At 50.3% G+C, this 57,671-nt stretch carries 57 protein-coding genes, 2 pseudogenes and 1 other annotated feature (1 of these 60 running past the window's edge); of the genes and pseudogenes, 55 read left to right on the top strand and 4 right to left on the bottom strand.

Annotated features, from left to right (window positions below):
* The 14 genes from NE619_RS00295 to sigE all read left to right on the top strand — a co-directional run.
* Window positions 1-397, top strand: the 3' portion of a protein-coding gene (locus tag NE619_RS00295) for an RrF2 family transcriptional regulator (protein ID WP_256130373.1). It extends 5 nt beyond the left edge of the window; the window shows 397 of its 402 coding nt (coding positions 6-402); the start codon falls outside the window, past its left edge; its stop codon occupies window positions 395-397.
* Between the two features lie 34 nt (window positions 398-431).
* Window positions 432-764, top strand: a complete 333-nt coding sequence (gene trxA / locus NE619_RS00290) for a thioredoxin (RefSeq protein WP_256130728.1) — start codon at window positions 432-434, stop codon at window positions 762-764.
* 20 nt (window positions 765-784) lie between these two features.
* Entirely contained in the window at window positions 785-1,156 is a 372-nt protein-coding gene (locus NE619_RS00285; RefSeq protein WP_256130372.1) for a desulfoferrodoxin family protein, read from the top strand.
* Window positions 1,157-1,596: 440 nt separating this feature from the next.
* Window positions 1,597-1,725, top strand: a sequence feature (ribosomal protein L20 leader region).
* Window positions 1,677-2,255, top strand: a complete 579-nt coding sequence (gene infC, locus NE619_RS00280) for a translation initiation factor IF-3 (protein WP_256130371.1) — start codon at window positions 1,677-1,679, stop codon at window positions 2,253-2,255. It overlaps the preceding feature by 49 nt.
* 36 nt (window positions 2,256-2,291) lie before the next feature.
* Window positions 2,292-2,492, top strand: a complete 201-nt coding sequence (gene rpmI, locus NE619_RS00275) for a 50S ribosomal protein L35 (protein WP_256130370.1) — start codon at window positions 2,292-2,294, stop codon at window positions 2,490-2,492.
* Between the two features lie 17 nt (window positions 2,493-2,509).
* Entirely contained in the window at window positions 2,510-2,869 is a 360-nt protein-coding gene (gene rplT, locus NE619_RS00270; RefSeq protein ID WP_256130369.1) for a 50S ribosomal protein L20, read from the top strand.
* Between the two features lie 219 nt (window positions 2,870-3,088).
* On the top strand, window positions 3,089-3,718 hold the full coding sequence (locus tag NE619_RS00265; RefSeq protein WP_256130368.1) for a hypothetical protein: 630 nt from the start codon (window positions 3,089-3,091) through the stop codon (window positions 3,716-3,718).
* Entirely contained in the window at window positions 3,718-4,293 is a 576-nt protein-coding gene (locus NE619_RS00260) for a hypothetical protein (protein WP_256130367.1), read from the top strand. The genes NE619_RS00265 and NE619_RS00260 overlap by 1 nt, the downstream gene beginning before the upstream one ends.
* 43 nt (window positions 4,294-4,336) lie before the next feature.
* A complete protein-coding gene (locus tag NE619_RS00255) occupies window positions 4,337-5,203 on the top strand; it encodes a hypothetical protein (RefSeq protein ID WP_256130366.1) in 867 nt (288 codons plus the stop codon).
* Window positions 5,203-5,793 (top strand): hypothetical protein, encoded by a 591-nt coding sequence (locus NE619_RS00250; RefSeq protein WP_256130365.1) that lies wholly within the window; start codon window positions 5,203-5,205, stop codon window positions 5,791-5,793. The genes NE619_RS00255 and NE619_RS00250 overlap by 1 nt, the downstream gene beginning before the upstream one ends.
* A gap of 48 nt (window positions 5,794-5,841) precedes the next feature.
* Window positions 5,842-6,522 (top strand): response regulator transcription factor, encoded by a 681-nt coding sequence (locus NE619_RS00245; RefSeq protein WP_256130364.1) that lies wholly within the window; start codon window positions 5,842-5,844, stop codon window positions 6,520-6,522.
* Window positions 6,515-8,824, top strand: coding sequence for a sensor histidine kinase (locus tag NE619_RS00240; RefSeq protein ID WP_256130363.1), 2,310 nt, complete (start codon window positions 6,515-6,517; stop codon window positions 8,822-8,824). The genes NE619_RS00245 and NE619_RS00240 overlap by 8 nt, the downstream gene beginning before the upstream one ends.
* A 90-nt stretch (window positions 8,825-8,914) precedes the next feature.
* Window positions 8,915-9,760: a sigma-E processing peptidase SpoIIGA gene (locus NE619_RS00235; protein ID WP_256130362.1), complete on the top strand. Its 846-nt coding sequence runs from the start codon at window positions 8,915-8,917 to the stop codon at window positions 9,758-9,760.
* Complete coding sequence (sigE, locus tag NE619_RS00230; protein WP_256130361.1) at window positions 9,750-10,499, top strand: RNA polymerase sporulation sigma factor SigE; 750 nt, start codon at window positions 9,750-9,752, stop codon at window positions 10,497-10,499. The genes NE619_RS00235 and sigE overlap by 11 nt, the downstream gene beginning before the upstream one ends.
* Before the next feature lie 391 nt (window positions 10,500-10,890).
* On the opposite strand, the gene NE619_RS00225 is transcribed toward sigE, so the two are convergent.
* Complete coding sequence (locus NE619_RS00225; RefSeq protein WP_256130360.1) at window positions 10,891-11,697, bottom strand: hypothetical protein; 807 nt, start codon at window positions 11,695-11,697, stop codon at window positions 10,891-10,893.
* Between the two features lie 592 nt (window positions 11,698-12,289).
* Between NE619_RS00225 and argC the strand changes: the two genes are divergently transcribed.
* The 37 genes and pseudogenes from argC (at window position 12,290) to NE619_RS00040 (ending at window position 46,384) form a co-directional block, all read left to right on the top strand.
* The gene (argC, locus tag NE619_RS00220; protein ID WP_256130359.1) at window positions 12,290-13,243 is read left to right on the top strand and encodes an N-acetyl-gamma-glutamyl-phosphate reductase; all 954 of its coding nucleotides are present in this window, start codon (window positions 12,290-12,292) and stop codon (window positions 13,241-13,243) included.
* Between the two features lie 15 nt (window positions 13,244-13,258).
* On the top strand, window positions 13,259-14,476 hold the full coding sequence (gene argJ / locus NE619_RS00215; RefSeq protein WP_256130358.1) for a bifunctional glutamate N-acetyltransferase/amino-acid acetyltransferase ArgJ: 1,218 nt from the start codon (window positions 13,259-13,261) through the stop codon (window positions 14,474-14,476).
* A gap of 12 nt (window positions 14,477-14,488) precedes the next feature.
* A complete protein-coding gene (gene argB, locus NE619_RS00210) occupies window positions 14,489-15,385 on the top strand; it encodes an acetylglutamate kinase (protein ID WP_256130357.1) in 897 nt (298 codons plus the stop codon).
* Window positions 15,372-16,541 carry an acetylornithine/succinylornithine family transaminase gene (locus NE619_RS00205; RefSeq protein WP_256130356.1) on the top strand — a complete coding sequence of 390 codons (1,170 nt, stop codon included), beginning with the start codon at window positions 15,372-15,374 and terminating at the stop codon, window positions 16,539-16,541. The genes argB and NE619_RS00205 overlap by 14 nt, the downstream gene beginning before the upstream one ends.
* A 107-nt stretch (window positions 16,542-16,648) precedes the next feature.
* On the top strand, window positions 16,649-17,419 hold the full coding sequence (gene sigG, locus NE619_RS00200) for an RNA polymerase sporulation sigma factor SigG (RefSeq protein WP_148395603.1): 771 nt from the start codon (window positions 16,649-16,651) through the stop codon (window positions 17,417-17,419).
* Between the two features lie 533 nt (window positions 17,420-17,952).
* Window positions 17,953-18,237, top strand: coding sequence for a hypothetical protein (locus NE619_RS00195; RefSeq protein ID WP_256130355.1), 285 nt, complete (start codon window positions 17,953-17,955; stop codon window positions 18,235-18,237).
* A gap of 480 nt (window positions 18,238-18,717) precedes the next feature.
* Window positions 18,718-19,524 (top strand): tetratricopeptide repeat protein, encoded by an 807-nt coding sequence (locus NE619_RS00190; protein WP_256130354.1) that lies wholly within the window; start codon window positions 18,718-18,720, stop codon window positions 19,522-19,524.
* A 65-nt stretch (window positions 19,525-19,589) separates the two neighbouring features.
* Window positions 19,590-20,528: a DUF4037 domain-containing protein gene (locus NE619_RS00185; protein WP_256130353.1), complete on the top strand. Its 939-nt coding sequence runs from the start codon at window positions 19,590-19,592 to the stop codon at window positions 20,526-20,528.
* 58 nt (window positions 20,529-20,586) lie between these two features.
* The gene (locus NE619_RS00180) at window positions 20,587-21,237 is read left to right on the top strand and encodes a DUF4125 family protein (RefSeq protein ID WP_256130352.1); all 651 of its coding nucleotides are present in this window, start codon (window positions 20,587-20,589) and stop codon (window positions 21,235-21,237) included.
* A gap of 14 nt (window positions 21,238-21,251) precedes the next feature.
* Window positions 21,252-22,085 (top strand): MerR family transcriptional regulator, encoded by an 834-nt coding sequence (locus NE619_RS00175; RefSeq protein ID WP_256130351.1) that lies wholly within the window; start codon window positions 21,252-21,254, stop codon window positions 22,083-22,085.
* A 21-nt stretch (window positions 22,086-22,106) separates the two neighbouring features.
* Complete coding sequence (locus NE619_RS00170) at window positions 22,107-22,490, top strand: BMC domain-containing protein (RefSeq protein WP_256130350.1); 384 nt, start codon at window positions 22,107-22,109, stop codon at window positions 22,488-22,490.
* 5 nt (window positions 22,491-22,495) lie between these two features.
* Window positions 22,496-23,005: a EutP/PduV family microcompartment system protein gene (locus NE619_RS00165; protein WP_256130349.1), complete on the top strand. Its 510-nt coding sequence runs from the start codon at window positions 22,496-22,498 to the stop codon at window positions 23,003-23,005.
* A 344-nt stretch (window positions 23,006-23,349) separates the two neighbouring features.
* Window positions 23,350-24,687, top strand: coding sequence for an MATE family efflux transporter (locus tag NE619_RS00160; RefSeq protein ID WP_256130348.1), 1,338 nt, complete (start codon window positions 23,350-23,352; stop codon window positions 24,685-24,687).
* 147 nt (window positions 24,688-24,834) lie between these two features.
* A complete protein-coding gene (locus tag NE619_RS00155; protein ID WP_256130347.1) occupies window positions 24,835-25,941 on the top strand; it encodes a hypothetical protein in 1,107 nt (368 codons plus the stop codon).
* 3 nt (window positions 25,942-25,944) lie between these two features.
* Window positions 25,945-26,211 (top strand): hypothetical protein, encoded by a 267-nt coding sequence (locus NE619_RS00150; protein WP_256130346.1) that lies wholly within the window; start codon window positions 25,945-25,947, stop codon window positions 26,209-26,211.
* 82 nt (window positions 26,212-26,293) lie between these two features.
* Window positions 26,294-26,533, top strand: a pseudogene (locus tag NE619_RS19125) (BMC domain-containing protein); the annotation flags it as partial.
* A gap of 111 nt (window positions 26,534-26,644) precedes the next feature.
* On the top strand, window positions 26,645-26,932 hold the full coding sequence (locus tag NE619_RS19120) for a BMC domain-containing protein (RefSeq protein ID WP_256130727.1): 288 nt from the start codon (window positions 26,645-26,647) through the stop codon (window positions 26,930-26,932).
* A gap of 42 nt (window positions 26,933-26,974) precedes the next feature.
* Window positions 26,975-28,465, top strand: a complete 1,491-nt coding sequence (locus tag NE619_RS00135; RefSeq protein WP_256130345.1) for an aldehyde dehydrogenase family protein — start codon at window positions 26,975-26,977, stop codon at window positions 28,463-28,465.
* A 70-nt stretch (window positions 28,466-28,535) separates the two neighbouring features.
* Window positions 28,536-31,145, top strand: coding sequence for a choline trimethylamine-lyase (gene cutC / locus NE619_RS00130; RefSeq protein ID WP_256130344.1), 2,610 nt, complete (start codon window positions 28,536-28,538; stop codon window positions 31,143-31,145).
* 108 nt (window positions 31,146-31,253) lie between these two features.
* Entirely contained in the window at window positions 31,254-32,204 is a 951-nt protein-coding gene (gene cutD, locus NE619_RS00125; RefSeq protein WP_256130343.1) for a choline TMA-lyase-activating enzyme, read from the top strand.
* Between the two features lie 29 nt (window positions 32,205-32,233).
* Window positions 32,234-32,581, top strand: a complete 348-nt coding sequence (gene eutS, locus NE619_RS00120) for an ethanolamine utilization microcompartment protein EutS (RefSeq protein WP_420314495.1) — start codon at window positions 32,234-32,236, stop codon at window positions 32,579-32,581.
* Between the two features lie 14 nt (window positions 32,582-32,595).
* On the top strand, window positions 32,596-33,039 hold the full coding sequence (locus tag NE619_RS00115) for a EutP/PduV family microcompartment system protein (RefSeq protein ID WP_330640601.1): 444 nt from the start codon (window positions 32,596-32,598) through the stop codon (window positions 33,037-33,039).
* A complete protein-coding gene (locus tag NE619_RS00110; RefSeq protein ID WP_256130340.1) occupies window positions 33,036-33,716 on the top strand; it encodes a hypothetical protein in 681 nt (226 codons plus the stop codon). Before NE619_RS00115 ends, NE619_RS00110 begins: the two co-directional genes overlap by 4 nt.
* The gene (gene eutJ / locus NE619_RS00105; RefSeq protein ID WP_256130339.1) at window positions 33,698-34,540 is read left to right on the top strand and encodes an ethanolamine utilization protein EutJ; all 843 of its coding nucleotides are present in this window, start codon (window positions 33,698-33,700) and stop codon (window positions 34,538-34,540) included. The genes NE619_RS00110 and eutJ overlap by 19 nt, the downstream gene beginning before the upstream one ends.
* 14 nt (window positions 34,541-34,554) lie before the next feature.
* Window positions 34,555-34,860: a BMC domain-containing protein gene (locus NE619_RS00100; protein ID WP_256130338.1), complete on the top strand. Its 306-nt coding sequence runs from the start codon at window positions 34,555-34,557 to the stop codon at window positions 34,858-34,860.
* A complete protein-coding gene (locus NE619_RS00095; protein WP_256130337.1) occupies window positions 34,854-35,120 on the top strand; it encodes a EutN/CcmL family microcompartment protein in 267 nt (88 codons plus the stop codon). The genes NE619_RS00100 and NE619_RS00095 overlap by 7 nt, the downstream gene beginning before the upstream one ends.
* A 15-nt stretch (window positions 35,121-35,135) precedes the next feature.
* The gene (locus NE619_RS00090) at window positions 35,136-36,464 is read left to right on the top strand and encodes a 4Fe-4S dicluster domain-containing protein (protein ID WP_256130336.1); all 1,329 of its coding nucleotides are present in this window, start codon (window positions 35,136-35,138) and stop codon (window positions 36,462-36,464) included.
* Between the two features lies 1 nt (window position 36,465).
* Window positions 36,466-37,014, top strand: coding sequence for a BMC domain-containing protein (locus NE619_RS00085; protein WP_256130335.1), 549 nt, complete (start codon window positions 36,466-36,468; stop codon window positions 37,012-37,014).
* A 67-nt stretch (window positions 37,015-37,081) separates the two neighbouring features.
* On the top strand, window positions 37,082-37,735 hold the full coding sequence (locus tag NE619_RS00080; protein WP_256130334.1) for a cupin domain-containing protein: 654 nt from the start codon (window positions 37,082-37,084) through the stop codon (window positions 37,733-37,735).
* Between the two features lie 15 nt (window positions 37,736-37,750).
* Window positions 37,751-38,002: pseudogene (locus NE619_RS19115) on the top strand (BMC domain-containing protein); the annotation flags it as partial.
* A 442-nt stretch (window positions 38,003-38,444) separates the two neighbouring features.
* A complete protein-coding gene (locus tag NE619_RS00070; protein ID WP_256130331.1) occupies window positions 38,445-40,130 on the top strand; it encodes an acetaldehyde dehydrogenase (acetylating) in 1,686 nt (561 codons plus the stop codon).
* A gap of 2 nt (window positions 40,131-40,132) precedes the next feature.
* Window positions 40,133-40,792, top strand: a complete 660-nt coding sequence (locus NE619_RS00065) for a phosphate propanoyltransferase (protein WP_256130330.1) — start codon at window positions 40,133-40,135, stop codon at window positions 40,790-40,792.
* A 28-nt stretch (window positions 40,793-40,820) separates the two neighbouring features.
* Window positions 40,821-41,111 carry an ethanolamine utilization microcompartment protein EutM gene (gene eutM / locus NE619_RS00060; RefSeq protein WP_148395630.1) on the top strand — a complete coding sequence of 97 codons (291 nt, stop codon included), beginning with the start codon at window positions 40,821-40,823 and terminating at the stop codon, window positions 41,109-41,111.
* Between the two features lie 417 nt (window positions 41,112-41,528).
* A complete protein-coding gene (locus NE619_RS00055; RefSeq protein ID WP_256130329.1) occupies window positions 41,529-43,535 on the top strand; it encodes a carbon monoxide dehydrogenase in 2,007 nt (668 codons plus the stop codon).
* 14 nt (window positions 43,536-43,549) lie between these two features.
* The gene (locus NE619_RS00050) at window positions 43,550-44,896 is read left to right on the top strand and encodes a [FeFe] hydrogenase, group A (RefSeq protein WP_330640600.1); all 1,347 of its coding nucleotides are present in this window, start codon (window positions 43,550-43,552) and stop codon (window positions 44,894-44,896) included.
* A gap of 21 nt (window positions 44,897-44,917) precedes the next feature.
* Window positions 44,918-45,241, top strand: a complete 324-nt coding sequence (locus NE619_RS00045) for a DMT family transporter (RefSeq protein ID WP_256130328.1) — start codon at window positions 44,918-44,920, stop codon at window positions 45,239-45,241.
* A 15-nt stretch (window positions 45,242-45,256) separates the two neighbouring features.
* Window positions 45,257-46,384: a 1-propanol dehydrogenase PduQ gene (locus NE619_RS00040; protein WP_256130327.1), complete on the top strand. Its 1,128-nt coding sequence runs from the start codon at window positions 45,257-45,259 to the stop codon at window positions 46,382-46,384.
* Window positions 46,385-46,709: 325 nt separating this feature from the next.
* On the opposite strand, the gene NE619_RS00035 is transcribed toward NE619_RS00040, so the two are convergent.
* From NE619_RS00035 to NE619_RS00025, 3 genes are all read right to left on the bottom strand, one after another.
* On the bottom strand, window positions 46,710-47,525 hold the full coding sequence (locus NE619_RS00035) for a hypothetical protein (RefSeq protein WP_256130326.1): 816 nt from the start codon (window positions 47,523-47,525) through the stop codon (window positions 46,710-46,712).
* A gap of 208 nt (window positions 47,526-47,733) precedes the next feature.
* Complete coding sequence (locus NE619_RS00030) at window positions 47,734-48,024, bottom strand: DUF3795 domain-containing protein (RefSeq protein WP_256130325.1); 291 nt, start codon at window positions 48,022-48,024, stop codon at window positions 47,734-47,736.
* Between the two features lie 22 nt (window positions 48,025-48,046).
* Window positions 48,047-49,942, bottom strand: a complete 1,896-nt coding sequence (locus NE619_RS00025) for an AraC family transcriptional regulator (RefSeq protein WP_256130324.1) — start codon at window positions 49,940-49,942, stop codon at window positions 48,047-48,049.
* Window positions 49,943-50,084: 142 nt separating this feature from the next.
* Between NE619_RS00025 and NE619_RS00020 the strand changes: the two genes are divergently transcribed.
* From NE619_RS00020 to NE619_RS00005, 4 genes are all read left to right on the top strand, one after another.
* A complete protein-coding gene (locus NE619_RS00020) occupies window positions 50,085-51,491 on the top strand; it encodes an MFS transporter (protein WP_256130323.1) in 1,407 nt (468 codons plus the stop codon).
* Between the two features lie 16 nt (window positions 51,492-51,507).
* Window positions 51,508-53,157: an amidohydrolase gene (locus NE619_RS00015; RefSeq protein ID WP_256130322.1), complete on the top strand. Its 1,650-nt coding sequence runs from the start codon at window positions 51,508-51,510 to the stop codon at window positions 53,155-53,157.
* A complete protein-coding gene (locus NE619_RS00010) occupies window positions 53,138-54,448 on the top strand; it encodes a benzoate/H(+) symporter BenE family transporter (RefSeq protein WP_256130321.1) in 1,311 nt (436 codons plus the stop codon). Before NE619_RS00015 ends, NE619_RS00010 begins: the two co-directional genes overlap by 20 nt.
* Before the next feature lie 936 nt (window positions 54,449-55,384).
* The coding region (locus tag NE619_RS00005; RefSeq protein WP_256130320.1) for an immune inhibitor A domain-containing protein at window positions 55,385-57,671 on the top strand (2,287 nt) is incomplete at its 3' end.

Below are 57,671 nucleotides of genomic sequence, written 5' to 3'. Positions count from 1 at the left end.
ATTAAAACTGACGACGGATTACGCGATTAGAACGGTTCTTTACTTAGCGGAAAACGACCGCATCGTGGCGTCTTCTGAAATTGCAGAGAAAATGGCCATTCCGCGAAAATATCTGATTAACATCATAGGTACCATTAAAAAGGCGGGTTTGATTGATACCCACAAGGGTCAGCAGGGAGGCTACAGCCTGAAACTGCCGCCGGAAGAGATCAGCCTTTACGACATCATCCGTGCTATGGAAGGGGAAATCGCCTTCAACCGCTGTATGGAATCCGATGGGTTTTGCAGCAGGAACGCAGCGGCGTATTGCCCGGTCCACAGCGTCTATGAAGAAGCTCAGGAAAAAATCATCGGCTATTTTAAAAATATTAATGTAAAGAATTTGATTAACAGGTAAATATGTGGGTACTATAAGATTATAAAGTTGTGAGATTAAAAGACGGGAGGTTGAAGAGATGGCGGTAAAGACGATTACGAAAGACAATTTTGAAAATGAAGTTCTGAAAGCCGAAGGACCGGTTCTGGTGGATTTTTGGGCGGCCTGGTGCGGACCCTGCAAAATGATGGGACCGGTAGTGGATCAGATTGCCGAGGAACATACCGATATAAAAGTAGGAAAACTCAATATTGACGAACAGCCGGATCTGGCTGCGAAATACGGGGTAATGAGTATTCCAACGCTGATTTTATTTGAGAACGGACAGCCGAAAGATACTTCTATAGGGCTGGTGCCGAAAGAATCAATTGAAAAAATGTTTAAATAAGAATTTAGGAGGATGAAATTATGAAAATTTTGAGATGTAACCACTGTGGAAATATTGCAACGCTGATCGACGACAAGGGAGTTCCTCTTGTATGCTGCGGAGAAGCGATGGAAGAGCTGAAAGCCAACACCACGGACGCGGCTACAGAAAAGCACGTTCCAGTTGTTGAAGTGGCGGATAACAAGGTGAAAGTAGATGTTGGTTCCGTAACACATCCGATGAGCGAAGAGCATCTGATCCAGTGGATTCTGCTGGAAACAGAAAAGGGCTGCCAGCTGAGAAAGCTGACTGCGTCCGATGAGCCGAAAGCCGTATTCTGCCTGGGCGAGGACAAGCCGGTAGCAGTTTATGAATACTGCAATCTGCACGGACTCTGGAAGAAAGAGCTGTAAGCGGAAAATCAATTGAAGCAAAGGGAGCTGGCGGCAAAACGGCTCTCTTTTTTTCTTATACAGAACTTTGCTCTGGCGAAATTAAAAAAATCGCAATTTATGTTCCACATGGCGCCTTTTGCAGCAAGCCTGAACACAAAATAATCGTATTTAAAACTTGAAAAAAATTAGCTTGCTTTTATGTGGACAAATGTATAGATTAATTTGCGCTTTTGATTCCCAAAAACCTTGAAATTGTTTGTGAGGTTCGCATAATTTAAGAAAAGTATGTGGGCAAAGTGGATTCAGAGTGCCGTTTGGAACATAAAACAGGGATTGGAATTTTTTGGACATTCAGGATAGAATGAGTTCTCTTAAAAGCGGTTCATTTTCATGGTCAAGCCCTGTTAAATTTGAAAAAACGCATTGACACCCGACAGGATCTCTGATATATTATTCAGGTAGTAAAGAAGAAGTCATCCGCTTCTCACCTTTTCGGCAATCGCGCTGTCAGGGTAAATAAAAGGTAAACACACGCATAATGTGTCTTTTTGGAGCGGATAACGGATTATCCGCTTTTTTTAATGTATGGAGGTACAAGACAATTAGTAAGGAAAACCAAATCAACGAAGAAATTCGTGATAAAGAACTGAGAGTTATCGACAGCGACGGTACCCAGCTGGGTATTATAAGCCGAAGCGAAGCACTGGATCTGGCTGCGGAGAGAAAAATGGATCTGGTAAACGTTGCCCCAAAGGCAAAGCCGCCGGTATGCAAGATCCTTGATTACGGTAAATACAGGTACGAACTGCAGAAAAAAGAAAAGGAAGCGAAGAAAAAGCAAAAGACAACACAGGTAAAGGAAGTGAGACTGAGTACCTTTATCGAGGAACATGACATCGAGGTCAAAGCAAAGAACGCGGCCAAATTCTTAAAGTCCGGAGATAAGGTCAAGGTAAGCTTGAGGTTCAGAGGCAGGGAGAGGGATTACACCAGCAAGGGCATGGATGTAATGAAACGTTTTGCCCAGGTCGTTGAGGACATTAGTGAAATCGAAAAGAAGCCTTCCTTTGAGGGAAGGAGCCTTATTATGATTCTGACACCAAAGACGGATAAATAGAAACAAATTGAAATTTAACATAGGAGGAAGATCACCATGGCAAAGAACAAGATGAAGTCTCACAGAGGCGCATGCAAAAGATTTAAGTTAACCGGTTCCGGTAAAGTGAAGAGAAACAAGGCATATAAAGGCCATATTCTTACAAAGAAGAGCCCTAAGAGAAAAAGAGGACTGAGAAAAGCTACAACTTTGACAAGCGCAGATCTGAAGAGAATCAAATCTGTTTTAAGCAAGTAAGTTAGGAGGTAAGAAACATGGCAAGAGTAAAAAAGGGCGTAAACGCGCATAAGAGACATAAAAAGATTTTAAAGCAGGCCAAAGGATTTTATGGTCAGAAGAGCAAGGTGTTCAAAGCTGCTAATCCGGCAGTTATGAGAGCCCTGCGTTCCGCGTACGTTGGAAGAAAGAACAAGAAGAGAGAGTACAGACGTATGTGGATCGCAAGAATTAACGCAGGTGCGAGAATGAACGGCATCTCCTACAGCAGATTGATGGACGGCCTGAGAAAATCCGGCATCGAAATCAACAGAAAGATGCTGTCCGAAATGGCAATTCACGACGCTGCGGCTTTCGCACAGCTGTGTGAAACTGCTAAGCAGGTTCAGGCAAAATAAGACAGGCTTTATGTACGTGGAGTGTTTTTCACAGACACAAAGAATAAGAATCCTATTGAGAGCGGGTATCCTTTGACGGTACCGGCTCTTTTTTTCTGTTAAATTGACCGCTGCTCTGGAATCCCGACCGGTCCCAAAGCCTTCTTCCTTGAATGTGGGTGGTTCCCATGGTAAAATATGAAAAAGTGTGTTTGAAAATCAATGAAGGAGGAAGCGAATATGGGAATTACGAGACCTGCCACAAAAGTGGCGGCAGTTTGTATAGGAATAATCGCTTTGGGAGCGATTATTTGTTTTTGTATTATCGGCTATTTCCATTTGGATAAAACCGTATTGATTCCGCGTCAGACAGAGTTTTCCCTGGAACTGCCCGAGGGAGAGGCGGCTGATGCCGATGAGGAAGAGGAGTGGGATGACGAGGATTTGTATCAATCGGATATAGGTTTTTTCTTTCTGACAAATGCAGGAGATACCCGGCGTCTCGCAGACGTGACCTTTGCGGAAGCGCCTGAAATCCATCTGTGGCCCGGACAAGAGGGAGAATGGTATGACTTTTACAGTGAATTGGGGTCAAATGAGGTTCTGCCTGGAAGGAGAATGGGGGTGTATCGGGGCGGTCAGATCGATCTGAACATCGGTCCGGAGACTCTGGAGTTCCTCAAAACGATCAAAAGTCCGGTGACTGTCAAGACTGCTGTGATCCGTTATGAGAACGAATCCGAAGAGCGAATCGAAGTGGATCCCATTACCTTTCATCCTCCCGGCGGAAATAACAAATATCAGGACGTCGGTGAGGTCCTGTATTTTACGCAGGCAGCAGCGCTTTTAAAGGAAAGGGGTGAGCTGTGATGGATGTGAAAATAATTCATACCGCCTATAGCACTATTTTCTGGGCCACGTTCTTTTCTATGTTTGAGTTTAGCCTCCAATTTGGGATATTCAAGATTTCAACGGATATCGTTTTCATCATTCTGATGCTTGTCGGCACCCAAAATTTGCGCATAGAAACGAAGAACCGGCACTTTAAAGCCGCGGAGGCGGGCGCCTGGGCCATGGGGGCCTGTTATGCGGTGTTCTTTGTACTCAATATCACAGCCGTGGACTGGGTGGTGCTGGAAATGGCCAAAGTAGTGAGCGGTAAAATTTTGCTGATCTGGATTTACCCCCAGATTCTCGTCGGTTCGGGGACGCTGCTCCCGGCCTTCTATGAAAAGATGAAAAAAACGGCCGATCTGTACGCTGTTTTGATGTGCGCGCTTACCTTGGCTATGATGGTGCTAGTGCTGGTAAACGGCAGCATAATCGCTGCCATTATCCAGATTTTCCTTCAGATCTGGATGATGGAAAATCTTAATAGTTGCCTGAAATGCTTTGCCGTACCGACGGATAAAGCGGATGAAAAACCTCAGAAACCTGCAGGATGAGCGGTGACGGCTGCTTGCTGGGAATTATGAAAGGAGTAGGGAAATGGATGTAATGAAACCGGCCACGAGGATGGTGGCCATTTGTCTGGGGGTGATTGCGGCAGTTGCTGTAATCCTCTTTGCCCTCAGCCAGTATCTGCGGGTCGATTACCCGGTGCCGTGCCAGGTCTACGGCGCCCATCCGGTTTATGCCGGTGAAGAGGCGCTGACCATGAATCAGGAATTGTTCAGAATTCCTTATATCCGGTGTAAAGCCGGAAAGCATCATATTGAGGAGATTTCCTTTAAGGAATTTCCCCAACTGATAATGACCGATGTCGATATGCCGGATGAGGAGGAAGGCGACGACACGCGGACCGATTATTACACCCTGAAAAGTGTATCTATTTCTCTGATGGAAGATGAAGAGCCTTTTCCGGGGCTGCAGGAGCCGATAACCCTGACCACGGCGACGATTTTCTACGATGACGATACCCAGCAGACCTTTGATATCGGAAAAATCGTGCTTTATCCTCAGGCCGACGAAGCGGAACAGGTTTTGGAAAATAACGGTGACACGTATAAAGACAACGGGGCATACCGGGCCAGCTATAGGACAAAGACGGATTTGACGCTTCAGGCTTTTGAATGCGGTCCCGAGCTGAAAGACCCTCAGCTTAAGGTCAACAAAAAAGAGTTCAGCGATGTGAAAGATCAGCTTATAAAAAAGGATTATCAGCTGGATTTCGCCCTGACCATTGGGGAACAGCCATTTACCTTCTATGCGCCGACCATCAGGGTCACTTGCAAAACCTCAAATGGCCGCAGCTATACCCAGACTCTGGGAAGCTTCGATGCAGATATCGATATGTATGAGGGACCTTCCTTTTTCGAAACCCTGTCCTATTTGAAAGGAAGAGGGGTGATCTGATGAATCCGATATCGATGAATAGAGGCTACAGAAGGCTTTTCTGGGGAACGTTTTTTATGCTGTTATGGGGAGGCAGCGATGATCCGGCTGCTCTGAATTTATTCGGGATCATTGGTCTGTGCTGCTGCATCAGTGGCGCGGGACTCATCTTTAGCGAATCGGATTGCCGCCGCTTTCTGCTGGCCCGGCGCTGGGCGCAGGCAGGCATTGTTGTCTGGTTTTTACAGGAAACGGAATTCCTTCCCAACCTGCTAGAGGTGAATATTTTCATGCCCTGGAGCCTGCGGTTTATCTTCGGTTTTCTGGTGGCCGCGGTTACTTTGCAGGTGTATGTCCATGTGCTGGTAGGTGCGGGAGAAATCCTGGGTGGCACCTGGGTAACTTATTTTTCCAAACGTGCGGTTGCTTTTGCCGGGATCTATACCATCGCGGTTGTCGCCAATATGGTGTGGGACCTGATCGGTGGGACCGGACTGGGCGTTTGGGATATTATACTGAACGTATTTATCATGCTGTATGTTTTTCTGACTATCTGGCTGATGTGCGTGCTGGCACAGCTGCGGCGAAAATATCCTTCCCTGACGACATAAAAAGGACACACGGATCTGTAGAATAGAGACTGTAGGAGGTGTGTATTTGTGTATAACCTGCTTGTAGCAGAAGACGAACCGAAGATGCGTCTGATTATTCGGGACTATTTTCTGAAAAAAGAATTTGCGGTATGGGAAGCGGCAGACGGGATGGAAGCGCTCAGACTCATGGGGGAAAGAGAGTTTGACGTTGTCCTTCTGGACGTAATGATGCCGGAGCTGGACGGGTTTTCCGTCTGCAAAGCCATTCGGCGGGAGAAAGATACGCCGGTGATTTTCCTGACCGCCCGCATTGCGGAAGAAGATCAGCTGCGGGGATTTCAGATGAAGGCGGATGACTATGTCACCAAGCCCTTTTCACTGCCTGTGCTCCACGCCAAGGTCTGCGCGCTGATCGAAAGAAGCCGCGGCAAGCTGACGGAGGCAGGCAGGCTGGTGTCGGGCGCCATATCGGTGGATACGCTGGCCAGGGAAGTGACCGTGGACGGCCAGCCCGTTTCCATGCCGCCGAAGGTGTACGATCTTCTGGTGTTCTTTATGGAAAACAAAAACCGCATTCTGACCAGGGAGCAGATTCTCGATCATGTGTGGGGACAGGATGTCTTCTGCTATGACAGGGCCGTAGATACCACCATCAAAAAGCTCCGGCAGGCTCTGGGCCACCGGGCGGGATGTATCCGCACCATTGTTAAGGTGGGGTACAAGTTTCAGGAGGTGGAAGATGAATAAGGATAGGGCGAAGCGAAGCTTTGTGATCCGGACCGTGGCGGCGATTGTGGTGATTTATGTGTTGATTGTGGGCAGCGTAACCTACTATTTCGCACGGCAAAACATGGAGCTGGGGGCGCAGCAAAGCGATAACCTATTGGAAAGACTGGAAAAGAGCTTGGACAGCTGCCGATCCACATCGTCCAGTAAGGGCGTGGTAAATGGCATGAATCTGGTCAAAGCCAATGCCGTTTTGAGGCAGTATGATTCAAGCCTGGGCATGTGGGACCCGGAAGGACGTACGGATACCCTGCTGCTTTACCAGGCGGAAAAAGATGATCAGGGAAATGTTACAGGACTGAAAAAAGCCGAAAGCAATATGACGGTTTTATCGGATCCTTTTTATTCTAAGGAAGATGAAGTGGTAGTGTTGGATGATTGGTTTTCACAGCAGCAGATAGAGGAGATGAAGCAGGCCAGCCAAAAAGGAGACTTTGCGGAAGTAAAGGGTTATAAGACAAAAGAGCTCTTCGAACCGGTCAGTGTCCGCATCAGTTATACGGAGTATTTGGATGAGGAAGGAGACAAAGAAGTAACAAAAGAGAAAACCTTTAAATCGGATAAGCCGCCGACGGGGAAGAAGATGACCACACTGAATCTGGATTTCTTTGATATTGATTCGGTTGATGTCGGTTCTTGGCAGCAGAGGGATGAGACTTGGGAAATATTAGAAAAGAATGCTCCGGAGTTTACAGCGAACCAAAATGATTTGGCCGAATCAGCGAAACACTATCTGGGAAATACAAAGCTCGGATTGTGGAAATTGGAAAAGGCAGGTTTTGTCCAGCTGGGGGACGGCGACTATTGGCTGGGGTACAGTATTATCGATCACCCTGCCTTAAAGGCATTGAAAAGCTCTCTGTGGCTGGATTTTCTCATGATGCTGGTCTGCGCCGCTGTGGGCATGGTGCTCATCGGCAGCTATTGCCGCACCCTTGACGCTCAGTACGAGGCGGAGAAAAAGCGGAGGCAGATGTCCGATGCCATGGCCCACGAAATGAAAACCCCGCTGGGCATTATTAAAAATTACAGCGAGGTCCTTTTGGAAGAGCAGGACAGCAAAAAACGGGAAGAATATCTGAATACGATTATTGAGGAAACGGACAGTATGAACGCTATGGTCGTCAGTATGCTGGACCTGTCCAAGATGGAGGCGGGGACCTATCCGCTGGAGCTGAGCATGATTTCTTTGACGGGTATCGCGCAGAGAGTAATCGAACGCACAACGATTCTGGCGCAGAGGAAGAACCTGAAGGTTCAGCTGGACTCACAGGAGGAATGGCGAATTCTGGCCGATGAAAAGCTGGTGAGCCAGAGTATCTGCAACTTGCTGCTCAATGCCATTACTCATGCGGAAGAAGGCAGTAACATCCGCATTTCCATTGACAAAGGGGAAAAGGGTATACGCTTTTCGATCCACAACCGGGGAAAACAGCTTTCCGATAAAGAGCAAAATCGAATCTGGGAAAGCTTTTACAGAGGCGATTCAGCTCGAAATCACAAGTCCGGAGGAACTGGGCTCGGCTTGGCCATTGTGCGCAACACCAGCCTAATTCATAAGGGAATCTGCGGCTGTCAAAATGAGAACGATGGCGTTGCCTTTTGGCTGGAAGTGCCGGACCAGGAAAACAGACAAAAGCTTGCCGGCGGGAAAATCGGGCCGATTATCAATGCGGAAAACACCGGCTTGAACCTGAAAGGACTGATATATGGGATTGCAGGAACCCTGATCTGGCTTCTCTGCAACGCATATGCGTTTATCTTGAAGCGATACGAGTGGCCGCTTGATGTAATGGTCATCGTGATCCCTTGGATTCTCAGTATTCCTGGATGGATCCTCTGTTTGATTGGGGCGCGAAAGCTCAAATTCCTTACGCGAAAACTAAAGCTGACTTATGCGGCAATTCCTCTAATCCTGACAGGTGTTGCTCTGTGCAGCATGATTCCCGGAAGCGAATTAACGGTGCTGTTTCCAATTAGTCTGGCGGTGGGGACCATTGGCGCGGGGCTGTACCTGTGCGCGATGGCCTTTGGCTGCGCGGCGCTGGCAGATCGGACGAAAGAAAAAGGGTTGAGACGTATTATCACCTTTGCGTTTGGGGCAGAGCTGGTTTGCTTAGCCTGCTGGCTGGCAGCCAGATCTTATATAGGGTTTTCTGACAGGATCGCAAATATGGCAACAGGTCTGACCTTCCTCATCATTTTAGCCAATCTCTATCTCTGGTACCACATCTACCGAAAATACCACGGAAAAGAGATCTGAAAAAAGAAAATTTTCGACATTGCGTTTTGACAGGAATCGACCTCCCTTAGGACTATAATCGAAAGAAAGAGTCCAAGGGAGGTTTTTTCATTGACCGTATATGGGGAATATTTATTTCTGGAAAACTTCATAACAGGATTGGTGATTCTGGTCCTCACAGGCAGACTGTGCGGCCGCAAACGGGCGAAGTCGGGCATGATCCTGGGGGCGCTGATGTGCGGAGCTTATGCGTTTGTTCTCTTCGTGCCCATGGTATGGCCGGCAGCGCTGATCTGCAAGCTGATCTTCTCTCTGGCCGTAGTTTTAGCGGCTTTCGGCTATGGGGGCAGGCCGGTCTATCTCAAGACGGTGGCGGTTTTTTACATAGTCAGCTTCCTCATGGGCGGGATAACCGTTGGACTCATGTACATGACAAAGGTTCCGGGCCTGTCGGCCAATGGAAGCGTTTATCTTCACAGCATCACGTATCTGCAGGTGGCGGCCGGAGTGCTCGTCACCTGGGTACTGGGCAGCTGGCTGGCGGAATTCATACGGGGAAAACTTACGAAAGAAAAGGTATTTACGGATATCAAAGTGGAAATTGCGGAAAAAGAATGGGAAATGCGAGCTTTTGTGGATACGGGCAATTTTTTGCGGGACCCCGTGTCGGGAAATCCGGCGGCGGTTTTGTCTGCTTCTTGCGGACAGCGGATTTTAGATGAGCTGAAGGATTCTACTTTGAATCGAAGCTGCGTGATTCCATACAGCAGTGTGGGGCAAAAGGGCATACTGCAGGGACTGCGGCCGGACCGGGTGATCGTTGAGGGAAAGCCCATCGAAAAGATCGTTCTGGCTATCAGCAAAGAAGATTTTGCCTGCTGGAAAGGGAAAGAAGCCTACGAAGTACTATTGCAGCAGCAGATTATAGAGGGAGGAGCATTAGAGAATGCAGAATGATCATTTTATGAGCGTGAGGACGTTCCGGGAGCAATTGAAAAAAGGCTGTGAGGCTCTCAAAAACTTTCTCAGAGGCAAAGAAGAGATTCCCGATATCCATTATATCGGAGGAAGCGACGTGCTGCCGCCGCCGCTGGATTCAAAGGAGGAGCACAAGGCTTTGGAGGAGTTCATGGCCGGGAGCGAAGAGGCCAGGGCGCTGCTCATCGAGCATAACCTGCGTCTGGTAGTCTACATAGCAAAGAAGTTTGAAAATGCGGGGATTAACGTGGAAGACCTGATATCTATCGGGACCATTGGCCTGATTAAAGCGGTCAATACCTTTAAAATGGATAAGAACATCAAGCTGGCTACTTATGCGTCCCGGTGCATAGAAAATGAAATTCTCATGTACCTTCGGCGCAATAATAAGACCAAGGGCGATGTTTCTCTGGATGAGCCGCTCAACGTGGATTGGGACGGCAATGAGCTGCTGCTTTCCGATATTCTGGGTACGGACAACGATGTGGTTTATACCCACATTGAAGAGGAAGTCAACAAGAGTCTGCTGGACTACGCCATGAACAAGCTGAACAGACGGGAACGGGAAATCATGGAAATGCGCTTCGGCCTGGTGAGCGGCAAGGAGATGACCCAAAAGGAAGTAGCGGACCGCATGGGAATTTCCCAGTCCTATATTTCCAGACTGGAAAAGAAAATCATCAGCAGGCTGCAGCGGGAAATTAAGAAATTGGGGTAACTGATTTTTCGGCGGTGCTCCGTTCTTGCGGAGGTGGAGCCGGAGCGGATCCGGAGCTGGGGCCGGAGGCGGGATAATGTGGAGATTTTTGCCTTGTGACAGGAGCAATCTGGCGCTTTTTGCCTTGCGCTAGGCCGGAAGCGGACGAATTTTGTGGGTTTGCGGGTTTTTCCCCTTTGATTTGCCGGGATTTCACAATGAACTTAAGCGGCAAGGTTGGAAAACGTTGAAAAAAGATCCGCTTTGGTGCTTATTTACACAGGAAAGAGCCGGATTTGATTTAACGCTTTAAATAAAAAAAGCAAATGAACACAATTTACGCCGGCAAACAAGAGAATAACAAAGCCGTCTGTCCCGAGTTTTACCGTCGGGCCGGACGGCTTTTAGCTTTTCAGGAAAAATAAGTGCGGATGCGGTCGTTTATATGCGGAAAAGTAAGGGGAGAATCCAAGGTTTCCCAGGTCATGATGAGGTTGTCTCCAAGGGTGTATCCGTTCTGTGCGTACACCCGGAGTTTTTCCATCGTGGCTTTGGCGTACGGAGGGTTATCCATGCTGCCGAAATGCTCCCAGTATATCAGCCGCCGGTGGAACGGGTGAACGATGAGAAAGTCCGGATAATAAATATGCTTTCCCAATTTCAGCTTTGGTTCGTAGTGAAAAACAAAGCCGCGCCGCTCTAAAACGGTTGCGATATCCGCCTCAGCTTTGGAACGGGTTTTCAAGCCGCCTTCCGAAGAATATATTAAATCTTCCGGATGCGCAGTGTTATGGGCATAAGCCTGCTCACCCCATACCGCCGGGTTGACATCGCCGGGAAAAAGCAGGTCGGAATAATCAAAATCACGGTAATGGGAAGGCAGTTCTTTGGACAAAACAGAGCCATCATAGATATGAAAGCTTTTCAGAAACGTATCAAAGCACCGGAGGCTGTTCTTTAAAATTGGCAGGGCTTTATCTATATGCCGTTTCTTTTTCAGCTGAGAGGCCAGGGTTTTAGAACTGGCCATATGCTGAGGCAGGGCAATGTAGTCCCGGCGGCCATTACAGTGGATCACCCGGTAGTATCTGCCGTCGCCTTTGCAGCATAAATGTCCCTTGGGCAGGCGGGCGCGCGAAGCTTCCAGCTGCTGTATCAATATGCGGGTACGGGACTGCTGGGCCTCCAGGGCCTGTAGCAATGATATCTGGGAAAACATGATAATCCTCCTTGTGATTGTAAATTTATTACATTATAAATAAAAAATTACATATAGTCAAGCGAGGTTTTCGTTTCTGCCAAATAATGTGGCGCTTTTTGCCTTATAACCGGCCGGAAGCGGACGGAATTTGTGGGTTTGCGGGTTTTACCAATTTAATTGCTCTGGATTTTCCCATGAACTTGACCGGCAAGGCTGGAAATCGTTGAAAAAAGATCCGCTTTTACTGTTCTTTTTGAGGGAAAGATCCACAAATGATTTGTCCATTTAGCGCATCAAAGTAAAATTGATAATCATAAATGACTAGAGCCGTGTTCCCAGTATAATAGAATAAAAGTGTTGTTACTATATGGAAAAATAGTAGATTATTTTAGACTGAATACCTAAAATTACATAGTGAAACTTGTGATATATTCACAAACAACCGGACAAAACGTTGAAAAATAGCGTATATACATACAAATGCGAATAAATATACATTAACCATAATAAAAATGCCAAAAAACTATTGATTTTTATGGAAGAAAGGTTTATTATAGGATGTATATTTTTTAATGGGGTAAAGCAAAAAAAGACGACAAGGAGATGACAGATGAGTCAGAAATACAAAATATTCATTGACGGCGGTGAAGGGACCACCGGCCTGAAGATTCATGAACGGTTTGCCGGCCGAAAGGACCTGGAACTTTTACATATTGACGAAGAAAAACGCAAGGATCCGGAAGAGCGAAAGAAGCTGATTAACCAATCGGATATCACCTTTCTCTGCCTGCCGGATGCCGCGGCCAGAGAGGCCGTTTCCCTGGCAGACAACGAACACACCAAGATTATAGACGCTTCCACCGCCCACAGAACGAACCCGCAATGGGCGTACGGATTCCCCGAGCTTTCGGCGGAGCACAGAGAGCGCATCAAGACCTCAGGGAGAGTGGCTGTACCGGGCTGCTATGCCAGCGGCTTCATCGCATGTGTATATCCATTGGTAAAAGCGGGAATTCTGCCAGTCGATTATCCGGTCACCTGCCACGGTATCTCAGGGTACAGCGGAGCAGGCAAAAAAATGATCGCGGTTATGGAGGGCCCGGACAAGCCGGAGGAATGCTATTCTCCGCGGCAGTACGCCTTGGGACAGGGTCACAAACACCTTCCGGAAATGCAGAAAATCTGCGGACTCAAATACAAGCCGATGTTCAATCCCATTGTGGATGACTATTACAGCGGCATGGTCGTTTCCGTCCCCCTGCACACCAGATGCTTAGCCAAATCGTGCGCGCCGGAGGATATTCGCCAGATCATGGCAGCTCATTATGAAGGCAGTAATTTTGTCAAGGTCCGGGAAACAGGCGGCACCGAAACTCTGCCCGACGGTTTTCTGGCATCCAACACGCTGGCGGGAACCAATATGATGGAGATCTTTGTCTGCGGAAACGAAGAACAGGTGCTGGTGGCTTCCCGTCTGGATAATCTGGGAAAGGGAGCATCGGGAGCAGCGGTGCAGTGCATGAACATTATGATCGGAATTGATGAGACGACAGGGTTGCTATAAAAGGAAGGAGAAAGAATGAAATACATAGATGGAGGGGTATGCGCACCCAAGGGATTTAAGGCCGCCGGCGTACATTGCGGAATCAGGAGCAAGGATATAAATAAGAAGGATCTGGCGCTGATCGTCAGTGATGAGATGTGTGCGGCAGCAGCTGTTTACACACAGAATAAAGTAAAAGGAGCGCCCATCGCAGTGACCAGAGAACACTTGCGGGACGGAAAGGCGAAAGCGATCGTCTGCAACAGCGGAAATGCCAATACCTGTGCTCCCAACGGAGTTGAAATCGCAGAGAAAACCTGTGAGCTGACAGCGAAGCACATCGGTGCGGACCCGGCGGATATCATTGTCTGTTCCACCGGCGTTATCGGGGAAGAGCTTCTCATGGAACCCTTTGAAAAGGGGATGCCCCCTCTGGTAAAAGCGCTCAGCTATGAAGGAGGAACGATGACTGCGGAAGCCATTATGACGACGGATACCGTTTCCAAGGAGTGCGCCGTAGAATTTGAACTGGACGGAAAAATCTGCAGGATCGGGGCCGCAGCAAAAGGAAGCGGAATGATCAACCCCAATATGGCGACCATGCTTTCCTTTATAACTACAGACGCTGCCATTTCCGCCGGTATGCTGCAAAAGGCGCTTTCTGAGGACATCAAAGACAGCTACAATCAGATCAGTGTGGACGGCGATACCTCCACCAACGATACGGTGGCCATTATGGCCAACGGCATGGCCGGCAACCGGGAAATTGCCGCAGAGGGAACGGCCTTTGAAACATTCTGCCGGGCTCTGAACATGGTTACGGAAGTGCTGGCCAAGAAGCTGGCTGCCGATGGGGAGGGCGCCACAAAGCTGATCGAATGTCAGGTAAAAGGTGCTCCCGATAAGCAGACCGCCAGAATTCTCTCAAAGTCTGTCATAAGCTCCGACCTGCTCAAATCGGCTATGTTTGGTGAAGATGCCAACTGGGGCCGGGTCCTCTGCGCCCTTGGTTATGCCCAGGCGGATTTCAGCGCCGATGATATTTCCGTGGAAATGGGGTCGGCAAAGGGAATCGTAAAAGTCTGCGAACATTCCGCGCTTTACCCTCACAGCGAAGAGGAAGCGGCGGAAATTCTCTCGGAAAAAGAAATTCAAATTTATGTGGATCTGAATCAGGGAAAAGAAAGCGCCGCCGCATGGGGCTGTGATTTGACCTATGATTATGTTAAAATAAACGGGGACTACCGTTCTTAGAGGAGGGCCAAAGTGGTAAGTCAGAAATATTTGGATAAAGCAGAAGTACTGATCGAAGCGCTGCCTTATATTCAGCGTTTTAACCGGAAAATCATCGTTATAAAATATGGCGGCAGCGCCATGCTGGATCAGGAGCTTAAAAAGAAGGTCATCGAAGACGTGGTGCTCCTGAAGCTGGTTGGTTTTAAGCCGATCATCGTCCACGGAGGCGGCAAGGAGATCAGCAGATGGGTTGGAAAAGTAGGTATGGAACCGCGTTTCGTCAATGGGCTTCGTGTGACCGACGAGGACACCATGGAGCTGGTGGAAATGGTACTGGCAAAGGTCAATAAGGAACTGGTGAGCCTGGTCCAGTCTTTGGGCGTCAAAGCCGTGGGCATCAGCGGCAAGGACGGCGGAATGCTCAATGTGACGAAAAAAACGTCGGGCGGCGAAGATATCGGATATGTGGGCGAGATCAAAGAGGTCAACGCAAAGGTGATCTACGATCTGCTGGAAAGGGATTTTCTGCCCATCGTGTTCCCGGTGGGTATGGATGACGAATTCCGTACATACAATATCAATGCGGACGATGCGGCATGCGCCATCGCCAAGGAGGTCAACGCGGAAAAGCTGGCTTTCCTCACGGATATTGACGGCGTTTACAAGGACCCAAGCGACCCGGATACTCTGATTGCCGAGCTTTATGTAAATGAGGCGGAAAAACTGATCGAAGACGGATATATCGGAGGCGGCATGCTCCCTAAATTGAATAATTGTATCGACGCCATCCGCCAGGGAGTTTCCAGAGTGCATATTTTAGACGGGCGTATCCCTCACAGCATGCTCCTGGAAATTTTCACGGACAAAGGCGCGGGTACGGCGATTTTGTGTGAAAGAGAGGCGAAATATTACAATGAAGAAGATTGACATAAAGAAGGCGGATCAGGAGAAGATCGTTGGAACTTATGCAAGATATGACCTGGTGGCAGACAGCGGGAAAGGTGCGGTCTGCGTGGATGAAAAGGGCAAGGAATACATAGATTTTACCGCGGGGATCGGCGTTAATTCCCTTGGTTTCTGCGATGAAGGATGGGTAAAAGCCGTGACAAAGCAGCTGAAAAAACTGCAGCACGTGTCCAATCTTTTCTATACGGAGCCACAGGCGCGGGTAGCGGAACTTCTCACCGCCCGCACAGGACTGAGCAAAGTCTTTTTCTCCAATTCCGGAGCAGAAGCCAACGAAGTAGCCATCAAGGCTGCCAGAAAATACAGCAATAACAAATACGGCAATGACATTAACTGGATCACGACCCTGGAAAACTCCTTCCATGGGCGCACCATGGCTGCCATTACCGCTACAGGCCAGGAATCCTATCATAAGGATTTTTATCCGTTTCTTGGAAACTTTTCCTACTGCAAGCCGAATGATCTTGAGGATTTGCAGAAAAATGTTACGGATAAGACCTGCGCGATCATGCTGGAAATCATTCAGGGTGAAGGCGGAGTCGTCAACCTGAAAAAGGAATTTTTACAGGAGGTGGAAGAACTCTGCCGCCGCAAGGATATGGTCTTTATTGTGGACGAAGTGCAGACGGGAATCGGCAGGACCGGTACCCTGTTTGCCTACGAGCAGTTTGGTATAAAACCGGATATTGTGACCTTTGCAAAAGGCATCGGCGGCGGGCTGCCCATCGGCGGAGCACTGTTCGGTGAAAAGGTCTGCGATGTGCTGGGGCCGGGTAACCACGGTACCACCTATGGCGGCAATCCGGTGGCCTGTGCCGGCGCTCTGGAAGTGCTGACCCGCATGGACGAAGCCTTTTTAAAGGAGGTTGCGGAAAAAGGCGAATATATGAAAAAAAAGCTGCTTTCCATGCCTTCCGTGGTTTCCGTATCGGGTATGGGACTGATGATTGGTGTGGAAATTGAGGGCAAAGAGGCGAAAGCTGTCGTAGCCGCCGCGCTTGAAAATGGCCTGATGTCCCTGACTGCCAAAGATAAAATCAGGCTTTTGCCGCCTCTGACCATCACTTACGAGGAAATAGACAAAGGTCTAAAAATCTTGGAAGATGTCTTAAAATAGTTAACCGTCATTCGGAATAAAATAGCCTGTGTTTGCGCATAAATAAGATAGCGGGATAAGCGACCAAAATGCTTTAGGGGAGCAAAGAGGATGCGAGGACCTTATTTATGGCTAACAAGGTTGAAATTTGTGGCGTTAATACGGCGAAGCTGCCGCGCTACAAAGACAAAGAGATGATGGAAATGATCGAAAAGGTCAAGGCTGGAGATGAAGAGGTAAGGGAAGAATTTATAAAAGGGAATCTGCGTCTTGTACTTTCTGTGATCCAGAGGTTCAACAACCGGGGGGAAAACCCGGATGATCTGTTCCAGGTGGGATGCATCGGACTGATTAAAGCCCTGGATAACTTTGATACTTCCCACGGGGTCAAATTCAGCACCTACGCGGTGCCGATGATCATCGGAGAAGTGAGACGATATTTGAGAGATAACAACAGCATCCGGGTGTCCAGATCGCTGCGGGATACGGCTTACAAAGCCCTTCAGGCCAAGGAGAAACTGTCCAGAGAGCTGCAGCGGGAACCCAACGTTACGGAAATCGCCAAAGAGCTGGAAATGAAACGGGAAGACGTGGTGCTGGCTCTGGACTCGATCCAGGATCCGATCTCTCTCTTTGAGCCGGTCTTTCATGACAACGGCGACGCAGTCTACGTGATGGACCAGGTCAAAGACATGAAAAACACCGATGCCAAGTGGATTGAAAACATTTCGCTTTCAGAGGCCATGAAAAAACTTTCTCCCAGAGAAAGAAACATTCTGACCATGCGCTTTTTCGAAGGAAAGACGCAGATGGAAGTGGCGGAAGAAATTTCGATCAGCCAGGCCCAGGTGTCCAGGCTGGAAAAAAACGCACTGAAATATATGCGGAAATATGTGTGAAACGGGAAAGTTCTTGCTGCGACAAGGTCCTCGGACGCGACGCATCGTTTGCGCGATGCGCGTCCTGCGGAGTTTGTCTTCGCAAGAACTTTCCCGTTTTTGGAAGATAGGGACCTGGTTTGGGGAGCATCCGCTCCGCGGATGCGGGATTGACTTGAGAGATATGAGACAGGAGTGGGGCGCGGGCTGGCGCCGCGGATTTTTGTTTGGCTGCGAATTTGCGGTCGCATAGAGTGATGGAAATGTATAATTTTTACATATGTGTTCCAGTGAGGCAGTTTTTGATGCGATGCCCACGCAAATTGGAGACTGCGAGGGCGGAGCCGTAACTAGTGTGCGCTTGTAGATGCCGTTTTGTTCATTAATTTGTTTCTGCATGTGATCGTAAGGGCATTCCGTATTCGACTCCTCAACAGATGCAGGTCGGTGATATCCTGAATTTCCCGGGCGCTCAAAGGCTAGCGCTTTTTGCTTTAAAATCGGACCAGAGCGGATAAAATCTGTGGGTTTGCGGGTATTATGGATTTGTTTTTATGAAATTTCCACTTAAGATTGATCAGCAAGAGCAAGAAACGTTGAAAAAAGATCCGCTTTTGCCTATTTTTTATGATAACAGATCCGGAAATGATTTAGCGCTTTACAATACAAAATCAAATAGGCGTTTCTTCTTAGCCGAACGCAATCGAGAGCAGAGAATGGGTTTGGCCTTGCGACCAAGGTATTTTTTTGAGGCCAATGGTCGCAACATTTATCAGGAAAACTATCATTTGGTCGCAGCCCCGCAGTCGGCCACTACTGCACCCTGCCGCAACCGGTAACTATTCCTGATTTTTTCAAAAAGTTACGCACTTTTCAACGATTCTGCGGCCTCCAAAGCGACTTGCAGCACAAATTTTCACTTTCTGCGGTTTTGAATACCCGAAAACCCACAACTTTGCGTAACTTTTCATTATTTTCGCGAAAAGTTACCGCACTCGCAACCACCGTACCCGCCACAGTCGCAGCACCCGCCGCGACCACGTAGCCGCTTGCAACCCCGCCGCCACAACCCCGCAAAACTCCGGCCCGCAAAACAAACCCACAAAAGACACAAAAAAACAAAGCACACAGCCGCATCGGTTCCAGATGCGGCCCAACCCCAGCCGACAGCGCCCACACAGCGAATAAAGATAAAATTAAAAGCACCCGCAGCCCATGCAATCCGCCCATACAGAGCGGTCGACCGCCCTTTTCAGATCTTGACTTCCCTCCCATAAAAGAGCTATACTAACCTAAACCAATTTCAGGAGGACATCCCAATGGAGGATAGAATAAATATACAGGAATTTTATAACGGCCTGGACCTCATGTTTGAGAAGAAGGACCGCTTTGAAACCAAGCGTTATCTGGAAAGCTGGCTGAGGACGGCAGAAGAGAAGAATGACATTCAGGGAGTGGTAGCTGTTTCCAATGAGCTGGGCGGCCTCTGCCGGGCCACCGGCGAGCTGGATCGGGCCAAGGCGCTGTACAAAAACGTGCTGGACAACCTGGAAAAAATGGGCCTTGCCGCTACAGAACATTATGCGACGGCCCTGATTAATACGGCGGATGTACATATTAATGCCAAAGAACACCGGCAGGCTCTGGAACTGTTTCTCAAGGCGCAGCAGATCCTAAAGGACTGCGGGCTGGGCGGCGATTACCGGATGGCGGCTCTTTGCAACAACATCAGCGCCATCTACAGGGAAACCGGCGAGTTTGCCAAGGCGGAGCAGGCCCTAGACATAGCGTTTCACATCATCAAAGGGCTGCCGCAGTACAAAGGCGAGCTGGCCACCACCTATACAAACCTGGCCGAATTGCAGATTCGCCAGAACAAACTGGAAATGGCAAAGGAGAGCCTCATCGAGGCCATAAAAATTTTCGAAGAGGAAACGGGCGGAAAAGACGTCCATTATTCGGCTGCCAATGCCAGCCTGGGAGAAGTCTTTTTCTGGGAGAAAAATTACCGGGAAGCGGAGAAATACTACACCAAAGCTCTGCAATTGATCGAGCGGGACTTCGGCAGAACGCCCTATTACGAACTGGTGTCCCGCAATCTGGAACGGGTGCGGCAGCATCTATAGGCGGCGAAGGCCCGGTTTGAGCAAACCTGCAACAGCAGTAATGATAAACAAAGAGGAGAAACACCATGAAAGGAATGGAACTTTCCAAAGCATATTTTGAAGAATACGGAAGGCCGCTGATCGAGGGGCCCTTTTCCGCATACAAAAGCCAAATCGCAGCAGGGCTGGTGGGAGAAGGCTCCGAATGTTTCGGCTTTGACGACGAATTTTCCCAGGACCACGATTTCGGGCCGGGATTCTGCATTTGGCTGCCGGAAAAGACCTATCAGGAAGTGGGAGCACAGATGCAGCAGGCTTACGAGGGCCTGCCCAGGACATATAAAGGCTATACCCGTATCCCCACCGCCCAGGGCGGAGGAAGGGTCGGCGTTTTTTCCATAGAGAGCTTTTACAGCAAATATACGGGTCTTTCCGGCGCGCCCAAGGACAATTTGGAATGGTTTCGCATACCGGAACGCTTTTTGGCCACCGCCACCAACGGGCAGGTATTCTGCGATTATCAGGGAACCTTTTCCCAAATCCGCAGCAGCCTGCAAAGCTTTTATCCTGAGGATGTGCTAAAGAAAAAACTGGCGGCCCGAACCGTTATCATGGCCCAGTCGGGACAGTACAACTATCCCAGGTGCATGAAGCGGGGCGAACTTCACGCAGCCTATCTGGCCTGCGGCGAATTCGTGCGCGCGGCCCTTTCGGCCATTTACCTTTTGAACGAACAGTACATGCCCTTTTACAAATGGGCTTTCCGCGGCGCCGAAAGGCTGAACGTCCTGCAAGGTGCGTTTCACGATTTGAAAGAACTGGCGCTGCTCAGCGACAGTATGGAAAACAGGAGCAAAAAAGAGTGGCTCATAGAAAATATCTGCATTGAAACAGGACGGGAGCTGAACCTGCGGGGATTTACCCGCACCACAGACAGTTTCCTGCAAAGCCACGGCGAAGAGCTGATGACCGGCATCTGCGATACTCGGCTGAAAAACCTCCACATCATGGCTGACGCCAATTGAGGACAGCGACCGGAGCACGCGCAAAATTCAGGACAGGATCAGGACAGGAGAAAAAGAGATGAGAGAGGAAATCAAACGAAAATTCAGCCAGAAGGATGATTTAATCAATCGAATTATTGAAACGGAATGGATGATGTTCGACCAGGTGAACAACGCAGGCGGACGGGCCGGCTGTCAGGACGACGAATGGACCTTCTACGCCATGCGCTACAGCCTGCATAACGCATTTTCAATGGACACCCTAAGCAGCTACATGCAGGATCTCAATGAAGCGGCAGAAGAAGGCCGCAACCTGCTGACCGAAAAATACGCCTATATGATGGAATTCACGGACCCGGATTACTTTGACCGCCACCTGCGGGAGCATCTGCCGCGAATTTCCCCGGAAAAGGCCGATCTGGTGGATCGGGTGGCAAACCTGATGATTCGCTGTGAAAAAGAGTTCGAAACCGCCTACCCGGCCTTTGCCAGCGCCGGAAGACCGCTTTTGGGAACAGGCGGCGGTGACGTTTCCTTTCACGTATACACTATCGGAGAACTGAAAACCTACTCGCAAAGAACATTGCTTCTCTATTTGCAGGACCTGCACCAGGCCTGCGAAAGAAAAGAAAACCCGTCCTGCGTCATCCACAAAATGACTGCGGAATTTTACGGATATAACAGCCTGGAAGAAGCGGAAGCAAAACTGAGAAACAAGAATCAAAAATGATCCTGGAGGAAACAATGTCTACAAAAGAACAGGAATATTATTCCATCGGCGAAGTGAGCAAGATCTGCAATATTTCCAAGAAAGCACTGCGCTTTTACGATAAAATCGGCATCATTTCGCCTGACAAGATTTCAGAAGAAAACAACTACCGGTTTTACAGCAAGGAAACCCTGCTGTCGGTGCCGGTTATCAAATATTTCAAGCAGATGGGCTTTAAGCTTGACGAAATGCGGGACTTCCTGGAGGGAAGCTCCTATCAGGCCCACGAAAAAGGCTTTCGCCTTAAAATCGACGAACTGAAACAGCTGGAGGAGGAGATCCACATTTCCTATACTTCGGTAAAGGACTGGTACGACCTGATTCTGGAAGCAGAGAGCGTCATCGAAAACGACGTTACGGAGGTTTCCATCAAATACATGGATTCCTTTACCACCTGCTATCTGGAGCAGGAGTTCAGCTATAACTACATGGAATCGGTCATCAATATTGAATGGACCAACTACCTGGAACAGATCGACCGGGCCATCACCGGGCCGGTTATCCACTGGTTCCCCAGCCATCAGGACAAGATCGCCGGCGAAAAAACGAAATTCCGCATCATGCAGACCATCATCACTGATTGCGGCGACAACCCGACTATGACCCTGGGAGGATACATGGTGGCTTCCTGCTACCACATCGGTGCCCACGAAACCATCAACGACACCTACGAAAAGATCTTCAAATGGGCGCGGGACCACGGTTACCAATGCGCCGAGGACTCGGTGGAGCGGTACGTGACCGACTACTGGACCATTCGCAACGCCGAAGAATTCGTGACAGAAGTGCTGATTAAAGTGACAAGATAGAGAAAAGACGAGGAGGAAAACATGGACATCAAAGATTTGCTGCCTCAGGATACAGAGGGCAGACTGAGAATTATACAGGAGCTGGTACCGGGAAAACAGATTACCCTGGCCCACGTCATTGGAGGCCCCAGACCCATCGTATATAAAAAACTGGGATTGAACCCGGAAGTGGATTTTGCCAATTCCGCCATTGGAATTCTCAATATGAGCCCGCCGGAGTCAGCCGTTATTGCCAGCGATATTTCCATTAAAGCAGGAGACGTGTACCTGGGATTTGTGGATCGTTTCAGCGGAACCTTGATTATCACCGGCAGACTCTCAGAAGTGGATACGGCCATCAACGAAATCGTCACCTATTTCCGCGATGATCTGGGCTATGCGGTCTGTGACATCACAAGAAGGTAAGGGCTATGCGCAAGATCATATTCATCGGCCGCAGCGAAGCGGGCAAGACAACGCTGACCCAGGCCCTCAAGGGCGAAACCATTACTTATCACAAGACCCAATACGTCAACCATTACGATGTGATCATCGATACTCCCGGCGAATATGCGGAAACCAAAACCTTAGGCGGCGCTCTGGCCGTCTATTCTTATGAGGCGGATGTGGTGGGGCTTTTAATCAGCTCCGTAGAGCCCTTTTCCCTTTACCCGCCCAATGTATGCTCCATCTGTAACCGGGAGGTAATCGGAATCGTCACCAAGATCGAGCATCCCATGGGCGATCCTCAGCAGGCGGCCCAGTGGCTGCGGCTGGCGGGGTGTGAAAAGATTTTTCCGGTCAGCGCCTACACAGGAGAGGGTCTGGCGGAGCTTTTGGAGTACCTGAAAGAAGAGGGCGACATCCTGCCCTGGGAAGAGGCCAGGGAAAAAGACGAAAGATTCGGAAAGGAAAAGGGTTCCCTTAAGGGGAAGGTTTGATTTCGACCAGAGAGGACAAATCTTGCGGGAGCACAAAAAAGCAAAGAGAACAGGGTTTCGATGCCACTAAAACGCCGAAACCCTGTTCTCTTTTGGTTGGGAGCATTTGAACAAATATACTTAATTGAAAATTCTGACGATTTATAAAAGAAAAGAAATGAAAGCAAAAACACTTTTTTGCTTTCATTTTTAAATAATTTTAAACTAAAGTGTCCCTATTTTGTGAAAAAAATAGCTATTGACATTCCTCTATAGAGTATGGGATATACTTTGAGCTGTAAAGAAGGACTGATAATGAGACTTCAACTAAAGGAATAAACATTGCAATAATAGGGAGTTTATAGATGCTGCACAAGGAATTTTTCCGTTACGTGATCCCTTCCATGATCGCCTTCGCCTTCTCAGGCGTATATTCCATCGTAGACGGATGGTTTATCGGCAACTACATGGGAGAAATCGGTTTGGCGGCTATTAATGTGGCTTACCCCCTGACCACGCTGATCCAGGCGACCGGTACGGGGCTGGGAATGGGAGGAGCGATTCTCATTTCCATCAGCAGAGGGAAAGGGGAACCGGAAGCGCAGAAGGAATACATGGGTATCACAATCGGCCTTTTGGTCGTAGTGGGAATACTGGAAATGATCCTGCTGTATGCCTTTTATGGGCCTATCCTCCGATTTTTCGGAGCATCCGGCGAGATTCTGACCTTGGGAAGCGAATACATCCGCTGGATCATCTACGGTACCATGTTCCAGATTATCGGCACAGGACTGGTGCCCATCGCACGTAACTACAACGGCGCCGTGGTAGCCATGGTTTCCATGGTCTGCGGATTTGTGGCCAACGTGATTCTGGACTGGCTGTTCATCGCCGTACTGGGATATGGAATGACAGGAGCAGCGGCGGCCACTGTCTGCGGCCAGGGGCTGGCCATTGTGCCCAGCCTGATTTTCCTCATCAGGGAAAAGAAGCTGTTTGGTTATATGCAGCGCTGCAAGAATTTGAACAAATTGAGAGAAATTGTATTTGTGGCCGCGTCGCCCTTTGGACTGACGCTGTCACCCAATATCATTCTGATTATCATCAACAAGAATGCCATCCTGCACGGAGGTGCCCGTGCGGCGGCGTGCTATGCGGTCGTCTGCTATGTGACTTATATCGTGCAGATGCTGCTCCAGGGTGTGGGAGACGGTTCACAGCCGCTGATCAGCCGCTATTACGGACTGGGCGACATGAGCGCTGTAAAAAAGCTGAGGCGAATGGCCTATCTGTCAGCGGAGTTTTTGGCCCTCATATCCCTGGTGCTGCTGATTCTGCTGCGGCGGCCCATCGCGGTCTTCTTCGGAATGGAAGCGCAGGGCGTCGAAGATGCTGCGGCAACAATGCCCATATTTGCGGCAGGATTTGTATTCATCGCAGTCCTGCGGGTAACGACCTCCTGCTTTTACGCAATAAAAAAGAATATATACGCATACATACTCATATATGGAGAACCGATCGGCGTGGGAATCCTGGCAGGCATCTTGCTGCCGCCTCTCTTTGGGATCACGGGAGTCTGGCTGTCGGTTCCGGTGACACAAGTGATCTTAGCCGCGCTGGCAATGGTTTTACTAAAGCTGGCCTCGGGCAGAGAAAGAAAATTTATCAATAACGCGGGCGATGCCGTTTTAGAAGAGTTTTAGAAAAAATGTTCTGAAATGACAGGTCTGCGTTGAGCCGCAAGGCGAAATACAAGGGGACGGGTATTAGAGATCTTTTAATAGGGTGTTGCTGTTTAAAGGGAAACGGCAAAGAGAGAAATTATTTTACGTAGTGGAAGGAGTATTTTTATGAGTGAAAGAGCGATGAGCGGAGGCGCGATGCAGGCACCGGCCGGCGCGCTGGACGCAAAGCGGAAAATGGAAAAATCGTTCAGAATCAAGGGTATCTTTATCGCCCTGATGTCCGGGTTCCTGTACGGCGGTTATACCGCGTTTATGACCCAGGGCATGGCGACCGGCGTCTGGGCTGACTGGTATGGCCCGGCCAGCACATTATCCGCGTTTGCCCTTGTGTACACACTGAGCTCGGCAGGTGCTGCCGTAAACGACATTTGTTCTGCGATATGGTCCATCATCTATGCGGCTATCATCGGCAGACTGGGAGATTTTGGAAGATCCCTGAGAAGCAAGCCTGGCAAGATCTTGATCCTGGCTGCTGTCATCGGCGGACCGCTGGCATCCACAGCCTATGTAGTAGGCTTGCAGATGGCAGGTTCCATCATCATCCCGATCGCTGCTCTGAATGCGGCTATCGGCGCAATCATTGGCAGAATTATTTATAAGCAGGTACTGTCCGGCGGCATGATCTTCGGTATCGCGGTTTGTTTTGCGGCTGCTGTTCTCATCGGAAGCACCGGCTTAACCGGTATCGATGGATTCAGCGCCAAGACACTGCTCGGTATGCTGGCAGGCTTCCTGGCAGCGTTGGGCTGGGGTATCGAAGGTGCCGTAGGCGGCTATGCGTGCTGCATGGTTGACTATGAAGTAGCCATCGTAATTCGTCAGTGCACATCCGGCCTGGTAAACGGCGTAATCCTGGTAAGCTTCCTTTCTCTGATCGGCGGAGACGGAATCGGTTCCGGTCTTGCTCTGGTTGGACAGGCGCTGGTAGACGCACCTTCCATCTGGATGTTCGTAATCGGTGGTGTATTTGCGTCCTTCTCCTTCAAGTTCTGGTACAAAGGCGCTTCCATGTGCGGCGCTGCGCTGGGTATGGGCTGTAACGGCACATACGCCTTCTGGGGACCGTTCTGGTGCTGGATCGTCATTGGGCTTATCTTTAAAAACCCGGATTACGCGATTCCATGGCAGGGATGGGTTGGAGCCATCGTAATGGTAATCGGTATTGTTATCCTGGCACTTTCACAGGATCGGGCATCAAAGAAGGAGGCGTAAACCATGAAACCATTAAACTTTGCGATTTTAAAGTATTTTACATCAGGTAAAGAAGCCTGCAGAGCGGATGTTCAGGAAGCGTTAAAAGCCGACTACAGCGGATTTCGGGCCTTCAAGGACAAGGCCATGGATGAAGCGCTGATGACAGCGGCATCCAACGGTCTGATCGAAGAAAGCAGACTGGACCTGGACGAAAACGGCAATCTGGTAATCTATTACCGGGCTCTTGAAGACGGTATCGCTGCGATCAACAGTTACATCAAAGACTGATAAAGGTATTGGCAATGTACTGCGGACCGGGCCGTAAGGCCGGTTCGCAGGATTTGCTGCAATTTGAAAGGAGAATCTAGTTATGGCAAGGTACTATGCAGAACAGGCGTTAGGCATGCTGGAGACGGTCGGAATGGTTCCTGCTCTGGAAGCGTGCGACAAGATGCTGAAAGCTGCTGAGGTAGAATTGATTTCCTATGAAAACGTGGGTTCCACTCTGGTAACCATGTTCATCAAGGGCGACGTGGCGGCTGTTAAATCCTCCATTAAAGCAGGGGCTGAGGCTGCTGAGGCAATCGGCAAGCTGACTGCCACTGACGTTATTCCCCGTCCCATCAAGCCCATCGGCGATGTGGTATCCATCTATGATATCGACACGCAGTGCGATGAAGAACTGATCGAGCCGCAGGCAGTCAGAACCGAAGCTCTGGGAATGATCGAAACCTTTGGAATCGTATACTGCATCGAGGCAGCCGACGCTATGTGCAAGGCAGCTGACGTGGAGCTGGTAGGATTCGAAAACACCGCTTCCGGATACATTTCCGCACTGGTGGAAGGAGATGTGGGAGCCTGCAAGACAGCAGTAGAAGCAGGAATCAAAGCAGTAGAAGCTCTGGGAACCGAAGTATACAGCTCCATCGTGATCGCAAGACCACACGAGGCTCTGAAAAAAATTACATGTCAGTATGACATGGAGAAATTACTTCCTTATACTGAATAATAAATCGTTTCTGAAACGAGATAAAGAAAAGGAGAGATGCAAATGAATATAATTGATTACGATTTGCTCTCCATCCAAGAAGCTCGGATCCTGGCGGAGAACGCCTACGAAGCGCAGCAGACGCTGGCCACCTTCCCCCAGGAAAAGCTGGACGAGATCACAGAACGCATGGCTGAGGAAATCGCCAAGCACGCCAAGGAACTGGCCGTGATGTCCAGCGAAGAGACCGACTATGGAATATGGCAGGATAAATACATAAAGAACAGGTTTGCCTGCGAATATCTGCCTGCAAAGCTGCGGGGCATGCGCTGCGTCGGTATCATCGATACGGACGATGAAAAAAAGATGATGGATGTGGGCGTGCCGGTAGGGGTGATCGCATCCCTTGTCCCGGCCACAAGTCCCGTATCCACGACCATCTATACGGCTCTTGTGGGAATCAAAGCCGGAAACGCGGTGATTTTTTCACCCCATCCAAGGGCAAAGGAAACCATCGGTAAGGCGCTGGACATCATGATCAAGGCTGCGGAAGGATACGGCCTTCCGGAAGGAGCGCTGACTTACCTGCATACGGTTACGCCTGCCGGAACCATTGAGCTGATGAACCACAGGTGCACGTCTCTGGTGATGAACACAGGAGTACCGGGTATGCTGGACGAAGCGTACCGATCGGGAAAGCCGGTGATCTATGGCGGCACGGGCAACGGTCCGGCCTTTATCGAACGGACCGCGGACATCAAACAGGCTGTAGCTGACATCATCGCCAGCAAGACCTTTGACAACGGTGTCGTTTCGGCGGCGGAACAGTCCATCGTGGTAGACAGCTGCATTGCCGGAGAGGTAAAAGCAGAGCTTACGGCCGGCGGAGCATATTTTATGACCGAAGAAGAGGCTGACAGGCTGGGTGCCATGTTCTACTATCCGGACGGCACAGCCAATTCCGAGTTGGTGGGCAAGAGCGCTTTAGAACTTGCCAGGCGGGCCGGTTTTACCGTACCTGCGGATACAAGGGTACTGATTTCCCAACAGAAATACGTTTCGGAAAAAAATCCCTATTCCAGAGAAAAGCTCTGTCCGGTGCTGGCCTACTACATTGAAGACGATTGGATGCACGCCTGTGAAAAGTGCATTGAACTGCTTCTTTCGGAGCGTCACGGACATACGCTGGTCATTCACTCCAAGGATCAGGAAGTTATCCGCCAGTTCGCACTGAAAAAGCCGGTCGGCAGAATGCTGGTCAACACACCGGCTACCTTCGGAAGCATGGGGGCGACCACCAATCTGTTCCCGGCCATGACACTGGGAAGCGGCTCAGCCGGCAAGGGAATTACTTCCGATAACGTTTCTCCGATGAACCTGATCTATATTCGAAAGGTCGGCTACGGAGTAAGGCGGATCGAGGATATCGGTCTGGGTATACCGGAAGGAAGCAAGAACAAAGCGGCAGCCCAAACCGCCACAGGCACAGGTAACGACGAAAGCTTGCAGGTGCTGCAAAAAATTCTGGAAGAAGCCCTTAAAAGTCTGGGATAAGGCAGCAAATGCTTTGTGATAGAGAAAGTTATTTTTCAGAGTTATATAAGAAAGAAGAGAGGTAAGAGTTTTGGATATTCGTGAATTTTCAAATAAGCTTGCACAAGCAACACAGAACATGTCCGAGCAGGAACGCGCATCTCTGATGAAGATGTTTGAAGCCGTATCGGGCGATATTTCAAATATGACACCGGCTCAGGTTCCTCCGCAGGCCACCGGAGCGGCAGCGTCTACAGGCGGCCACCCGGCCTATTATTCGTCCACAGCGGCACCGACGACTGAGGTGGATGAAGACGGAGTACCGGTAGGACCGACAGACCGTCTGGTAAAATTAAAGAACAATTTCCTGGAACAGGTTCCTTCCATTACGACCCACAGAGCGCGGGCCGTAACCAAGATCACCAAGGAAAACCCGGGAATGCCGAAGATCCTTCTGAGAGCAAAATGCTTCCGCTATTGCTGCGAAACAGCTCCGCTGGTTATTCAGGACAACGAGCTGATCGTAGGAGCGCCCAACGGAGCGCCTCGTGCAGGAGCATTCTCCCCGGATATCGCCTGGAGATGGATGGTAGATGAAATCGACACCATCGGCAATCGTCCGCAGGACCCGTTCTACATTTCCGAAGAAGATAAGAGATACATGAGAGAAGAGCTGTTCCCATTCTGGGAAGGCAAATCCGTAGATGAATACTGCGAGAGCCAGTACCGTGAAGCAGGCGTATGGGAGCTGTCCGGCGAATCCTTCGTTTCCGACTGTTCCTACCACGCAGTAAACGGCGGCGGCGACTCCAACCCGGGATACGACGTTATCCTGATGAAGAAGGGCATGATCGACATTCAGCAGGAAGCAAGAGACCATCTGGCTCAGCTGGATTACGAGAACCCGGACGACCTGGAAAAGATTTATTTCTATAAATCCGTAATCGAAACAACAGAAGGCGTTATGGCCTATGCAAGACGTATGTCCCAGTACGCTGCTGAGCTGGCTGCCAAGGAAACCAATCCTCAGAGAAAAGAAGAACTGATGAAGATTTCCGAAGTCAACGCCAAGGTTCCGGCTCACAAACCGGAGACTTTCTGGGAAGCCGTTCAGTCCGTATGGACCGTGGAATCCCTGCTGCCGGTTGAAGAAAACCAGACAGGTATGTCCATCGGCCGTGTTGACCAGTACATGTATCCGTTCTACAAGGCGGACATCGAATCCGGCCGCATGAACAACTATCAGGCATTTGAACTGGCTGGCTGTATGCTGGTTAAGATGTCCGAAATGATGTGGATCACCAGCGAAGGCGGTTCCAAGTTCTTCGCGGGCTATCAGCCGTTCGTAAACATGTGCGTAGGCGGTATCACAAGAGACGGCCGCGACGCGACAAACGAGCTGACTTACTTACTGATGGATGCCGTAAGACACGTGAAGATCTATCAGCCTTCACTGGCCTGCCGTATCCACAACAAGTCACCGCAGAAATACTTAAAGAAGATCGTAGACGTTATCCGTTCCGGAATGGGATTCCCGGCCTGCCACTTCGACGATACCCATATCAAGATGATGCTGGCCAAAGGCGTTTCCATTGAAGATGCCAGAGACTACTGCCTCATGGGCTGCGTAGAGCCGCAGAAGGCAGGAAGACTGTACCAGTGGACCTCCACCGCTTATACTCAGTGGCCGATCTGCATCGAGCTGGCCCTCAACCACGGTGTTCCCCTCTGGTACGGCAAGCAGGTAACGCCGGATCTGGGAGACCTGGATCAGTACCAGACCTTCGAACAGTTCGACGCTGCTGTAAAAGAGCAGATCAAATACGTAACCAAGTGGACCAGCGTTGCTACGGTAATTTCCCAGAGAGTTCACAGAGATCTGGCACCAAAGCCTCTGATGTCCATCATGTTTGAAGGCTGTATGGAAAAAGGAAAAGACGTTTCCGCAGGCGGCGCCATGTACAACTTCGGCCCTGGCGTTATCTGGTCCGGACTTGCGACCTACGCCGATGCCATGGCAGCGATTAAAAAATTAGTATTCGATGATAAGAAATATACATTAAAACAGCTCAATGAAGCACTGAAAGCAGACTTCGTAGGCTACGAGCAGGTTAAGGCAGACTGCCTGGCCGCGCCGAAATACGGCAATGACGATGACTACGCGGACCTGATCGCGGCAGACCTGATCAACTTTACGGAAATGGAACACAGAAAGTACAAGACGCTCCACTCCATCCTGAGCCACGGTACACTGTCCATCTCCAACAACACGCCGTTCGGTCAGCTGACCGGAGCCAGCGCCGGCGGAAGAGCTGCGTGGACACCGCTTTCCGACGGTATCAGCCCGACCCAGGGTGCGGACTTCAAGGGCCCGACAGCCATCATCAAGTCCGTTTCCAAGATGGCCAACGACAACATGAACATCGGTCTTGTACACAACTTCAAGCTGATGGCAGGTCTTCTGGATACCCAGGAGGGCGAAAACGCCATCATCACGCTGCTGCGTACGGCATGTGCTTTCGGCAACGGCGAAATGCAGTTCAACTATATGGACAACAACACGCTGATCGATGCTCAGAAGCATCCGGAAAAATACAAGGATCTGGTTGTGCGCGTAGCAGGATACAGTGCGTTCTTCACAGAACTGTGCAAGGACGTACAGGATGAAATCATCAGCAGAACCATGCTGACAGAGCTCTAAAACAAGAAACCAAGTTGGCGTTAACCCTATATACGCTGCCCGCGGGAGGAACTTCCCGCAGGCAGCAAAAAACAACCGCAAGGGACCCAAAAGCAGGAGACGAAAGCAATGAGCGATAACAATATGAATGTGATCGAAAGAAAAGCGTTCATCTTTAACAAACAAAAATACAACGTGTATGACGGGCCGGGGGTCCGCAGCCTGATCTTTTTCAAAGGCTGTCCGCTTCGCTGCAAATGGTGCTCCAATCCGGAAGGGCTGGAGAAAAAATACCAGGTCATGCTGAAAGCCGGCTCATGTGTGAGCTGCGGCGCGTGCGTTCCGGTATGTCCCGTGGGAATCCACAGCATTTCCAAGGACGGCGAGCACATCATCGACCGCAGTATCGACTGCCTGGGCTGCCGTCAGTGCGTAGACGCCTGCGTATATTCGGCCCTGACCATTGCCGGAGAGCAATGCACCATTTCCGAACTCCTGGACTATGTGGAGGAAGACAGAGCTTTCTACGAGCAGTCGGGAGGAGGCGTTACCCTGGGAGGCGGAGAGGTTACGGCCCAGCCGGAGGCTGCGGCCAACCTGCTGATGGCCTGCAAACAGGTGGGACTCAACACCGCCATTGAAACCTGCGGTTACGCGAAAAAGGAAAACCTTTTCAAGATTGCGGAGTTTGTGGATCTGTTTCTCTTCGATATGAAGCACATTGACCCGGACCGGCACTTTGAGCTGACCGGGGTGAGAAACGAGATGATCCTGGAAAATTTACAGGAGCTTCTTCACAAACGCTACAATGTAAAAATCAGAATGCCCATGTTAAAAGGCATCAACGACAGCGAAGCGGAGATCCGCGGCGTGATCGAATTCTTGATGCCCTACAGGGACTATAAAAACTTTAAAGGCATCGACCTTCTGCCTTATCACAAGCTGGGGGTCAACAAGTACAACCAGCTGGGCATGGATTATCCCATCGAAGGAGATCCGAGCCTGACAGATGAGGATCTGGACAGGATCGAGAGCTGGATCAAAGAGTATGATTTTCCGGTTTCAGTCATCAGACACTAGAAACCCGGCAGAAAGGCAAACTTATGGGAATTATGAATGAAAAAGCGATGGAACGCATCATACAGGAATCGGTGCCCGGCAAACAGGTCACCATCGCCCACGTCATCGCCTCCCCCATGTCCGACATCTATGAGCGGCTTGGGATCGATGACAAGGGTGCCATCGGAATTTTAACTTTGTCCCCCTATGAGACCGCCATCATCGCGGCCGATATTGCCACAAAAACTGCTGATGTGGAAATCGGATTTTTGGACCGTTTTACAGGGTCCGTGGTTATTTCCGGAGACGTGCAGAGTGTGGAAACCGCATTGAAAGCGGTAACGGAAACCCTTTGCAGTCTACTGGATTTCACCACAGTACCAATTACACGAACATGAGAAAAAAGCGCATAATGGTGGTCGGGCCCAAGGGCTGCGGCAAGACGAGTCTGGTCAATGCCATCAACGATTACGACGGGCCTCTTCGGAGGACCCAGGATACCATCTACGGGCCAAAGACGATCGACGTACCCAGCGCGTACATTGAAAACGCCTGGATGTACAAACATATGATTGCTTTAGCGCAGGACGCATGGTGCATCCTGGCACTGGTTGACCAGTCCAGGTGTGCGGAAGTGTACTCCCACGGATTCGCCAGGGCATTTCGATGTCCGGTGATCGGGATTATCAGCAAGTGCGATCTGGCCCCGGAAAACGAGGCCACCTGCATAAAGCAGCTGAAAATGATCGGCGCGGAGGAACCTTATTTCAGGATCAGCTGCCCGAACCATATAGGCATAGAAGAACTAAAACGTTATTTACTGGAGTTTGAAAGAAAGGTAAGGGGTCTATCATGAAGTTCATAACCGAAGAAGACTTGCGGGATTTGTATAGAAAACAGCCCTTTACAAATTACGACCTTTCGCCCGGAGAAAGGCTGACACCAGGGGCCAGACAGTTCCTGGTGGACCGGGGCGTCAACATGTACGACCCGTCAGACCCTTTTATCAAAGGCAAAGGAAAAGAAGATCCGCCTTCTGCGCAAAAAAGCCAGCAGAACGAAGCGGCAGGCGGACGTAAAAAGAAAAAGTTCTGCAGCAGAATGAAATCACTGAAAGCACTGTTCCTGCTGACCGCGGAAGAGCTTCTGACCAAGGATGTCTGCATGTCGCAGCAGCTTACGGAGCTTTACCGGCAGTTTGCCTGCCTGGGCAGCGCGGCGGACGGAAAGTGCGAGGCAAAGGACCTCTGCTGCACACCGTGCAGCGGAATAAACGGAGAGAATTTCTCCGAGAGCCTGGGCGACTGCTTTGAGGTTACGGAGTTCCACATGCAGATGGAGCGGGGACGGCAGATGCTGCTTCTCGACCGGCTGCGCAGTGAGCTTTCGGAGCTTGATGCGGATTTGCCCGACTTCCTGGAGGATGCCGCTCTTGCAGAGCAGGTTTCAGGAAAGATCAATCAGATTATCAACAGTTTATCGCAGATGATATGCGGAGCACTTGGAGGTAAAGAATGTCAGAGAAGCATGTAACATTCGAATACTGCGACCAGATGGTGGCGGACTTTGAAAAGGTGATCGATCACCCGATCCGGGAAAAGTCCTCCGTATATTACACAGGGGTGGACCTGGGTACGGCCTGCGTCGTGGTGGCGGTGCTGGACGAGAACAAGCGGCCCGTAGCCGGTGCTTATCGGTATGCGGATGTTGTTCGGGACGGTATGGTCGTGGATTACATCGGCGCGGTTCAGATCGTCCGCGAGCTCAAAGAAGAGATCGAGGAAAAGCTGGACACAGAGCTGATCTACGCTGCGGGAGCCATTCCTCCGGGAACCGACCTTCTGGACTCCGGAGCTGTGAAAAATGTCATTCAGGGCGCAGGGTTCGAGCTGACCAACATGCTGGATGAATCCACAGCAGCCAATGAAGTGCTCAAGATGAAAAACGGCGCGGTCGTTGACATCGGCGGCGGAACTACCGGCATTTCCATTCTTAAGGATGGCAAGGTGGTGTACATCGCGGATGAGCCTACGGGCGGAACCCATTTTTCACTGGTTATCTCGGGAGCTTACGGCAAATCCTTTGAGGAGGCGGAGCTCTACAAGCGGGATGAGAAAAACCACAGAGAGCTGATCCCGGTGCTGCAGCCGGTGATTGAAAAAGTTTCCTCCATCATCACACAGCACATCAAAGACTACGATGTACAGGAGCTTTCCCTGGTAGGCGGAACCTGCTGCCTCTCAGGAATCGAAGATATCATCGAAAAAAGAACCAAGGTTTACACCCATAAACCAAAGAACCCCATGTTTGTAACGCCGCTGGGCATTGCCCTCAGCTGCAAACAGGAGGAAATGTAGGCAGGAGGCTGACGATGGAAATCAGAATCATAAAATCCCCGTCGCAGGGAACCATTGACATTCTCATGCGGCGAAAGGGCTCCGGAAAAACCGAGAAGCCTGAGTGCATCGATGCTATCGGGCTGGTGCAGGGACGTATGATCGAAATGGTCTGCGCCGCGGATGTGGCGGAAAAGGCCGTCGGCGTTACTGTAGAAGATATCCGGGGAAGCTGTCCCCAGAACATGATTTTACTGGCGATCTTCGGAGATACGGCATCTGTGGAATCGGCGCTAAGGGAGATCAAACGTAAAGCGGAGGAAGGTATAGACATATGTTAACAGCAAGACTGGTGGATCACATTTGGTCCACGAGAAAGGCAGACTCACTAAGTGGTCTGAAACTGATGCAGGCTGAAATTATCGGCGGAGGCACAGACGCAGGACAGAGGATCATCGTAGTGGACATCATAAGCGCAGGCATTGGAGACCGGGTAATCGTAACCACAGGATCTTCTGCCCGACGCATGCTGGGAAACGACGATATCCCGGTAGACGCAGTCGTAGTGGGCATCATCGACGAGGACTGCGACTTTGAATAAAGGGGAGGTGCAAGAATGAGTCTTCTTGAGCAAATCAAGGACGCCGGCATCATCGGCGCGGGCGGAGCGGGATTCCCAACCCATGCCAAGCTCACGTCTTCGGCCGATTATATCCTTCTCAACGGGGCGGAATGCGAGCCGCTGCTGCGGGTAGACCAGCAGCTGATGGCGGACTATCCCGATGAGATCATTAAAGGGTTTGAAGCAGCCGGCAGACTGGTAAGCGCAAAAAAAGCGCTGATCGGCATTAAAAAGAAACATGGAAAAGTGATCGCGCTCCTGAGGGAGAGAATACAGGCGCTGGGCGTCGGCGACTTCGTGGAAGTCAGCGAGCTTCCCGATATTTACCCGGCGGGAGATGAGCAGGTGCTCGTCTATCAGCTGACCGGAAGAGTTGTTCCCGAAACCGGCATTCCCATTCAGGTGGGATGCGTGGTAGTCAACTCGGAAACAGCCCTCAATATCTATAAAGCGTCCCAGGGACAGCCGGTCACAGAAAAATACATCACAGTAACCGGAGACGTACCCAATCGGGTGACCGTAAAGGTACCGGTAGGCACACCGATTATCGACGTGCTGAAACTTTCCGGCATCGAGGATTTCACCGATTACGCGGTAATTGACGGAGGCCCGATGATGGGACCTGTCATGACCGATATCGGCGGATTCGTGACTAAGAAAAATAAGGGATTTGTGATTTTGAAAAAAGACCATTTCCTGATTCGCAAGAAATCCGTTAACCAGCAGCAGGCAAGGCGGGTCAACAAAGCGACCTGCGAACAGTGCCGCATGTGTACGGATCTGTGTCCGAGATATCTTTTGGGACACAATATGCAGCCGCACAAGATGATGCGGGTTTTAAACTACTCCATCGACGATCTGGAAGGACAGAAGATTGCTCAGCTCTGCTGTCAGTGCAATCTGTGCGAACTGTTCTCCTGTCCGGCAGGGCTTTATCCGAAAATGGCCAATCTTTACTTCAAGGATAAGCTGGCGGAGCAGAACGTCCGCTACAAACCGGATAAGACGGAATTTGAAGCAAGATCCATCAGAAATTACCGTCTGGTGCCAAGCAAGCGGCTGATTGCCAGACTGGGGCTCAGAGATTTCGATCTTCCGGCTCCCATGACAGAGGCAGGACTTGTTCCTCAGACGATTCGAATCGCCACCAGGCAGCACGTAGGTGCTCCGGCAGCACCGATCGTTTCGGTAGGAGATCAGGTGCAGGCCGGTCAGATGATCGGCAGGATACCGGATGATTCGCTGTCTGCCGCCATTCACAGCAGCATCTCCGGAACCGTTTCGCAAGTGACGGACGCTTATATCGAGATAAGGAGGAACTGAAATGCAAAGAGCAATAGGAATGGTTGAATTTAACAGCATTGCCCGGGGCATCTACGCAGCGGACCAGATGGTGAAGATCTCGGAAGTAGAGATCGTTACGGCTGCTACGGCATGTCCGGGAAAATATATCGCCATCGTTCACGGAGACGTGGCCGCGGTGGAAGATTCGGTTCAGATCGGTGAGAAGATGGCGGAAGAGTTTTTCGTTGACTCCATCGTGATCCCCAACGTGGATCCGGGTGTGTTCCCGGCCATCACAGGCTCGACGATGCCGGAGCGCATTCAGGCGGTGGGCATCATGGAATCCTTTTCACTGGCGACCATGATTATCTGCGCGGACCAGATCCTGAAAGCCGCGGAGCTTGAACCCATCGAGCTGCGGCTTGGCAACGGACTCGGCGGAAAGGCATATTTCACTTATACCGGCGATGTAGCCGCGGTCCAGTCGGGAACGGCAGCGGGCCAGGCCATCGCAGAAGAGAAGGGACTTCTGGTAAACGCAGAAGTGATTCCTTCACCATCCGACAGACTCGTGCCGTCTCTACTGTAAAGAGGGCAGAGCATTATATATAAATTGAAGATATTTCTTGTACAAATAGATGAAAGGATGTGAAGGCATGAAAAAACTGATTTGTGCAAAAGAAGTCGAGGCTCTGGACAAAGAGGGTAAAAAGGTAATGTACATCGATGCCGATACCATTATCACCCCGTCCGCCAAAGACGCGGCACAAGCATGCGGGATCGAGTTCTCTACAGAGCCGGAACCGGCGTGCTGCCAGGAAGCGGCACCATGCGCGACTGCCGCACCACAGCAGACAGCCGGTATCGACAGCGAGCTGATCTATAAAGCCCTGACCGCACTGATGGAAAAGGGCCAGCTGGGCGATGTTTTAAACAGTATCGGACAGGACGTTCCTTACGTGTCCGAGGCTGACGCGGGCGGCTGTGTAAAGCTGGTTCGCGGAGACACGGCCAAATGGGAAGTGCTGGATACAGGAAATCCAGCTGACAAAGTGTTCTTTAATGAGCTGATCGGCGCAGACGACGGTTCTTCCATGAACGCAGGCTTTATGACCATTGAGAACTGTCAGTTCCCCTGGGACGTGGCGTGCGAAGAAATCTACTATGTAGTGGAAGGCACGCTGACCGTAGTGCTTGACGGCAGAACCTTTACCGCTCATCCGGGAGACTGCCTGTTCTTCCAGAACGGCTCCAAGCTGACCTTCGGTTCTCCGGATAAAGTCAAAGTATTCTACGCGACCCACGCATAATAAGGAGGATGACCCATGGAAGCACTTGGAATGATAGAAACAAAAGGGCTTCTGGCAGCGATTGAAAGTGCGGACGCCATGCTAAAGGCAGCGGAGGTAAGACTCCTGGAGAGAACCTTCGTCGGCGGCGGACTGGTCACCATAACCGTCACCGGAGACGTCGCGGCAGTGAAAGCATCCATTGATGCGGCAGCGGCAGCCGTTTCCCGGCTGGGGGCAGAGCTTCTCGTTTCCCAGCATGTGATCCCAAGACCGCACGTTGAACTGGGCGAGACAATCGTATCTCCGGTTCCCCTTTCCGAGCTTCATAAAGAAGAGCCGCAGCAGGAAGAGCCTGAGGAAGAAAACGAGGCCGTATCCACCCCGGAACAGCCGACAGAACCGCAGGTGACAGCTGATGAGCAGGAAGAAACAGAGGCAGAGGAAAGCACCGAAGAAACAGAAGAAGATATCCAGGCCGATGTGACGACCATGCACAAAGAGGACATGGATAAGCTGGTTTCCAAAGTAGGCGCGGAAAAAGCGGTAGACGTGCTGGAAAACTGTAAGGTAGTCAAGCTGAGGAACCTGGCCAGAGAATATGAAGACTTTGGCATCGCGGGACGTCTGATTTCAAAGGCAAACAAGACCGCACTGATTGAGGAATTCAGAAAGTACTACAGCCAGAAACAATAAGAATTTGTAAGACAAAAAAAGGAGGTGCCATAAGATGGAGAATATGGATTATGATTTACGATCCGTCCAGGAAGTAAGAAACCTGGCCCGTCTGGGACAGATCGCGACCGAACAGATCGCAAATTATAACGAAGAGCAGATAGATAAAATCATCAGAAACATGGTTCGCGTAGCAGAAGCTAACGCTGTTTCCCTGGCAAAGATGGCCGTGGAGGAAACAGGATTTGGTAAGGTGGAGGATAAGACGTACAAGAATCATATGGCTTCCACGCTGCTGTACGAGTCCATCAAGGACATGAAAACGGTAGGCATTATCAATGAGGACCCTGTGAATCAGATTATCGAGGTCGCGGACCCGGTAGGACTTCTGATGGGAATCGTTCCTTCCACAAATCCGACTTCCACAGCGATTTTTAAATCCATCATCGCGATTAAGTCGAGAAACGCCATCGTATTTTCGCCCCATCCTTCGGCAGCAAAATGTACTCTTAAGGCGGCAAGCCTGATGTACGAAGCAGCTGTTGAAGCGGGAGCACCGGCAAACATCATCGGATGCATTTCCATGCCGTCCATGCCGGCTACCAACGAGCTGATGCACAGCAAAGAAGTAAAAATGATTATCGCCACAGGCGGCCCGGGAATGGTAAAGGCTTCCTACAGCGCGGGAAAACCGGCGCTGGGCGTAGGCGCGGGAAACTCCCCGGCTTACATAGAGCGTACGGCCAACGTACAGCAGGCAGTGACCAACATCATTGCCAGCAAAACCTTTGACTACGGTACCATCTGCGCGTCCGAACAGTCCATCATCTGTGAAGAGTGCAACAAGGACGCGGTTATCGCTGAGCTGAAAAGGCAGGGCGGTTACTTCATGACACCGGAAGAAACCGAAAAGGTATGCAAGCTGCTCTTCAAGAACGGACACAGCATGAACGCCAAGTTCGTGGGAAGATCACCGTTCAGAATCGCTACGGCCGCAGGAATCACCATTCCGGAGGACACCAAGGTTCTCATCGGACCTCAGGGCGGCGTTGGCGAAGGCTATCCGCTTTCCTACGAAAAGCTGACGACCGTACTGGCCTTCTATGTGGTAAAAGACTGGCACGAAGCCTGCGAGCTTTCCATCGAGCTTCTGCAGAACGGTATCGGCCACACCATGAGTCTTCACACAGAGGACAGAAACGTGGTACTGGAATTCACCAGAAAGCCGGCTTCCAGAATCCTGGTTAACACCGGCAGCAGCATGGGCGGAACAGGAGCCAGCACCGGCCTGATCCCATCCTTCACACTGGGATGCGGGACCTGGGGCGGCAGCTCGGTTTCGGAAAATGTCAGCCCGCTGCACCTGATTAATATTAAGAAAGTTGCCTACGGAACGAAGAATTGTGCTACACTGGCAGCAGATGATCCGACCTTCAACCATCCGGAGCTGGCAACATGCGGCCAGGGCGGATGCGCACCGGCAGGCACAATGACAACCACAAGCTGCGGCAGACCGGCACCGGCAGCGCCAATCGCGCCGACCTCCGCTCCAAACTGCGGCAGCACGGCAGGATACCTTTCCCCTGCTGAGTACCAGAACAGCGGCCTTTCCTACGGCACAGGCTGCAACAGCTGCGCAGACACAGCGGCAGCTCCGGCTGCCAGCGATCAGCCCATCGACACCGAGCAGCTGAGAGACATGATCAACGCACTGGTCAGCGCAATGAAGGGAGACGCATAAGAATGGCAAATGAAAATTATGAAGCTATCCTAAAGCTCCTTTTGGAAGCAGTCGGCGGAAATGCCCCGGCTTCCGGGGCGCAGCAGGAACCTGACGGTATCCCGGTAGGAGTTTCAAACCGCCATCTTCACCTTTCACAGGCAGATCTGGATACGCTCTTCGGAGCCGGCTATCAGCTGACACCGATCAAGGATCTGTCTCAGCCCGGACAGTTCGCCTGCAAGGAAACTGTAACCATCGCAGGCCCCAAAGGCGCCATTGAAAAGGTTCGGGTCCTGGGTCCTGTTCGCAGCAAGACACAGGTGGAGATCCTGACAGGAGATGGTTTTAAACTGGGCGCTGTCGCCCCGGCCAGACTGTCGGGCGACCTGGCAGGAACACCGGGGATCACCATCATCGGTCCTAAGGGATCGGTACAGACTGCAGAAGGTCTGATCGTTGCTCAGAGACACATTCACATGACACCGCGCGACGCAGCCTGCTACGGCGTGCATGACGGCCAGATCGTGGATATCCAGATTGACGGCCCGCGGGGAGGAACCTACAGCAATGTTGCTATAAGAGCAAACGACGCATCGGCTCTGGAATGTCACGTTGATACGGAAGAAGCCAATGCTATGAATCTCAATTCGTTATCTAAAGTTAAAATTATAAAAAAATAAAGTTAAAATTTCTTAGGAGGAAAAAAAGATGACTAAGTATGATGCATTAGGAATGATTGAAACTAAAGGTTTAGTAGGCTCCATCGAGGCTGCAGATGCTATGGTAAAGGCTGCAAACGTTTACCTGATCGGTAAAGAACACGTTGGCGGCGGACTGGTAACAGTAATGGTAAGAGGAGACGTTGGCGCTGTTAAGGCTGCTACAGACGCAGGCGCTGCTGCTGCTCAGAGAGTTGGCGAACTGATCTCCGTACACGTAATTCCTCGTCCGCACGCAGAAGTTGAAGACATTCTGCCTGCAAAGAAGGAAGCTAAATAAGCGAAGAAACCCAGAAACAATGCGGGAGGTGGATATCATGTCCGCCTCCCCATTTTTCTAATATTGGAAATCATAGGCAGTATCGCCTTTAATGATATTGGCGATTAAGATGCGGCGGAGCTGATTTTCGGTCAAAAGGCCGATTTATGTTCCAAACTGACTGTATGTGCTAATATGGCCACATAAAAAATGTAGCTTTTGTAAAGAGCAGAAGAGGATGCGGAAGAAAAAAGCAAGTTGATACAAGCTGATTCTGATAAACCAGCAAAATTATCAAATGAATTCTCTGAAAAGCGAAAATCTATGTGCACACAGCAGCAGTAGAAGCCATTTTGGAACATAAATCACCAGATTTAACGGTTTGGCGGCCGCAGGCTGCGCAAACACCAAACACCAAAACCATGAGGGAGGATGATTATGGCAGATAAGCAAATTATATGTCCGGACGCCGATCAGGTGCTGGGACAATTTATTGAAGGTCTTGATGTGGAAACATCCCATCACAGAATGATACAGCAGGAAAACAAATGCGGATACGGGCTTTCCGGTGTCTGCTGCCGCCTGTGCTCCAACGGGCCGTGTCGTATTTCTCCGGCCAGGCCGAAGGGCGTGTGCGGGGCCGATGCGGATACCATTGCTGTGCGGAATTTTCTGCGTTCCGTTGCCGCAGGTTCCGGCTGTTATATCCATGTTGTGGAAAACGCGGCCAGACAGTTGAAAAAGGCGGCAAAAGACCGGGTCCCACTGAAAGGGATTCCGGCGCTGGACCGTCTTTGCAGGCTGCTGGGCGTAAGCGGATTCAGCGACTGGGACAAGGCTTCTAAGGTTTCTGATGCTGTGCTTGCGGACTTGAGAAGGCCGGTGGATGAAAAGATGGAGCTGGTGGAGAAGGTGGCTTATCCGCTGCGGACAGAGGCCTGGAAAAAGACCGGACTCATGCCGGGAGGGGCCAAGGATGAAATCTTCAATGCTCTGGTAAAGACTTCCACCAATCTCAACTCCGATCCGGTAGACATGCTGCTGCAATGTCTGCGGCTGGGCATTTCCACGGGCGTATACGGACTGGTGCTGACCAACCTCATCAACGATGTGCTGATGGGCGAAGGGGAGATCGGCTTTGAACCGGTTGGATTGCGGGTGGTGGACCCGGACTGCGTCAATATTATGATTACCGGACACCAGCACGCGTTCTTCGGCGATTTGCAGGAATACCTTTCCTCGGAAGAGGTGAAGTCGCTGGCAGCGGCGCAGGGTGCTAAAGGGGTAAAAATAGTGGGTTGTACCTGTGTAGGTCAGGACTTTCAGCTGAGAAAGGCTGCCGGAAGCGACGCTTTCTGCGGACACGCCGGCAATAACTATACAAGCGAAGCTGTTTTAGCGACCGGCTGCATTGATCTGGTGCTTTCAGAATTCAATTGCACGATTCCGGGCATCGAGCCCATCTGCGAGGAACTGGGCATCCCCCAGATCTGTCTGGATGATGTGGCGAAGAAAGCCAATGCGGAATATATGTCATATAGCTATGAAGATCGTCAGCAGATCAGCCGGGCTGTGGCAGAGAAGGCCCTGGAATCCTTTGGCAGACGGAAAATCAGTATGCCGGGGGATGTGCAGAAGCTGTTTGTCCAGCTTTCCGATGCTCTGGGCAAGATGGCAGCAGGCTCCCAGGAGGCCCGGGCTCTGGAGTCGGTGCTGGCGGAAGCGGCGGCCAAGCAGGACTGGGGCACAAGGAAAAATCCTCTGGCTGCTCATGGATACGGCAATGCCATTACCGGCGTTACGGAAGTGACTTTGAAAAAATTTCTCGGCGGCAGCTATGGGCCGCTGATCGATCTGATTAAGGCGGGAAAGATTAAGGGAATCGCCGGAGTCGTGGGCTGTTCCAATCTGCGGGCCAAGGGGCACGATGTCTTTACCGTGGAGCTGACAAAGGAATTGATTAAAAAAGATATTTTGGTGCTGTCAGCGGGCTGCACCTGCGGCGGACTGGAAAATTGCGGGCTGATGAGCCCTGAGGCTGCCGCTCTGGCGGGCGATAATCTGAGAGAAGTCTGCGAATCCCTGGAGATTCCTCCTGTTCTCAACTTTGGGCCCTGTCTGGCCATTGGCCGCATGGAGCTGGTGGCGGGTGAAATTGCCAAGGATTTGGGCATTGATATTCCTCAGCTGCCCATCGTGATTTCCGCGCCTCAGTGGCTGGAGGAACAGGCCCTGGCTGACGGAGCATTTGCGCTGGCTCTGGGCTTTACCGTTCATTTGGGTCTGGCGCCCTTTGTTACCGGAAGCCTGGTGGCGCTTTCCGTGCTGACGGAAAAGATGCCGGAAATCACCGGCGGCCGTCTGATGGTGGATACGGATGTATCGTCTTCTGCGGAGGCTCTGGAAGCGGTGATTCTGGAAAAACGCCAAAGTTTAGGATTATAGAGGAGATCATGACTATGAATATATATGATCGCTGCGTCGCAGTGTCGGAAGGGAATCCGGCGATTGTAAAGGACAATGATTTGTGCGTGGAATGCGGTCACTGTCTGGCGGTGTGCCAGGAGGAGATCGGTGTTGCCGGTCGGCCCCAGACCCTTGGGGCCGGTGCGGAGCCGGAGCTTTCCTGCATCAACTGCGGTCAGTGCAGCGCTGCCTGTCCGGAATCGGCCATTTCCCTTCGTTCGGAAATTGATCTAGTCCGCAGAGAGATTGAGGACCCGGAAAAAATTGTGGTTTTCTCCACCTCTCCCTCGGTACGGGTGGGGCTGGGGGATGCCTTTCTGGATAAAGCCGGCACCTGGGCGGAGGGCAAGATGGTGGCTGCTCTGAAAGCCCTGGGCGCGGATTACGTTTTCGACGTGACCTTTTCCGCGGATCTGACTATTATAGAGGAGGGCTGTGAGCTTCTCAGCCGTTTGCTTACTGCAAGCGGTCCGCTGCCCCAGTTTACCAGCTGTTGTCCGGCCTGGGTAAAATATGTGGAAACTTACCATCCTGAGCGGATCGGCAACCTGTCCTCCGCCAAGAGCCCCATCGGTATGCAGGGGGCGACCATCAAAACCTATTTCGCGTCAAAAGAGGGCCTTGACCCGGCAAAGATCGTCACGGTCAACGTGACGCCCTGTACGGCCAAGAAAGCGGAGATCCGCAGGCCGGAGCTGTGCGATGCGGGAAACGTTCTCGGGTGCAGCGATATGCGGGACAATGATTATGTGATTACAACCAAAGAGCTGGCTCAGTGGATGAAAGAAGAAGCTATTGATTTTGCCAGCCTTTCTGATGCTGCCTTCGATTCCATCCTGGGAAAAGGAAGCGGAGCGGGCGTTATCTTCGGCAATACCGGCGGCGTGATGGAAGCGGCGCTGCGCATGGCTTACCAGAGTCTGACGGGCCGGCCTCCGGCTGACGATCTGTTGGATTTTGAACCGGTCCGCGGTTTGACCGGCGTCAAACGGGCCTCTGTCCATATTGACGGGAAAACCATCAATGTGGCGGTTATTTACGGCACGGCCAATGCGGAAAAATTTCTCAGCGGGGATATTTCCGATTATCATTTCGTGGAAGTCATGACCTGCCCTGGCGGATGTATCAGCGGCGCGGGACAGCCGCAGATGCACTGTATCCCGGTTGTGGATGATATTCGCAAAAGCAGGATCGGAAGCATGTACGCGGAGGATGCGAAGATGTCGCTGAGAAATTCCATTGACAATCCCCAGGTGGCCCGGGTGTACCGTGATTTTTACGGCTCTCCCCTGGGAACCCTTTCGGAGAAGCTGCTGCATACAACGTATCATAAACGGTAAAACTGTGGGAAAGGAGAGGGCATGTACAATCTGTTTCTGGCTATTGCCATCGGAGGGGAGCTGATCGGCACCACCTTCCTCAAATATACGGAAGGTTTCACTAAGCTCTGGCCTTCTCTGGTTACAATTGTGTCCTACGGCGTATGCTTTTACTGTTTTGCACGGGCCCTGGAGCATATCAATCTCAGCTTTGCCTATGCGATATGGTCGGGGCTGGGAATCGTTGTGGCAACACTGGTTTCCGTGTTTTTGTTCAAGCAGGGAATTACTCCGGCAGGGATTGCCGGGATTGTTTTGATATTAATCGGCGTGGTTGTTCTGAATCTGTTCGGAACGCCCCACTAAAAAGGAGTATGGAAGATGAAAGAATTCAGTATCAGCACCAATGTTTTTTTCGGCGAGAATTCTCTCGGCCGTTTGGATGAAATAAAGAATAAGAGCGTTCTCATCGTCTGCGACAGTTTTATGGAGCAGTCCGGCGTGGTGGACAAGGTGAAATCCCATCTGGAATCCTGTCAGGTGTTCGTGTTCAGCGATATTATTCCCGATCCGCCGGTGGAAGTGGTGGCGGAAGGTATCAAGTGCCTGGCGGAATGCAAAGCCGAGGTCATGATCGCAGTGGGAGGCGGCTCATCCATCGATGCTGCCAAGGCCATCCGCGAGCTGTCCCGGCAGATGAACTATATAAATGTGGAGGAGTGTTACGCAATCCCCACTACCAGCGGAACCGGCTCGGAAGTGACCAAATTCTCGGTTATCACCAATGCCCAGGAAGGAATCAAATATCCCCTGGTGAGCCAGTCCCTCCAGCCTATGGTGGCGATCCTGGACCCGGAACTGGTAAAAACCGTACCGCCGGCTATTACCGCTGACACGGGACTGGATGCCCTGACCCATGCTCTGGAAGCCTATGTTTCCACAGAAGCAACGGACTTCACCGATGCACTGGCGGAAAAAGCGACCACTCTGCTGTTCCGTTTTCTGCCCCAGGCCTATAGAGACGGCGATGATCTTGTCGCCAGGGAAAAGGTCCATAACGCGGCCTGCCTGGCAGGAATGGCCTTCAACACAGCGGGATTGGGAATCTGCCACAGTCTGGCCCATGCGGTAGGCGGAAAATTTCATATTTCCCACGGCCGCAGCAATGCCATGATCCTGCCCCATGTGCTGGCCTTCAACGCCCAGCTGGAAAGCAGGGAGAAAACAGTGGCCGCCCGCAAATATCAGCGCATGGCAAAGCTGATTGGCCTGCCTTACGCCAATACGGCCACAGCGGTCAGCAGTCTGATCCGCAGAATCCGCGAAATGGAAAAGGCCTTCGGCATTCCTGACACCCTGAAAAAGCTGGATGTGGAGCCGGAGCAGGTTCGTGCGCTCAAAGACGAAATGATCGAAGCGGCCCTGGCCGATACCTGCACGGCGACCAACCCGCGGGAAGTAGCGGCATCGGACTTGGAGCAGCTTTTGGCGCAGGTGACGCCGTTTTAGATAGTGATTTAGATAGTGAGATGTTTGGCAGCAAATGAAAATTTGCTGCCTTTTAAGATAGGCGTTAAGATAGGCGGCCCCTGACAGCCGTTTTTGCTGATTTATGTTCCATAACAGGGGAATTCCATAAAATGGCCACATAAAATGAGGAATTATTGCAGAAATAAAAAATTAATTTGCAGACAATCGATGAATTCGCTGTATTAATTTGCGATTTTTCTCGAAGTGAAGGTGCGGAGACGATTTTTCAGGCGTTTTATATGTGGCCATCCTGATGATAATGCACTGTCTGGAACATAAATCGCCAAAATCAGTGTTATTTGTGTTACCCGTCTAATAAATGTAAAGCGATTGTATCTTGTATTTCCCGCATTGTCAGCGGATGCCGTTTATCTTCAAAAGTCAGTATTAAATTATCTCCTGCTCGAATGCCGGCCTGCCGATAATCCATAATTTTTTGTCCGTTATCAAGAACATAGTCAGGCTGGTCCATCTTGCCCATGTGCTCCCAATAAAATAGCCTCCTGGTTTTAGGGTGCAAGATTGTGAAATCCGGCGCATATGATTTGCCGTTTATGAGCAGCATCTGCTCATAGCGAAAGGGAATCCCCAGTAAGGTCAATGCGTCCGCTATCATAGATTCTGCTTTAGACCGCACGTTCAGGCCGGTGGATGTTTCATGAATCAGCCCCTGCGGATGACCCATGTATCGATCGTAAGGTTCCTTTGCCCATCCCTTTAGCCCAGGCTCCGTCGGCAGCCACAGCAGCGGATCTTTCTCAATTCCCTGATATACGGGGGAAAGCTCCGAACAAATACGATCAGGCTCATAAGGTATAAATTTTTTTATCGCCTGCTCCAAGACAGCAACATCGCGTTTGAGTACGGGAAGGCTTTTCTCTATAAAACGCCGCCGCTGTAATTTCTTCAATAACTGTCGGTCCCTCTTTTGGGATAAATTCAGATAAAACTTCTGCCTTTCTTTTTCAGACCAAATATTACAATAATAATATGACTTTGAATTTTGCCGGCGAACAGACAAACTGCCGCGGGGCAATCTTTGCAATTCCTTTTCGTATGTGCTGAGAAGACTGCGCATCTGCCGCAGACTCGTATCCATTTCCCCATAAATCCTTAACATAATCCCTCTCTTGATAAATGTAATTATTTTACATTTATGGTACGATAAAAAGAGGGCTGTGTCAAGGAGGTGCATGTAAAAAAATTACAAATCCCGATTTGTGCGCTTGGGCTCGTTAAGCTTGGATGTTGCCGATTTATATTCGAAATGCCCGGGTTTCGCAGCAATGTCCATATTATCATCAAGATCTGTTCGTAGCGAAAGGGTATCATTTCATGGAATGTAATTGATGTAATTGGTTAATTAAATCATTTTCGTTCTCTGCGGGCGTTTTTGTAGGGTCAGAACCATTAAATCTATCACAGGGAAGTTTTTCGCATTTACCGCAATGTTCTAACTTCTTGCTGTTTACACAACAATCATATATCCCACAAATGTTTTCACCTGTATATTCCAACCAAAAGACTTGTCCTTTAATTGTAGGACAGCCCTTACAATCCGTTGGATAATAAGGACATTCCGAACAAATAACGCCACAACAACTAATAATTTTATCCATATACATCCCCCCCCAATTTTCATTATGAGAAAGAAATCCGCAGATACTTCACGTCAAAGGGCTTTAAGGTAATTTCCAGGCGATCCTGCGGGTTGAAGAAATAAGTGTCCGGCTGAGAAGAATTGTTCAAGGCCCGGACCGTTTCCTGATCCAGAGAGTTGGGGCAGCCCATCCGCTGCCACTGGACAAAGGGATCCAGAGAAAGCTTCAGCTGCTGCTCCATGGCCGCGGGGCAGGGAGCGATCCCCTGGGGCCTTTGGAGTTCCTGGGGCTCCTGAGCCGTGTTCCGAAGATCAAGGGAAAAGGTCAGCTGCTCCATGGGTTGAATGCGTTCTTCTATATAGGCAGTCAGAGCCTCCGGCGTAGGAAAACTCTGAGACAAAGGCTCGTCGATATCTAGGGCCGCGTAATAAAACAGCAGATGAAGAATTCTGGAGGGAGATGTCCCCGACCAGGTCAGAAAATAATGGGGTGCAGTCCGGCATTCACCGGTGTCGAAATGCTTTAGAAACTCCAGCGTATGGAATGAAGCTTTGCGGAGCCCGCATTGGGTGACAGCCCCAGGCTTTCCATTGAAAGGAGCGGCATTTTCCGAAGAACCCTCATCTTTGGCCGCAAACCGGGGATGCTTTTTCAGAAATGGTCCGGCCGCTGCGATCTGAGAAAGCAATAAAGAGGCCATGTAGGGCGTATCATACAAAATGTGGGACTGAGGCCAGTTCAAGCGGGAATAGGGGGCGGCATTGGAACCGGCAGTTTCACAGGATGGGCCGTGCTCAGCGGACTGAATGGGACTTTTTTTCAAATCAATGAAACAGGTCCTGTTTCCCTGCTGCTTGACATCTTTGGAAGCCGCGGACAGAAGAGAGCCCCAGCGCAGCAGCAGCGACTCGCCCACAGACCGGGGGATCGGCGCCAGAAGGGAAATTTCCTTATGTAAAATCGTCTGTTTCTGATATTTCTGCCGATAGGCGTTGGGCGTCATATGGAAAAGGCTTTTGAAATGCTGGTTAAAATACCGGTAAGAAGAAAAGCCCAGTTCAAAGACAATCTGACTGATAGGCAGATCGGTACCCAGCAGATAAATCTCCGCCTTCTCAATGCGTATATGCTGCAGTAATTCGGAAAAGGTGAACCCGATGCCCGATTTTACCAGATGGGAAATATGATAGCGGTTGACATAGGTTCGATCAGCCACATCCTGCAATTGGATCTTTTGAGGAAAGTTCTCATAAAAATAGGAAAGAATATTTTTCAGCCTGTCGGCCTGGACGGAACTATCCCGCAGAGTGTTTTCCTTGTGGTCGCTGAGAAGGAAATATTCGGCGGTAAAGTGCAGCTCAAAATAGTTAATCAAGGTCCGCAGAAGGATTTTTTCATATTCTTCATTGTGGGCGTTGGAGTAAACCGGCAGATAACCGTCCGGACTTTCCTCCGTCACCATGGCCGAGAGATGCAGATGAAAAATTTTGCGCAAAACCTCCTCGATTTTGGGGAAATCCTCTTTGGCCGCATCATGGTAAAGCGTGTACGCTGATACAAAGATGGTGCCCTCCTCACAGGGATCGTAAAACCGGGGGCTGATTTCCAGCAGGCAGACGCGGTTGGGCTCATCGGTGCAATACAAACCATGGAGTTCAAAGGGATTTATGATCGTAAATTCCCCTGCGGAAATGGTGTAATTGGAGACGCCTACCTTTATGGAGAGACTGCCCTCCAAAACATAGATGATTTCCATATGGAGGTGGGTGTGAATCGGATATTCGCGCAGTGAAAAAAAGGAAAAGCGGGAGAGCCGGATTCCTTCCGGAAACTCCTGCATCAAGGGCTGAGCCAGTGAAATATTAATGTTTTCCGTCTGAGACAAGGTCATCATTCCCTTCCGAATTTGATTGTTTCCTCTATTATAAAATGGCATGGGCCTCAGGTAAAGGGGCTTTACGAGAAAAAGGCTGAAAAAACAGAAAATTGCCAATAAACTGTATAATTCACACCAAGAAGCAGCCTAGTTCTCATTTGTCACCTCAGGTAAACTGAAAACAATAAAGGAGGACATGGATATGAAAAAATTATCGTGGAAAGTGATCCTGGGATATGGAACTGCTTCCGCATCGGACGCGATCACTTATAACTTTGTCTTTATGTTTTTATTATTTTTCCTGACGGATATCGCAGGGATCAGCCCGGCCCTCGCCGGGAGCATCTCGCTGATCGCCGTTATCTGGGACGCGGTATCGACTCCGATTCTGGGGCAGATATCCGACAACACCAGATCCAGGTATGGGAGAAGAAGGCCGTATCTGATCGCGGTGGCTGTTCCGCTGGCCGCTGCCTTTGTACTGCTGTTTACCAATGTACCGCTGGATGGAAACGCCAAGAATGTTTACTACGTTATCATGGCGATGGTATTTTGGACCTCGTATACGACTTTTTACATTCCTTACACAGCTCTGGGCGCAGAGCTTACCCTGGATTATGACGAGAGAACCAAGCTGCGGGCACCGGCAACCATCTTTAACCTGCTGGGCAACATTGTGGGTATGTCGGCTCCTTCGCTGGTGGTAGCCATATTCATCGGCCAGGGAATGGCTCCGGGAAGAGCATGGCAGTCCATGGCCATGATCGCCGGCGGAATCGCCATGATCTGTATTTTAATCACCTGGAGAGCGACGAGAGGCCATGAGATCATGGATGTCCGGGAAGAAGAATTTACGGAGAAAAAGAAAGAAAACGGATTCAAGACCTATCTGAAAATACTCAAATTAAAGCCTTACAAATTCCTTTTGGGCATGTTTATGTGCTTTATGTTCGGATACAGCATGATCAATGCGGACATCGCCTATTTTGTATATCACAAAATGCAGTCTACAGAAGAAACGCTGGCTCTGGTTATGTTCCTGTACATATTGATCGGCATTGTGGCAGTACCCATTGTATCGGCCATCTCCATGAAGATCGGCAAGAAGGCGGCCGCGGCATTATGCATCGCAGGCTCGGGGGCAGTGATGTTCTGCTTCAAATTTATATCCATCGAAGGATTCGGCATGCTCCTGCTGTACATGGCAATTTTCAGCATCGCCAACGGCGCGTACTGGACCCTGATTCCGGCCATTAACATGGATATGTGCGAAGTCTATGAATACAAGTACGGCGAACGCAGAGAAGGGGCGGTCTTTGCCGCAGGAATTTTCTTCGCCAAGTTCAGCGCCGCCATTTCCAGCCAGGTGCTGGGAATCATACTGTCGGTTTCCGGATACGATCCGTCGCTGCCGCAGCAGACCGCATCGGCCGTAGCAGGTATTGAAAACGCATTTACCATCATACCTTCCAGCTTCTTGATCCTCTCCGGCATTATGGCCATTGCCTTCCCGCTGACAAAAGCCAAGTTCGACCAGCTGAAGACAGCCATGGAAGCCAAAAAGAACGGCCAGGAATGCCAGGAAGAAGGACTGGAACGGGTCATCTGAGGAATGGGAGGAAGAAATGGAAAAACGAATTATTTACGGAAACGGAAAGATTTACACAGTTGACGAAAACCGCCCCTGGGCCCAGGCCTTATGCGTGGAAGGCACAAAATTTATCGCTGTGGGTACGGAAGAGGAAGTTGCCGAAAAGGCCGGGGCGGATGCCGAGTACATTGATCTGAAAGGGAAAACCGTTTTGCCGGGCTTCATAGATTCCCATATCCATGCGGTGCAGGGCTGTGCGGAGGTTTTGTTCAAGGTGGACTTGGCCCGTGCTGAGTCGAAAGAGGATTGTTTGAAAGCAATCCGGGATTTTTATGAAAAACATCCGGGTACTGATTTTCTGGAGGGAGCAGGCTGGATCAATACTTATTTCGACGATCACGGCCCCAGAAAGGAATGGCTGGATGAAATCGCGCCGGATATCCCAATCGTGCTGGATTCGGGGGACCATCACAGCATATGGGCAAATTCCAAAGCCATTGAAATGGCCGGCGTCACAGAGGCAACTGTAATCGAGGGCGGCGTTTTGGAAAAGGATGCGCAGACGGGGGAGCTTTCCGGAACCTTCCGGGAATGTGCCCAGGAGCCCTTCCATGCCATCAAACCGGTCTATTCGATCGACAAGGTTAAAAAAGCGGTGCGCCATCTGGAAGAGATGATGGGACGCCTGGGAATGACCATGGTCCACGATCCCATGGTGGAGCTTTATACCAACTATTATGAGGTCTATAAAGTGATGGACCAGGCGGAAGAGCTGAAGGTAAAGATCCGAGGTTCCTTTATGGCCAGGCCGGAGTCGGTGGATTCGATGCTCGATGACTATCTGAAGGAAAGAGAGGCGGCCAATAAAGACGGACGGTTCGCCGCAAACAGTATTAAAGTGCTGGTGGACGGCGTTGTGGAAGGCGCTACTGCTTTCCTGAAAGAACCCTATGCTCACCGGCCGGACTATTACGGGGAGCCGGTCTGGAGTCAGAGTTCGCTGAACGAGCTGTGCCGCTGGGCGGAAAACCACGGTTTCCAGATGCATTTCCATGTGATCGGAGACGCGGCTGTGGATCAAATGCTGACAGCGCTGGAATATTCCGCGGCAGAAAACGGGCAGCCCAATATAAGGCCCATCGGCGTTCACATGCAGATTGTGGATAAAAAGGATTATCGGCGGTTAAGGGAGCGGCAAATTGTGGTTTCGGCAAATCCTTATTGGTTTGCCAAGGAAAAGGGATATTTTTACGGCCTGGAAGTGCCTTTCCTGGGAGAGGAGCGGGCAGAAAATGAGTATCCTATGAGAAGTCTGGCAGAAGAAGCGGGGCTGGTTCTGGCCTCGGGCAGCGATTTTCCGGTTACTCAGCCGCCGGCGCCGCTGATGGGAATTCAAATGGGCGTGACCCGCTGCGATTTCAGAGAGGACGCCGGAGATCCTGCCAATGTGCTCAATCCCAAAGAAGCAATGACAGTAGAAGAGATGATTCGAACCTTTACTCTGGATGCGGCTTATGTGGATTTTGCCGAGAACATAACCGGTTCCATAACTCCCGGCAAATATGCGGACTTTGTGGTGCTGGACGAAGATATCTTTAAAGTACCGGCGGATACCATCGGGCAAATCCCCATTCTTATGACTGTTTCGGAAGGGAATGTGATTTATGATGCGCAGGCTCATTGAGCCGGGAGACGGCTTTAAAAATTTAAAGCAGGATTTTAAGTGTGAAAGCCGCAATATCTTTGCGGCTCTCACATCCATGGTATTCGTGCTGGCCGGCGCCATTCCCATGCTGTCATCCGTGGCTGTCAGCGCAGGAATGACCTCCGCGCAGGCAGCGTCCTTCGTGATGTGCAGCATGGCCATCGGCGGCCTGATTTCCATATTCGCCAGCATTTACTACAGGACTCCATTTTACTTTGCCGGGTCGCTGACCGCGATCGTAGTTTTAAAACCCATGTTCGAGCAGTTCACGCTGCCGGAAATGGTCGGGGGATTCGTCATTGCCGGCACCGCGCTCTTTCTCGTAGGCTATACGGGCATGATCGGCTGGATCAGCAGATATTTGCCGCTTCCCGTTATCCTGGGAATGGTGGCGGGAGTGTTTATGAGCTATGGGCTGGGCATCGTCAGCTCCATAGCCTCTGACCCTCTTTCCGGAACGCTGATCGCAGGCGCATTTGTGGCGTTTCCGCTGCTTACCAAGAAAGTTCCGCCTCACATCATCGCCCTGGCCGTGGGTATTGGCTGCGCTGTTTTTTTCCATTCCACAGCGGCGGGCGGATCGGCAGGCTCCTACGGTTTATCGCTGCCGGTTCTCACAGGGCCGGACTTTAACGGCAATATTTTGCTGACCGTATCATTGCCGCTGGTGATTATGGCGGTGGCGGATGTCTTTAAAGGTTATGGCGTTTTAAAGGCCAACGGCTGTGACCTGTCTCTCAACAGTGTGACCGTACTGAGCGGGCTGGGTTCCGTGCTGGCGGCTTTTGGACTGGGCCATACTATTTCTCTTGCCGGTCCGGTCATGGCGATTCTGGCCGGAGAGGACGCAGGCAAGCGGGAAAGGAGATTCGCAGGAGCGGTTATCTATTGCGGCGGTGTGCTGGTGATATGCGTGCTTTCCGGCATCCTAATTCCTTTTATCATGCGGCTGCCGGGGACCATCATTGATCTGATTTGCGGAATCGCCATGACCGGTTTGCTGGTGAGTTCCCTGCAGGGTGCTTTCGGCGCCGGAAACTTTCAAATGGGAGCACTGGCGGCCTTTCTCATCGGTTTGTCCAAAGTGAGCCTTTTGGGAATCGGCGCGCCGGTATGGGCCATTGTTTTCGGCTGGATCGTGACCCTCTGCATGGAGAACGGCCAGTGGCGGGAAATGATTGCGCAGGGACGGCCTGAAAAAAGGCAACGGGCTGGGAGGCATCCCAGCAGCAAAGAGCGACCTTCCATAAATGAAAACGGCGTTTCATAGGGACGCATTTTGGAAAATCCCGGGTTTGTCAAGGGATAAAGGCCTCTGCTGAGATTCAGAGGCTGGCGCTTGAAGAGAGATAGAGGTGGAAATTTCAACATCTGTCTCTCTTTTTGATGGGCTTTTTCGAGGGTATACCTTAAAAAGCACCCTGTTTTCTGATCCTGGCTTCTATGCAGAAATCGGCATATTTGATATAATACTAGAAGGCTTTCAATGCGGTATCATTTACGGGCCCCCGGTAACTTTTCGAAAAAATTATGCAAAGTTACGCAAAGTTGTGGGCTTGCAGGGGTTCGAAACCGTGAAAAGTGACAATTTGTGCTATTAGCCGCATTGGAGGCCGCAGGAGCGTTGAAAAACGCGTAACTTTTCGAAAAAATCGGGAATAGTTACCGGAACTGACTTGTTAGTGCCTTTATCTGGGTTTCTCGAATTTGCAGGGGCTGGGATCGAGGTTCCCTGTATACACTTTCATCAATCGAACCGGCCGCACTGCAGGGATTGATCCATATGAAAAGCGACCCAAAAGGCAAATTGCGATTTTCCTCAACACGCAGCGAAAAACTGAACTTTTGTTGAGCTTTTTTCAAGGATACAGACCCTGCCAGCACAAAATTTCGCTCAAGACATAGCTTTGGACAGGAATAGAGGCCGTAAGGCTTGGAAATACTTCAACAACCGAGGCGAAATGCGCTCATTGTTGAACAAATACGCATATTGCTTAAAAAGGCTTCGACCTTGCGGCGAAGCCAGTTCAATTGGAGAAAAGAGTATACTATATTGACAGAATTGGAACGGCGTTGCCGTAAGGAACAATATAAGTGAAAGATGCTCGACGTAGCTCGCATCTTGTACTATTTTTTCCATTGAGTACACTGCTGCCTCAAGATGCAGGATCGTATAATTTGCGAATACAGGAGAGGAGACATTCTCATGCTAAAAAAAGCGAAGTTTATGAAGCCGATACTATGCTTATTCCTTGTTGCCGCACTTTTTGCAGGGAGCGGAGCGTTTACCTATGGACAGACTGCAAACAAGAAAGCACAGGAATTCGCCAATTTGGTACTGTTCGTCCAATTGGATGGGGAGGCAGACACCAATTTTATGGAAACTCCCACTTCCGGGTACAACAATCCAACTTACACCCAGTTGGCGAAAAAATATTGGCTGGACGATAGCTACAAAAAATCGCTGACAGCCTATTTAAAGGCAATTTCCTATGATCAGTTTCATGTTACCAGCTACTTGCCGCAGTACGACGGGACTACGATTACGCCGGTTATGGGAAGAGGAAACACAGATGATGCCTTTATTGCCGCAGCGGCAGGGGGAACCTATCAGCTGTCAGGCAGCAATCTGGACAGGGACAGCGATGGATATATTGATAACCTTACGATCATTGTTCAGGGAGAAAATCCGGCCGATCGCGATAATGCTTTGCATCCTCACAAAAGCTGGTATGCCGGACAAATGATGATTGGCGGGAAGAAGATCGGAGCATATAATATCATCAACTCCACAGCAGCTTTTGAAAGTCTCTATGAGAATGAGGGCGTGGTTGCCCATGAATTTCTTCATACCATCGGGTTTCCGGATCTCTACTCCAATGATGGGATGACAGAACCGGTGGGAACCTGGGACATTATGTCAAAGACGTCAACCTTTCTTCAATATCCGCTGGCCTACCTGCGGAGTCAGAGAGGGTGGCTTACCATTGATCCGATTACTTCTGACCGGACGGGACTTACCCTGGTACCGGCAAATGAGCCTTCAGGAAACCAGGCATATATTCTGAAAACCTCCATGTCGGATTCTGAATTTTTCGTAGTGGAATATCGAAAAAAGACAGATCCACATGTAGGCGATAATCTGGATGCGAAAATTTACGGGACAGGACTGGTTATTTATCGCATTAATACGGATGTGCCAAACCTGAGTAATATGGGAGCGGAGAAAGGGGTCGTAGTTTTCGCCAAAGATATCCCGATCCCGGCAAAGAAGAAAAGTGATCTATTTGATTCTTACTTTTCCGCCGAGTCTGGGAGGACTACGTTCGGCAGCAAAGATCTTACTGTAACCTCTAATGCGCTCACCTATTCAGACGGAAGAAATTCGGGAATCCTTTTGAAGAATATCGGCAGCGCCGGAGAAACCATTTCTTTTGATGTGGAGTTTGCGGATCTGTCGGATACCGGAATGTGGGAAAACTATGGGCCGGGAAAAATTGAAGAGGCACAAACCTACGACCTTTCGGCCGCCGCGGATTCCTCCGGCACTTTATATACGGCCTATAAGAAAGAGGATCAAAAGATCTATGTGCGCAAATATACGGAAAATGGCTGGACCATATTAGGCGCAGGACAGCCGGTGGGTCAGGGCAAACTGCTGATCTATAAAGATGTGCCTTATCTTCTCTGCAATAAAGGTCCCGAGTATGCTGCGGAACTGATGAAATATGCAGATGGAGCATGGAAAACTGCGGCATCTGTAAATAAGAGCACTACTCAATATACGGACGCAGTAGTTTGCGAAGATGGGATTTATATCGGCTACAGTAGTGAACAGGGAAACAGGTCTTATGCGTACGGAATTAAAAAATTTGACGGCATGTCTTTGCAAGCGATAGCAGATAACGTAGCTGCGGGAGGACTTTATAATATGCAGCTTACCGGTCAGGGCGGCACTTTTTATATGACCATGAGAGATGGGTCTGATAAGCTGACGATTAAAAAAATTGTCGGCTCAAAGGTGGAGAATGTAGCCACAGAAATAAAGGCGAATTCTTTCGATACCCTTGCAGGAAAAGGAAAGCTTTATGTGGGAGTGCCTTCAGAGAAGGGCTTTTCTGTGCAATCTTATGATGGCCAAAATTGGAAACAGGAAGGGGAAATGTTGACGGATGCCAACTCCAGCAACCAGAAACTGGCGGCTTATGGGAATGAGCTTTTTGTGGCAAATGAAAACCAGAATACGAAGAAAACGAAACTCTGGCAGCTGAATGGCGAAAGCTGGGAGCAGCTGGGAGCGGATGTGGATGTTAAGGAAATAAGAAACCTGGATCTGGTGTGCGTGAAAGGAAACGTTTTTGTTGCATATATCAACAGCTCCGGCTATCCTTACATAAAGAGTAAAGTGTTTGCAGAGACGACCAAACCGCCAACGCAGCCGCCAACGCAGCCGCCAACGCAGCCGCCAACGCAGCCGCCAACGCAGCCGCCAA

The sequence above is a fragment of the Anaerovorax odorimutans genome, from assembly GCF_024459955.1.
Classification (GTDB): domain Bacteria; phylum Bacillota; class Clostridia; order Peptostreptococcales; family Anaerovoracaceae; genus Hominibacterium; species Hominibacterium odorimutans_A.
The sequence above is the reverse complement of the archived record's forward strand: the minus strand, read 5'-3'. Positions and strand labels throughout refer to the sequence as shown.

Coding starts and splice junctions, on each gene's coding strand:
- NE619_RS00285 (WP_256130372.1), top strand. CDS start 785: ATGAAAATTTTGAGATGTAACCACTGTGGAAATATTGCAACGCTGATC.
- infC (WP_256130371.1), top strand. CDS start 1,677: ATGTGTCTTTTTGGAGCGGATAACGGATTATCCGCTTTTTTTAATGTA.
- rpmI (WP_256130370.1), top strand. CDS start 2,292: ATGGCAAAGAACAAGATGAAGTCTCACAGAGGCGCATGCAAAAGATTT.
- rplT (WP_256130369.1), top strand. CDS start 2,510: ATGGCAAGAGTAAAAAAGGGCGTAAACGCGCATAAGAGACATAAAAAG.
- NE619_RS00265 (WP_256130368.1), top strand. CDS start 3,089: ATGGGAATTACGAGACCTGCCACAAAAGTGGCGGCAGTTTGTATAGGA.
- NE619_RS00260 (WP_256130367.1), top strand. CDS start 3,718: ATGGATGTGAAAATAATTCATACCGCCTATAGCACTATTTTCTGGGCC.
- NE619_RS00255 (WP_256130366.1), top strand. CDS start 4,337: ATGGATGTAATGAAACCGGCCACGAGGATGGTGGCCATTTGTCTGGGG.
- NE619_RS00250 (WP_256130365.1), top strand. CDS start 5,203: ATGAATCCGATATCGATGAATAGAGGCTACAGAAGGCTTTTCTGGGGA.
- NE619_RS00240 (WP_256130363.1), top strand. CDS start 6,515: ATGAATAAGGATAGGGCGAAGCGAAGCTTTGTGATCCGGACCGTGGCG.
- sigE (WP_256130361.1), top strand. CDS start 9,750: ATGCAGAATGATCATTTTATGAGCGTGAGGACGTTCCGGGAGCAATTG.
- NE619_RS00225 (WP_256130360.1), bottom strand. CDS start 11,697: ATGTTTTCCCAGATATCATTGCTACAGGCCCTGGAGGCCCAGCAGTCC.
- argC (WP_256130359.1), top strand. CDS start 12,290: ATGAGTCAGAAATACAAAATATTCATTGACGGCGGTGAAGGGACCACC.
- argJ (WP_256130358.1), top strand. CDS start 13,259: ATGAAATACATAGATGGAGGGGTATGCGCACCCAAGGGATTTAAGGCC.
- NE619_RS00205 (WP_256130356.1), top strand. CDS start 15,372: ATGAAGAAGATTGACATAAAGAAGGCGGATCAGGAGAAGATCGTTGGA.
- sigG (WP_148395603.1), top strand. CDS start 16,649: ATGGCTAACAAGGTTGAAATTTGTGGCGTTAATACGGCGAAGCTGCCG.
- NE619_RS00195 (WP_256130355.1), top strand. CDS start 17,953: ATGAAATTTCCACTTAAGATTGATCAGCAAGAGCAAGAAACGTTGAAA.
- NE619_RS00190 (WP_256130354.1), top strand. CDS start 18,718: ATGGAGGATAGAATAAATATACAGGAATTTTATAACGGCCTGGACCTC.
- NE619_RS00185 (WP_256130353.1), top strand. CDS start 19,590: ATGAAAGGAATGGAACTTTCCAAAGCATATTTTGAAGAATACGGAAGG.
- NE619_RS00180 (WP_256130352.1), top strand. CDS start 20,587: ATGAGAGAGGAAATCAAACGAAAATTCAGCCAGAAGGATGATTTAATC.
- NE619_RS00175 (WP_256130351.1), top strand. CDS start 21,252: ATGTCTACAAAAGAACAGGAATATTATTCCATCGGCGAAGTGAGCAAG.
- NE619_RS00170 (WP_256130350.1), top strand. CDS start 22,107: ATGGACATCAAAGATTTGCTGCCTCAGGATACAGAGGGCAGACTGAGA.
- NE619_RS00165 (WP_256130349.1), top strand. CDS start 22,496: ATGCGCAAGATCATATTCATCGGCCGCAGCGAAGCGGGCAAGACAACG.
- NE619_RS00160 (WP_256130348.1), top strand. CDS start 23,350: ATGCTGCACAAGGAATTTTTCCGTTACGTGATCCCTTCCATGATCGCC.
- NE619_RS00155 (WP_256130347.1), top strand. CDS start 24,835: ATGAGTGAAAGAGCGATGAGCGGAGGCGCGATGCAGGCACCGGCCGGC.
- NE619_RS00150 (WP_256130346.1), top strand. CDS start 25,945: ATGAAACCATTAAACTTTGCGATTTTAAAGTATTTTACATCAGGTAAA.
- NE619_RS19120 (WP_256130727.1), top strand. CDS start 26,645: ATGATCGAAACCTTTGGAATCGTATACTGCATCGAGGCAGCCGACGCT.
- NE619_RS00135 (WP_256130345.1), top strand. CDS start 26,975: ATGAATATAATTGATTACGATTTGCTCTCCATCCAAGAAGCTCGGATC.
- cutD (WP_256130343.1), top strand. CDS start 31,254: ATGAGCGATAACAATATGAATGTGATCGAAAGAAAAGCGTTCATCTTT.
- NE619_RS00115 (WP_330640601.1), top strand. CDS start 32,596: ATGGTGGTCGGGCCCAAGGGCTGCGGCAAGACGAGTCTGGTCAATGCC.
- NE619_RS00110 (WP_256130340.1), top strand. CDS start 33,036: ATGAAGTTCATAACCGAAGAAGACTTGCGGGATTTGTATAGAAAACAG.
- eutJ (WP_256130339.1), top strand. CDS start 33,698: ATGTCAGAGAAGCATGTAACATTCGAATACTGCGACCAGATGGTGGCG.
- NE619_RS00100 (WP_256130338.1), top strand. CDS start 34,555: ATGGAAATCAGAATCATAAAATCCCCGTCGCAGGGAACCATTGACATT.
- NE619_RS00095 (WP_256130337.1), top strand. CDS start 34,854: ATGTTAACAGCAAGACTGGTGGATCACATTTGGTCCACGAGAAAGGCA.
- NE619_RS00090 (WP_256130336.1), top strand. CDS start 35,136: ATGAGTCTTCTTGAGCAAATCAAGGACGCCGGCATCATCGGCGCGGGC.
- NE619_RS00085 (WP_256130335.1), top strand. CDS start 36,466: ATGCAAAGAGCAATAGGAATGGTTGAATTTAACAGCATTGCCCGGGGC.
- NE619_RS00080 (WP_256130334.1), top strand. CDS start 37,082: ATGAAAAAACTGATTTGTGCAAAAGAAGTCGAGGCTCTGGACAAAGAG.
- NE619_RS00070 (WP_256130331.1), top strand. CDS start 38,445: ATGGAGAATATGGATTATGATTTACGATCCGTCCAGGAAGTAAGAAAC.
- NE619_RS00065 (WP_256130330.1), top strand. CDS start 40,133: ATGGCAAATGAAAATTATGAAGCTATCCTAAAGCTCCTTTTGGAAGCA.
- eutM (WP_148395630.1), top strand. CDS start 40,821: ATGACTAAGTATGATGCATTAGGAATGATTGAAACTAAAGGTTTAGTA.
- NE619_RS00055 (WP_256130329.1), top strand. CDS start 41,529: ATGGCAGATAAGCAAATTATATGTCCGGACGCCGATCAGGTGCTGGGA.
- NE619_RS00050 (WP_330640600.1), top strand. CDS start 43,550: ATGAATATATATGATCGCTGCGTCGCAGTGTCGGAAGGGAATCCGGCG.
- NE619_RS00045 (WP_256130328.1), top strand. CDS start 44,918: ATGTACAATCTGTTTCTGGCTATTGCCATCGGAGGGGAGCTGATCGGC.
- NE619_RS00040 (WP_256130327.1), top strand. CDS start 45,257: ATGAAAGAATTCAGTATCAGCACCAATGTTTTTTTCGGCGAGAATTCT.
- NE619_RS00035 (WP_256130326.1), bottom strand. CDS start 47,525: ATGTTAAGGATTTATGGGGAAATGGATACGAGTCTGCGGCAGATGCGC.
- NE619_RS00030 (WP_256130325.1), bottom strand. CDS start 48,024: ATGGATAAAATTATTAGTTGTTGTGGCGTTATTTGTTCGGAATGTCCT.
- NE619_RS00025 (WP_256130324.1), bottom strand. CDS start 49,942: ATGCCATTTTATAATAGAGGAAACAATCAAATTCGGAAGGGAATGATG.
- NE619_RS00020 (WP_256130323.1), top strand. CDS start 50,085: ATGAAAAAATTATCGTGGAAAGTGATCCTGGGATATGGAACTGCTTCC.
- NE619_RS00015 (WP_256130322.1), top strand. CDS start 51,508: ATGGAAAAACGAATTATTTACGGAAACGGAAAGATTTACACAGTTGAC.
- NE619_RS00010 (WP_256130321.1), top strand. CDS start 53,138: ATGATGCGCAGGCTCATTGAGCCGGGAGACGGCTTTAAAAATTTAAAG.